This window comes from Aminobacter sp. BA135 (assembly GCF_050859125.1).
In the GTDB taxonomy this organism is placed as follows: domain Bacteria; phylum Pseudomonadota; class Alphaproteobacteria; order Rhizobiales; family Rhizobiaceae; genus Aminobacter; species Aminobacter ciceronei.
This window is the reverse complement of the sequence record NZ_CP139572.1, coordinates 846983-902269: the sequence shown is the minus strand read 5'-3', so window position 1 is coordinate 902269 and position 55287 is coordinate 846983. Positions and strand designations below refer to the sequence as shown.

The 55287-nt window shown below is 64.3% G+C and carries 57 protein-coding genes and 1 tRNA gene (2 of these 58 only partly in view); 38 read left to right on the top strand and 20 right to left on the bottom strand.

Annotation, left to right across the window (positions count from 1 at the left end; all coding sequences use genetic code 11):
• Both SLT36_RS04350 and thpR read left to right on the top strand, forming a co-directional pair.
• Positions 1 to 192, top strand: partial view of an arylesterase gene (locus tag SLT36_RS04350; RefSeq protein WP_432286009.1) — the final stretch only. Its footprint begins 441 nt before the window's first position; only the last 192 of its 633 coding nucleotides appear in the window; its start codon lies off the left edge, out of view; the stop codon is at positions 190 to 192.
• Between the two features lie 139 nt (positions 193 to 331).
• Entirely contained in the window at positions 332 to 928 is a 597-nt protein-coding gene (thpR, locus tag SLT36_RS04345; protein WP_432286006.1) for an RNA 2',3'-cyclic phosphodiesterase, read from the top strand.
• On the opposite strand, the gene SLT36_RS04340 is transcribed toward thpR, so the two are convergent.
• Positions 832 to 1350: a low molecular weight protein-tyrosine-phosphatase gene (locus SLT36_RS04340; RefSeq protein ID WP_067956006.1), complete on the bottom strand. Its 519-nt coding sequence runs from the start codon at positions 1348 to 1350 to the stop codon at positions 832 to 834. The genes thpR and SLT36_RS04340 overlap by 97 nt on opposite strands.
• Positions 1351 to 1399: 49 nt before the next feature.
• On the opposite strand from SLT36_RS04340, the gene SLT36_RS04335 reads away from it, so the two are divergent.
• From SLT36_RS04335 to SLT36_RS04320, 4 genes are all read left to right on the top strand, one after another.
• Positions 1400 to 1696: a 4a-hydroxytetrahydrobiopterin dehydratase gene (locus SLT36_RS04335; protein WP_067956005.1), complete on the top strand. Its 297-nt coding sequence runs from the start codon at positions 1400 to 1402 to the stop codon at positions 1694 to 1696.
• A gap of 122 nt (positions 1697 to 1818) precedes the next feature.
• The gene (locus tag SLT36_RS04330) at positions 1819 to 2187 is read left to right on the top strand and encodes a YkvA family protein (RefSeq protein ID WP_067956003.1); all 369 of its coding nucleotides are present in this window, start codon (positions 1819 to 1821) and stop codon (positions 2185 to 2187) included.
• 240 nt (positions 2188 to 2427) lie between these two features.
• Entirely contained in the window at positions 2428 to 2931 is a 504-nt protein-coding gene (locus tag SLT36_RS04325; RefSeq protein WP_432286004.1) for an invasion associated locus B family protein, read from the top strand.
• A gap of 79 nt (positions 2932 to 3010) precedes the next feature.
• Positions 3011 to 3502, top strand: a complete 492-nt coding sequence (locus SLT36_RS04320; RefSeq protein WP_432286003.1) for a GNAT family N-acetyltransferase — start codon at positions 3011 to 3013, stop codon at positions 3500 to 3502.
• Positions 3503 to 3514: 12 nt separating this feature from the next.
• On the opposite strand, the gene SLT36_RS04315 is transcribed toward SLT36_RS04320, so the two are convergent.
• The gene (locus SLT36_RS04315; RefSeq protein ID WP_432286001.1) at positions 3515 to 3847 is read right to left on the bottom strand and encodes a DUF1294 domain-containing protein; all 333 of its coding nucleotides are present in this window, start codon (positions 3845 to 3847) and stop codon (positions 3515 to 3517) included.
• A 144-nt stretch (positions 3848 to 3991) separates the two neighbouring features.
• Between SLT36_RS04315 and rlmN the strand changes: the two genes are divergently transcribed.
• Both rlmN and SLT36_RS04305 read left to right on the top strand, forming a co-directional pair.
• On the top strand, positions 3992 to 5227 hold the full coding sequence (rlmN, locus tag SLT36_RS04310; protein WP_182574027.1) for a 23S rRNA (adenine(2503)-C(2))-methyltransferase RlmN: 1236 nt from the start codon (positions 3992 to 3994) through the stop codon (positions 5225 to 5227).
• Positions 5224 to 5691 carry a hypothetical protein gene (locus tag SLT36_RS04305; protein ID WP_432286000.1) on the top strand — a complete coding sequence of 156 codons (468 nt, stop codon included), beginning with the start codon at positions 5224 to 5226 and terminating at the stop codon, positions 5689 to 5691. The genes rlmN and SLT36_RS04305 overlap by 4 nt, the downstream gene beginning before the upstream one ends.
• Here the strand turns inward: SLT36_RS04305 and SLT36_RS04300 are convergent.
• Positions 5672 to 6313, bottom strand: coding sequence for a LysE family translocator (locus tag SLT36_RS04300; protein ID WP_432285999.1), 642 nt, complete (start codon positions 6311 to 6313; stop codon positions 5672 to 5674). The genes SLT36_RS04305 and SLT36_RS04300 overlap by 20 nt on opposite strands.
• Positions 6314 to 6494: 181 nt before the next feature.
• Positions 6495 to 7760, bottom strand: a complete 1266-nt coding sequence (locus tag SLT36_RS04295; RefSeq protein WP_432285997.1) for a Glu/Leu/Phe/Val family dehydrogenase — start codon at positions 7758 to 7760, stop codon at positions 6495 to 6497.
• A gap of 361 nt (positions 7761 to 8121) precedes the next feature.
• On the opposite strand from SLT36_RS04295, the gene SLT36_RS04290 reads away from it, so the two are divergent.
• The 7 genes from SLT36_RS04290 to SLT36_RS04260 all read left to right on the top strand — a co-directional run bounded on the left by SLT36_RS04290 (position 8122) and on the right by SLT36_RS04260 (position 15125).
• Positions 8122 to 9180, top strand: coding sequence for a dipeptidase (locus SLT36_RS04290; RefSeq protein WP_432285996.1), 1059 nt, complete (start codon positions 8122 to 8124; stop codon positions 9178 to 9180).
• A gap of 33 nt (positions 9181 to 9213) precedes the next feature.
• Complete coding sequence (locus SLT36_RS04285; RefSeq protein WP_432285995.1) at positions 9214 to 10854, top strand: ABC transporter substrate-binding protein; 1641 nt, start codon at positions 9214 to 9216, stop codon at positions 10852 to 10854.
• 107 nt (positions 10855 to 10961) lie between these two features.
• On the top strand, positions 10962 to 12029 hold the full coding sequence (locus tag SLT36_RS04280) for an ABC transporter permease (protein ID WP_432285993.1): 1068 nt from the start codon (positions 10962 to 10964) through the stop codon (positions 12027 to 12029).
• An 11-nt stretch (positions 12030 to 12040) separates the two neighbouring features.
• Positions 12041 to 12943, top strand: a complete 903-nt coding sequence (nikC, locus tag SLT36_RS04275) for a nickel transporter permease (RefSeq protein ID WP_432288240.1) — start codon at positions 12041 to 12043, stop codon at positions 12941 to 12943.
• Entirely contained in the window at positions 12940 to 13773 is an 834-nt protein-coding gene (locus tag SLT36_RS04270) for an ABC transporter ATP-binding protein (protein WP_432285992.1), read from the top strand. The genes nikC and SLT36_RS04270 overlap by 4 nt, the downstream gene beginning before the upstream one ends.
• Positions 13770 to 14519 carry an ABC transporter ATP-binding protein gene (locus SLT36_RS04265; RefSeq protein ID WP_432285990.1) on the top strand — a complete coding sequence of 250 codons (750 nt, stop codon included), beginning with the start codon at positions 13770 to 13772 and terminating at the stop codon, positions 14517 to 14519. Before SLT36_RS04270 ends, SLT36_RS04265 begins: the two co-directional genes overlap by 4 nt.
• Positions 14520 to 14684: 165 nt before the next feature.
• Positions 14685 to 15125, top strand: coding sequence for an RbsD/FucU family protein (locus SLT36_RS04260; RefSeq protein ID WP_067955975.1), 441 nt, complete (start codon positions 14685 to 14687; stop codon positions 15123 to 15125).
• Positions 15126 to 15290: 165 nt separating this feature from the next.
• Here the strand turns inward: SLT36_RS04260 and SLT36_RS04255 are convergent, their stop codons facing one another.
• Positions 15291 to 16073, bottom strand: a complete 783-nt coding sequence (locus SLT36_RS04255) for an IclR family transcriptional regulator (protein ID WP_432285989.1) — start codon at positions 16071 to 16073, stop codon at positions 15291 to 15293.
• Positions 16074 to 16194: 121 nt separating this feature from the next.
• On the opposite strand from SLT36_RS04255, the gene SLT36_RS04250 reads away from it, so the two are divergent.
• The 8 genes from SLT36_RS04250 (at position 16195) to SLT36_RS04215 (ending at position 24526) form a co-directional block, all read left to right on the top strand.
• The gene (locus tag SLT36_RS04250) at positions 16195 to 16944 is read left to right on the top strand and encodes an SDR family oxidoreductase (protein WP_432285988.1); all 750 of its coding nucleotides are present in this window, start codon (positions 16195 to 16197) and stop codon (positions 16942 to 16944) included.
• A gap of 14 nt (positions 16945 to 16958) precedes the next feature.
• A complete protein-coding gene (locus tag SLT36_RS04245) occupies positions 16959 to 17843 on the top strand; it encodes an amidohydrolase family protein (RefSeq protein WP_432285986.1) in 885 nt (294 codons plus the stop codon).
• The gene (locus SLT36_RS04240; RefSeq protein ID WP_432285985.1) at positions 17840 to 19381 is read left to right on the top strand and encodes a sugar ABC transporter ATP-binding protein; all 1542 of its coding nucleotides are present in this window, start codon (positions 17840 to 17842) and stop codon (positions 19379 to 19381) included. The genes SLT36_RS04245 and SLT36_RS04240 overlap by 4 nt, the downstream gene beginning before the upstream one ends.
• Entirely contained in the window at positions 19378 to 20376 is a 999-nt protein-coding gene (locus SLT36_RS04235; RefSeq protein ID WP_432285984.1) for an ABC transporter permease, read from the top strand. Before SLT36_RS04240 ends, SLT36_RS04235 begins: the two co-directional genes overlap by 4 nt.
• A 104-nt stretch (positions 20377 to 20480) precedes the next feature.
• Positions 20481 to 21428 carry an ABC transporter substrate-binding protein gene (locus SLT36_RS04230; RefSeq protein WP_432285983.1) on the top strand — a complete coding sequence of 316 codons (948 nt, stop codon included), beginning with the start codon at positions 20481 to 20483 and terminating at the stop codon, positions 21426 to 21428.
• A gap of 64 nt (positions 21429 to 21492) precedes the next feature.
• Positions 21493 to 22347 carry a fumarylacetoacetate hydrolase family protein gene (locus SLT36_RS04225; RefSeq protein WP_432285982.1) on the top strand — a complete coding sequence of 285 codons (855 nt, stop codon included), beginning with the start codon at positions 21493 to 21495 and terminating at the stop codon, positions 22345 to 22347.
• 113 nt (positions 22348 to 22460) lie between these two features.
• On the top strand, positions 22461 to 23738 hold the full coding sequence (locus SLT36_RS04220; protein WP_432285981.1) for an L-fuconate dehydratase: 1278 nt from the start codon (positions 22461 to 22463) through the stop codon (positions 23736 to 23738).
• A gap of 11 nt (positions 23739 to 23749) precedes the next feature.
• A complete protein-coding gene (locus SLT36_RS04215) occupies positions 23750 to 24526 on the top strand; it encodes an SDR family oxidoreductase (RefSeq protein ID WP_432285980.1) in 777 nt (258 codons plus the stop codon).
• A 6-nt stretch (positions 24527 to 24532) separates the two neighbouring features.
• Here the strand turns inward: SLT36_RS04215 and cls are convergent, their stop codons facing one another.
• A complete protein-coding gene (gene cls / locus SLT36_RS04210) occupies positions 24533 to 25990 on the bottom strand; it encodes a cardiolipin synthase (protein WP_432285979.1) in 1458 nt (485 codons plus the stop codon).
• A gap of 199 nt (positions 25991 to 26189) precedes the next feature.
• On the opposite strand from cls, the gene SLT36_RS04205 reads away from it, so the two are divergent.
• On the top strand, positions 26190 to 27473 hold the full coding sequence (locus SLT36_RS04205) for a glycosyltransferase family 2 protein (protein ID WP_432285978.1): 1284 nt from the start codon (positions 26190 to 26192) through the stop codon (positions 27471 to 27473).
• Between the two features lie 33 nt (positions 27474 to 27506).
• On the opposite strand, the gene SLT36_RS04200 is transcribed toward SLT36_RS04205, so the two are convergent.
• Together SLT36_RS04200 and SLT36_RS04195 are read right to left on the bottom strand one after the other, a co-directional pair.
• Complete coding sequence (locus SLT36_RS04200; protein ID WP_432288238.1) at positions 27507 to 28190, bottom strand: aspartate/glutamate racemase family protein; 684 nt, start codon at positions 28188 to 28190, stop codon at positions 27507 to 27509.
• 8 nt (positions 28191 to 28198) lie between these two features.
• Positions 28199 to 29650: an MFS transporter gene (locus SLT36_RS04195; protein ID WP_432285977.1), complete on the bottom strand. Its 1452-nt coding sequence runs from the start codon at positions 29648 to 29650 to the stop codon at positions 28199 to 28201.
• A 247-nt stretch (positions 29651 to 29897) separates the two neighbouring features.
• On the opposite strand from SLT36_RS04195, the gene SLT36_RS04190 reads away from it, so the two are divergent.
• The gene (locus SLT36_RS04190) at positions 29898 to 30743 is read left to right on the top strand and encodes a MurR/RpiR family transcriptional regulator (RefSeq protein WP_432285976.1); all 846 of its coding nucleotides are present in this window, start codon (positions 29898 to 29900) and stop codon (positions 30741 to 30743) included.
• A gap of 3 nt (positions 30744 to 30746) precedes the next feature.
• On the opposite strand, the gene SLT36_RS04185 is transcribed toward SLT36_RS04190, so the two are convergent.
• Entirely contained in the window at positions 30747 to 31556 is an 810-nt protein-coding gene (locus SLT36_RS04185; RefSeq protein WP_432285975.1) for a response regulator transcription factor, read from the bottom strand.
• Between the two features lie 146 nt (positions 31557 to 31702).
• Between SLT36_RS04185 and SLT36_RS04180 the strand changes: the two genes are divergently transcribed.
• From SLT36_RS04180 to SLT36_RS04170, 3 genes are all read left to right on the top strand, one after another.
• Complete coding sequence (locus SLT36_RS04180) at positions 31703 to 32809, top strand: aminotransferase class I/II-fold pyridoxal phosphate-dependent enzyme (RefSeq protein ID WP_432285974.1); 1107 nt, start codon at positions 31703 to 31705, stop codon at positions 32807 to 32809.
• Positions 32810 to 33540: 731 nt separating this feature from the next.
• Positions 33541 to 34461, top strand: a complete 921-nt coding sequence (gene rocF, locus SLT36_RS04175; RefSeq protein ID WP_432288236.1) for an arginase — start codon at positions 33541 to 33543, stop codon at positions 34459 to 34461.
• A 2-nt stretch (positions 34462 to 34463) separates the two neighbouring features.
• Positions 34464 to 35516: an ornithine cyclodeaminase gene (locus SLT36_RS04170; RefSeq protein ID WP_432285972.1), complete on the top strand. Its 1053-nt coding sequence runs from the start codon at positions 34464 to 34466 to the stop codon at positions 35514 to 35516.
• Positions 35517 to 35851: 335 nt separating this feature from the next.
• Here SLT36_RS04170 and SLT36_RS04165 read toward each other — a convergent pair.
• Positions 35852 to 35926: transfer RNA gene (locus SLT36_RS04165), tRNA-Gly, on the bottom strand.
• A gap of 211 nt (positions 35927 to 36137) precedes the next feature.
• Between SLT36_RS04165 and SLT36_RS04160 the strand changes: the two genes are divergently transcribed.
• The 4 genes from SLT36_RS04160 to SLT36_RS04145 all read left to right on the top strand — a co-directional run bounded on the left by SLT36_RS04160 (position 36138) and on the right by SLT36_RS04145 (position 38700).
• Positions 36138 to 36650, top strand: a complete 513-nt coding sequence (locus SLT36_RS04160) for a prolyl-tRNA synthetase associated domain-containing protein (RefSeq protein WP_432285971.1) — start codon at positions 36138 to 36140, stop codon at positions 36648 to 36650.
• Between the two features lie 107 nt (positions 36651 to 36757).
• On the top strand, positions 36758 to 37726 hold the full coding sequence (gene trxA / locus SLT36_RS04155; protein WP_432285970.1) for a thioredoxin: 969 nt from the start codon (positions 36758 to 36760) through the stop codon (positions 37724 to 37726).
• Positions 37727 to 37792: 66 nt separating this feature from the next.
• Positions 37793 to 38464: an LON peptidase substrate-binding domain-containing protein gene (locus SLT36_RS04150; protein WP_115730104.1), complete on the top strand. Its 672-nt coding sequence runs from the start codon at positions 37793 to 37795 to the stop codon at positions 38462 to 38464.
• Positions 38465 to 38487: 23 nt separating this feature from the next.
• The gene (locus SLT36_RS04145; protein WP_432285969.1) at positions 38488 to 38700 is read left to right on the top strand and encodes a Trm112 family protein; all 213 of its coding nucleotides are present in this window, start codon (positions 38488 to 38490) and stop codon (positions 38698 to 38700) included.
• Between the two features lie 94 nt (positions 38701 to 38794).
• Here the strand turns inward: SLT36_RS04145 and SLT36_RS04140 are convergent, their stop codons facing one another.
• Genes SLT36_RS04140 through SLT36_RS04130 form a run of 3 tightly spaced genes read right to left on the bottom strand, consistent with a single transcriptional unit; the run spans position 38795 to position 44533 of the window.
• The gene (locus tag SLT36_RS04140; RefSeq protein WP_432285968.1) at positions 38795 to 42136 is read right to left on the bottom strand and encodes an error-prone DNA polymerase; all 3342 of its coding nucleotides are present in this window, start codon (positions 42134 to 42136) and stop codon (positions 38795 to 38797) included.
• The gene (locus tag SLT36_RS04135) at positions 42133 to 43617 is read right to left on the bottom strand and encodes a Y-family DNA polymerase (RefSeq protein ID WP_432285966.1); all 1485 of its coding nucleotides are present in this window, start codon (positions 43615 to 43617) and stop codon (positions 42133 to 42135) included. Before SLT36_RS04135 ends, SLT36_RS04140 begins: the two co-directional genes overlap by 4 nt.
• Complete coding sequence (locus tag SLT36_RS04130; RefSeq protein WP_432285965.1) at positions 43547 to 44533, bottom strand: ImuA family protein; 987 nt, start codon at positions 44531 to 44533, stop codon at positions 43547 to 43549. Before SLT36_RS04130 ends, SLT36_RS04135 begins: the two co-directional genes overlap by 71 nt.
• Positions 44534 to 44722: 189 nt before the next feature.
• On the opposite strand from SLT36_RS04130, the gene SLT36_RS04125 reads away from it, so the two are divergent.
• A complete protein-coding gene (locus SLT36_RS04125) occupies positions 44723 to 45145 on the top strand; it encodes a metallopeptidase family protein (protein ID WP_067955935.1) in 423 nt (140 codons plus the stop codon).
• Between the two features lie 15 nt (positions 45146 to 45160).
• Here the strand turns inward: SLT36_RS04125 and SLT36_RS04120 are convergent, their stop codons facing one another.
• Together SLT36_RS04120 and SLT36_RS04115 are read right to left on the bottom strand one after the other, a co-directional pair.
• Positions 45161 to 45367, bottom strand: coding sequence for a DUF1737 domain-containing protein (locus tag SLT36_RS04120; RefSeq protein ID WP_067955933.1), 207 nt, complete (start codon positions 45365 to 45367; stop codon positions 45161 to 45163).
• Positions 45368 to 45380: 13 nt separating this feature from the next.
• Positions 45381 to 46271, bottom strand: a complete 891-nt coding sequence (locus SLT36_RS04115) for an HpcH/HpaI aldolase/citrate lyase family protein (RefSeq protein WP_432285964.1) — start codon at positions 46269 to 46271, stop codon at positions 45381 to 45383.
• Between the two features lie 97 nt (positions 46272 to 46368).
• Here SLT36_RS04115 and SLT36_RS04110 point away from each other — a divergent pair, with 97 nt between their 5' ends.
• A complete protein-coding gene (locus SLT36_RS04110; protein ID WP_432285963.1) occupies positions 46369 to 47538 on the top strand; it encodes an NAD(P)/FAD-dependent oxidoreductase in 1170 nt (389 codons plus the stop codon).
• A gap of 153 nt (positions 47539 to 47691) precedes the next feature.
• On the opposite strand, the gene pepT is transcribed toward SLT36_RS04110, so the two are convergent.
• Positions 47692 to 48933, bottom strand: coding sequence for a peptidase T (gene pepT, locus SLT36_RS04105; protein WP_432285962.1), 1242 nt, complete (start codon positions 48931 to 48933; stop codon positions 47692 to 47694).
• A 171-nt stretch (positions 48934 to 49104) separates the two neighbouring features.
• The gene (locus SLT36_RS04100; RefSeq protein ID WP_432288235.1) at positions 49105 to 49965 is read right to left on the bottom strand and encodes an alpha/beta fold hydrolase; all 861 of its coding nucleotides are present in this window, start codon (positions 49963 to 49965) and stop codon (positions 49105 to 49107) included.
• A gap of 203 nt (positions 49966 to 50168) precedes the next feature.
• On the opposite strand from SLT36_RS04100, the gene SLT36_RS04095 reads away from it, so the two are divergent.
• Entirely contained in the window at positions 50169 to 51185 is a 1017-nt protein-coding gene (locus SLT36_RS04095) for a GlxA family transcriptional regulator (RefSeq protein WP_432285961.1), read from the top strand.
• A gap of 75 nt (positions 51186 to 51260) precedes the next feature.
• Positions 51261 to 51935, top strand: a complete 675-nt coding sequence (locus SLT36_RS04090) for a permease (protein ID WP_432285960.1) — start codon at positions 51261 to 51263, stop codon at positions 51933 to 51935.
• 74 nt (positions 51936 to 52009) lie between these two features.
• On the opposite strand, the gene SLT36_RS04085 is transcribed toward SLT36_RS04090, so the two are convergent.
• Positions 52010 to 52252, bottom strand: coding sequence for a DUF1127 domain-containing protein (locus SLT36_RS04085; RefSeq protein ID WP_432285959.1), 243 nt, complete (start codon positions 52250 to 52252; stop codon positions 52010 to 52012).
• Positions 52253 to 52441: 189 nt separating this feature from the next.
• Between SLT36_RS04085 and SLT36_RS04080 the strand changes: the two genes are divergently transcribed.
• A complete protein-coding gene (locus SLT36_RS04080) occupies positions 52442 to 53227 on the top strand; it encodes a DUF2189 domain-containing protein (protein WP_432285958.1) in 786 nt (261 codons plus the stop codon).
• Between the two features lie 58 nt (positions 53228 to 53285).
• On the opposite strand, the gene SLT36_RS04075 is transcribed toward SLT36_RS04080, so the two are convergent.
• Positions 53286 to 53744 (bottom strand): carboxymuconolactone decarboxylase family protein, encoded by a 459-nt coding sequence (locus SLT36_RS04075; RefSeq protein ID WP_432285957.1) that lies wholly within the window; start codon positions 53742 to 53744, stop codon positions 53286 to 53288.
• A gap of 143 nt (positions 53745 to 53887) precedes the next feature.
• Here SLT36_RS04075 and SLT36_RS04070 point away from each other — a divergent pair, with 143 nt between their 5' ends.
• Complete coding sequence (locus SLT36_RS04070) at positions 53888 to 54760, top strand: sigma-70 family RNA polymerase sigma factor (RefSeq protein WP_432285956.1); 873 nt, start codon at positions 53888 to 53890, stop codon at positions 54758 to 54760.
• Between the two features lie 84 nt (positions 54761 to 54844).
• Here the strand turns inward: SLT36_RS04070 and SLT36_RS04065 are convergent, their stop codons facing one another.
• Positions 54845 to 55287, bottom strand: the end of a protein-coding gene (locus SLT36_RS04065) for a serine hydrolase domain-containing protein (RefSeq protein WP_432285955.1). Its footprint extends 790 nt past the window's final position; the window shows 443 of its 1233 coding nt (coding positions 791–1233); the start codon falls outside the window, past its right edge; it ends in the stop codon at positions 54845 to 54847.

The following is a 55287-nucleotide window of genomic DNA, read 5'->3' as shown; positions in this document are numbered from 1 at the left end:
GAACAGTTCGGCACGATCTATCCCAGGCTGGCCGAAAAATACAGCGTGCCGCTCTACCCCTTCTTCCTCGACGGCGTTGCCGGCGATTCGAAGTTGCTTCTGGAGGACGGCATGCACCCCACGGCCGAGGGTATCGACCGCATGGTCGCAAAGGCGCTACCGACGGTTGAAAAGGCAATTGCCGGCAAATGAACGGCCTCATGCATCGTTGCAACACATCCGCTTTCGTTGCGTTGTCGAAACAGCAGGGGCTGAACAAAGCGCTTGCCCGGCAAGGCGATCGATGATTCGCTGAGCCTACGAACTGCGATTCGAGGAAGGGAGCCTGGCCATGCCGCGACTTTTCACCGCCCTCGAAATTCCGCGTGATGCAGCCTTATCGTTGTCTCTGCTCAGGGGCGGCCTGTCGGGCGCCCGGTGGATCGACGTCGAGAACTATCACCTCACCTTGCGCTTCTTCGGCGATATCGAGGGTCATGTCGCCGACGAGATCGTCGAGGCGCTCGACCGAGTCGACCGCCCGAGCTTCGAGCTCACGCTTTCAGGCGTCGGCGCCTTCGGGCAGAAGAAGCCGCATGCCGTCTGGGCCGGCGTCACGCCGTCGCCCGAGATGAATGCACTTCAGGCCGAAATCGAGCGCATCAGCAAGCGCCTCGGCCTGCCGTCGGATCCGCGCAAGTTCACCCCGCATGTCACGCTGGCGCGGCTCAGGAACACCAGCCCGCTCGATGTCGCACACTATCTGTCAGCGCGCGGCAACTTCGCCACCGTGCCCTTCCGTGTCGGCCGCTTCGTCTTGATGTCGTCGCGCGACTCGGTCGGCGGCGGCCCCTACATCGTCGAGGAAGCCTGGCCGCTGAATGGCGTCGACGCCCGCGCTGCCAGCCGGTCGGCAAGCGCCTCCGAAGCGTCGCGGATCATGCGGTAGACCGCAGCGAAGCCGTCTTCCCCGCCGTAATAGGGATCGGGCACGTCGCGTGGTCCACCCACGGCCTGGCCGATGAAAAGCTCGACACGCTCGGCCAAGCTCGCCGGCGCAAGCGCCCGGAGATCGTCGACATTGGAGCGATCCATGCCGAGGATCAGGTCGAAGCGCTCGAAATCGCGCGCCACAACCTTGCGGGCCTGCTGGGCGGTGATGTCGATGCCATGCTCGGCCGCAACCGCGATCGAACGCGGATCCGGGGCCGAACCCGCGTGCCAGCCGCCCGTGCCAGCCGAGTCGATTGTGTATTCGCCATCCAGCCCGCGCTCGGTGAGCACGGCCCGAAACACACCTTCGGCAAGCGGCGAACGGCAAATGTTGCCGAGGCAAACGAACAGAATTGATTTTACCGGCTTCTCGCTCATCGATCCCGCGCTATGCTGGTGAACACTTCGCATATCACGGGAGCATGAAATGGCCAGAGAGAAACTTGGACAGCAGGAGCTGAAGGCAGCGCTCGACGCGCTCGGCGGCTGGACACTTGCCGCCGACGGGTTGTCGATGTCGCGCAGCTTCGTGTTCAAGAACTTCAGTGAGGCCTTCGCCTTCATGACCCGAGTCGCAATGGCGGCAGAACAGCTCGACCACCACCCCGACTGGTCGAATGTCTACAAGACGGTCGACGTCACGCTGAACACCCACGATGCCGGCGGGCTGACCGAGCTGGATTTCAAGCTGGCCAAGCGCATGAACGGCTATTTCGGTTCCTGAGGCCGGCATCTTGCAGAGGGGACCGAACCTTCCCACATCTTTGATCGCGCATTGGCACCGAAACCGGAACCGGTTTCCGGCAGGCGTGAGAAGATAGAGTTCGGGCAAAGGAGATTGTCTGGATGGTGAAGTTCCCCGGCTTTGACAGCTTTCGCGGCGGCATGAACGGCGCTCCGGCAAGCGAAGCCGAGGTGCGCGAGAAGTTCTGGCGCACCGCCAAGCGCGCCGCCCGCCACGTGCCTTTCATGGAAGAGGTGGTGGCGGCCTATTATTGCGCGCTGGACAAGGACACGCCGCTGCGAGCCAAAGGTATCCTATTGGCGGCGCTCGGCTATTTCATCCTGCCGGTCGACACCATCCCCGACGTCATACTGGGCCTCGGCTTCACCGACGACATCGCCGTGCTGACCGCTGCGATCACGGCGGTCCGGGCGCACATGACACCGGCCCACCGCCTTGCCGCGAAGGAAGCGCTGTCACAGGACCAATGACAGCGCTGCCCCGCTTGTTTCATCCTGAAACGAAAAGTCAAACTCTTGCCGTTTTCGTGGTTTTCAACCACGTCAGGGACAAGGTGCCCGTCCACGATGGGCAGTTCGGCGGGGTTCCATGCGATGAATGTCCTTTCTGAAAAGCATTCACCCTTTGGTAACCCAGATTAAATCAAAATGAAGCGAACGGGCGGGCGCGCAGTCGGCCTGCCCCGCTCCATTTGAACTACAGGAAAAACGATGCGCGGTTTGATAGCTACAATTTCGGGTCTGGTGCTTGCAGTGTCGGCAATGCCGGCGCTCGCCCAGTCGGCGACCAAGATCGGCCAGCACAACGCATGGGGCACCTACAGCTACCAGGCGCAGAACGGCAAGGTCTGCTACGTGCTGACGGTGCCGACCGACAAGCAGCCGCCGACGCTCGACCATGGCGACATGTTCTTCTTCGTCAGCCAGCGCCCCGGCCAGAAGGTTTCCTTCGAGCCGCAGTTCATCGCCGGCTACAATTTCCAGGAAAACTCCAAGGTCACCGTCACCATCGGCGACAAGTCGTTCTCGATGTTCACCAAGGGAAAGTCGGCCTGGGTCGAGAACGCAGCCGAGGAACCTGCCCTGATTAACGCCATGAAGGGCGGCTCGGACATGAAGGTCTCGGCCAAATCCGGCCGTGGCAACCCGACCAATTACGTCTTCTCGCTCAAGGGCATTTCGGCGGCGCTGACGTCGATCACCACCTGCAAGTAAGCGCAGACGCAAGGCAGGTTTTCGAAAGCCGGGCGGCCCGATCGCCCGGCTTTCTTGCGACGGGAGCCGGGGTCTGGAGATGCACAGGATCATCGACGGGACCAGAAGCCATGTCGACCGCGCCGCGATCATCTGGGCGCGGGCGACGGCGGTGCGCGACAACGATCCTGATGTGGCGACGCTCGACGAGGCGCGCCCGATCATTTCGCGGGTGCTCGCCAGCTCGGACCGGGCTCTGCTCGCCATCGCCGAGGCCACCGATGGGACCGCTGTTTCCTTCGGTGCCATTGCGCCGATGCCGGAAGATGGCAACGTGGCGGAACTGCACTATTTCGGCGTCGACCCGAACCATTGGGGCAAGGGCGCGGCAGTCGAATTGCTGGCCGGCATCGCAGCGCTGCTGCGCGAGCGCGGTTTCGATGCGGCCGAACTCGCGGTCTATTCGGACAATGAGCGCGCCGTCCGGCTTTACGAACGTCTCGGCTGGCGGCGCCTGGGCGAACCGGTGCCACACCAACGCAGCGGCCGGCCAGAGCAGCGCTACCGGCTGGTGCTCCGCCCAACCGCCTGAAACATCTTCGGCCTAAGACACGGCCGGTCGGCTCAGCGCATCAAGCAACCCCGAGGCCCATTGCGGCGCGATCAGCCAGATCGCCAGTACGGCAATGGCGACCGCATGCACGATGACAATTGTGTAGAGCCGCGATCGGAACGGCTCCTTGCGGGTCTTGTGTCGGAACAGGTGCTGGGCCGACAAGGCACCCAGGCTGCCACCGGCGAAGGCGAGCCAGAGCAGGGTTTTCTCGGGGATGCGCCGGCCGCCGGCGCGGGCCAGATTCTTGTCGCGCCAGAAGGCAGCGAACGCCGCAAGATTGACGACGAGCACCACCAGGACAACGTTAAAGATGTCGCTCATCGGGCCAGCATCCCAGCCATTGCCTAACAGACTGCAAAGCTGCGGCACAAATGCATGGCCGCCAAAACGTGACGCAGCGCCAGACCTGTGATATGTCGCGCCAAAATCCTACATATGCCGATATCTACAGCTAGCTGAGCCCGAATGACCCTTTCGCTCGACCTTACCACCGATGCTACCCGTGACGCGTTGCGCGCCCGTGCGGCCGCGCCCGTCAAGGGCGAGCTGATCGGCCTCACCCGCGAGGAGCTTGCCGAAGCGCTCGTTACGTCTGGCGTCGTCCCCGAACGCCAGGCCAAGATGCGTGTCCAGCAGCTCTGGCACTGGCTTTATGTCCGCGGCGTCTCCGACTTCGCCGACATGTTCAACATCTCCAAGGACCTGCGCGCCGAGCTCGCCAAGCACTTCACCATCGCGCGGCCGGAGATCGTCGAGGAACAGATTTCCTCGGACGGCACGCGCAAGTGGCTGTTCCGTTTCCCGCCGCGAGGCGCCGGTCGCCCGGTCGAAATCGAGACCGTCTACATCCCCGAGGAAGGCCGCGGCACGCTGTGCATCTCGTCGCAGGTCGGCTGCACGCTGACCTGCTCGTTCTGCCACACCGGAACCCAGAAGCTGGTGCGCAACCTGACGGCGGAAGAAATCCTGGCGCAGCTGATGACGGCACGCGATCGGCTCGGCGATTTCCCCGACCGCGACACGCCCGCCGGCGCCATTGTTCCGGCCGAGGGCCGCAAGGTCTCCAACATCGTCATGATGGGCATGGGCGAGCCGCTGTACAATTTCGAGGCGGTCAAGAAGGCGCTGCTGATTGCCTCCGACGGCGACGGCCTGGCGCTGTCCAAGCGCCGCATCACGCTGTCGACCTCGGGTGTCGTGCCGGAAATCTTCCGCACCGGCGAGGAAATCGGCGTCATGCTGGCGATCTCGCTGCACGCCACCAATGACGACCTGCGCGACCTGCTGGTGCCGATCAACAAGAAGTACCCGCTCAAGGACCTGGTAGACGCCTGCCGCAACTATCCCGGCCTGTCGAACGCCCGCCGCATCACCTTCGAATATGTGATGCTGAAGGACGTCAACGACAGCCTCGAAGATGCCAAGGCGCTGGTCAAGCTGCTCAAGGGCGTGCCGGCCAAGATCAATCTGATCCCGTTCAATCCATGGCCCGGCACCAACTACCAATGCTCGGACTGGGAAACGATCGAGAAGTTCGCCGACTACATCAACAATGCCGGCTATGCCTCGCCGATCCGCACCCCGCGCGGCCGTGACATCCTCGCTGCCTGCGGCCAGCTGAAGTCGGAATCCGAGCGCATGAAGAAGAGCGAGCGCCTGGCGCTCGAGGCGATGATGATCGCCGGACACGGCGAGGCGTGAGCCGCGTCCTTCTCTATCTCGGCAAGTTCGCCCACATGGTGCTGGGCTATGCCGCGGCGTCCATTGCCGCCAGCGCCTTCCTCAACGTTTTGTTCCTTGGCGTTGCGGGCCTGATAACCACCGACATCCCGCCCGAAGTAGCCAGCGGCTCGATGGTCTTCACCATTCCCTTCATCGCCCTGTTCGTCGCCTATTTCGGCTTCGTGCCGGCAGTCGTCGTCATGCTGCTCGCCGAATTGCTCGGCAAGCGCGACTGGCTGTTCTACGCCCTTGCCGGCGGCTTCGTGGCGCTGGTCTTCATCGGCGTGGCCTACCAGAGCGGCGACGGCGGCTTCGCCTATCGCGATCCGCTCTGGCCGGTGTCGATCATCGGCAGCGGTTTGGTCGGCGGCATCGCCTACTGGTTCGTCACCGGCCGCTTCGCCGGCGCGCTCAGCAATACCCCTACTTCGCCTGCGCCGTGAGGATCTTCAGCGCGAAGGCCGAGAACACCCCTGCAAACAGATAGTCGACGATGCGCGTCACGCGCGGGCTCTTCTTGAGCAGCCCGGCGAATTTGTCGGCGGCAATCACCATCGGTGCCGTCACCGGCAACGACAGGATGATGAACATCGCGCCGAGGAAGAACAGCTTGCCCGGCGCATTGGTGTCATGGGCCGAGACGAATTGCGGCAGGAACGTCATGAAGAACAGGATGATCTTCGGGTTGAGCAGATTGATGCCGAGCCCGGTTGCCCAGTTCTGGAACACCGAACGCGGTGCCCGCTTGGTGGTATCCGGCGAAAACGCCGACCCCTTGGTGATCGCCTGGAAGGCGAGCCAGACCAGGTAGCCGGCACCGACGACCTTGAGCGCCATGAAGGCTTGCGGCGAAGCGACGATCAGGGCCGATAGGCCAAGCGCCACCAGCGTGGTGTGGAAGACGATGCCGGTCATGGCGCCTGCCATGCAGGCAAAACCCGCCTTGCGGCCTTCCGACAGCGCGCGGCCGACGAACAGGGTCATGTCGGGTCCGGGCGTGATCGCGATGATGAAGGTTGCGATCGCGAACTGGATGATGGTCGACCAATCGGGAATGAAGGACATAATCGGGCCGCCGGATCTGCCTGGAAGGCAAGGGTTGTGGGGATTTCAGCCCAAAGCCCTATCCGCACCCCATCGGCGCTTCAACAGGAAAATAGCAGGCCAGGGCATCCACGTCCTTGTGGACCCGTGACGGATGCGGCAAAGCCGCCGGACCGAACGACCCGGCGGCATGTAGCCTGGATCAGCTCGCGAAGTAGTTCTGGGTGCCGTGCGCTTCGATCGCCTCGGCCAGCCGCGCGAGCGCATGGACGTAAGCCGCCGTGCGCACCGAAACGTCTTTCGCTTTGGCGACATCCCAGATGGCGCGGCCCTCACGTTCCATGATGGTGCGTAGGCGCTCGTGGATCTCCTCGACCGGCCAGTAGTAGCCCTGTCGGTTCTGCACCCACTCGAAATAGGAGACGGTGACGCCGCCGGCATTGGCAAGGATGTCGGGCAGGACGACGATGCCCTTCTTTTCCAGCACCGCGTCGGCCTCCGAAGTCACCGGACCGTTGGCGAGTTCGAGCACGATGCGCGCCTTGACGCTGTCGGCGTTGTCGACGCGGATCATGTTTTCCAGCGCCGACGGCACAAGGATGTCGCATGCGACGCCGACAAGCGCGTCGCCATCGAGCAGTTGATGGCCGGCGTGGCCGGCTGTGGTCACGACCGAACGGCCGCTCTCCTTGGCAACGAACAGGCGGTCGAGGTCGAGCCCGTCGGCGGCCTGCACCGCACCTTCCGAATCCGATACGGCGACGATCTTGTGGCCGTCAGAGGCAAGCAGCCGGGCGATGTGCTGGCCGGCATTGCCAAAACCCTGCACGGCGATGCGCAGGCTGCCTTTCAGGCCGAGCTCGTCGGCGAGATGGCGCACGAGGTAGAAGCCGCCGCGCGCGGTGGCGTCACCACGGCCGAGCGAGCCGCCCAGCGCCAGCGGCTTGCCGGTGATGACGGCGGGCGAGGCCTGCCCGACGATCTGGGCATACTCGTCGGCCATCCAGCCCATGATCATCGAGTTGGTGTAGACGTCGGGCGCCGGGATGTCGCGGTCGGGCCCGATGATGCGGGCGAAGGCCTGCATGTAGGCACGCGACAGGCGCTCCAACTCGGCTTTGGACAGCTTGCGCGGGTCGACCTGCACGGCACCCTTGCCGCCGCCATAGGGCAGGTTCATCACGGCGCATTTGAAGGTCATCCAGAACGCCAGCATCTCGACCTCGTCGGCGGTCGATTCCGGATGGAAACGGATGCCGCCCTTGGTCGGGCCGCGGGTGTCGTCATAACGGCAGCGCCACGAGAGGAACGATTTTCGCGAGCCGTCGTCCATGCGGATCATCAGCCGTGCCTTGGTCGTCTCGCGGGCGAATTTCAGTTTCTCGATCACGTCGGCGTCGACGTTCAGGTGTTTTGCCGCCTCGTCGAGGCGCACGAGTGCATGATCAAGAAGACTGACTTCTGTCATAATGGGTATGTCCTGTCGTGATGAATGGATTGGCAATGTGATGCACGGCTAATCAACCGCGCCTGCCCCGCCTGCACAAAAAAGCGCCAGCGCACAACGTCCAGCCACCCCCAACCACCCCCAACCACTGCCGCAGCGTCAGCCCTGGAGGCTGCCAATTGCCGCCAACCCCTCATATCGCGCCTGTTTGAGGTCCGTATCGACCGTTTCAGGCGTGAGTGGTCCAGGCATGGGTTAGTGTTGGTCCTGGATATGGCTTACCCAGCGGAACCGCGGCCTCTGTCCCTTCAACGGTCGTTCCGGCAGGTTGACTCCCCCCGCCTGTCATCCTTCAACTGCCATCCACTTACAGGAGCGGGTAATGCAGGCAGTATTCGACGGTCACAACGACGTGCTTTTCCGGTTGTGGCAGAACGCCGCCAAGGGCGCCGATCCGGTGGCCGAGTTCATCGAGGGCACCCGCCTGGGCCATATCGACATGCCACGTGCCGCAAAGGGCGGCCTCGCCGGCGGCCTCTGCGCCATTTACATCACCTCGGCCAGCATGCCCGACGAGCAGCGCGACGAGAACGGCCACTACGCCATTCCGCTGTGCAAGCCGCTCGAACGCGCGCCGTCGCTCGACATCGCCCTCGACATGGCGTCGATCGCTTTCAGGATCGAGCGCGCCGGAGGCTGGAAGATCTGCCGCACAGGCGCCGACATCGACGCTGCGCGTGCCGAAGGCAAGTTTGCCGCCGTCCTGCACATGGAAGGCTGCGAGGCGATCGACGCCGATCTCGCCGCACTCGACGTGTTCTATGCCGCCGGCCTGCGCTCGCTCGGCCCGGTGTGGAGCCGCAACACCGTCTTCGGCCATGGCGTGCCCTTCGCCTTCCCGTCGAGCCCCGACACCGGCCCCGGTCTGACCGACGCCGGCAAGCGGCTGGTCAAGGAATGCAATCGCATCGGCGTCGCCATCGACCTTGCCCACATCACCGAGAAAGGCTTCTGGGACGTCGCCAGACTGTCTGAGAAGCCGCTGATCGTCAGCCACTCCAACGTTCATGCGATTACGCCGATCAGCCGCAACCTGACCGACAAGCAATTCGACGCGGTCAAGGAGAGCAAGGGCGTCGTCGGCCTGAACTTCGCCGTCACCATGCTGCGCGAGGATGGCGCCAAGAGCACAGACACACCGCTGTCCGACATGATCCGCCACATCGACTACATGGTCGAGCGCATGGGCATCGACTGCGTGGCGCTGGGCTCCGACTTCGACGGCGCCACCGTTCCGGCCGAGATCGGCGATGCCGCCGGCCTTCAGAAGCTCGTCGCCGCACTCTCCGGTGCCGGCTACGGTGAGGCGGAGCTGAATAAGATCTGCCGCGACAACTGGCTGAGGGTTCTGCGCTCGGCTTGGCACGAAACCGCTGTTTAACAATAACATTCGTCAACTTGGGGAACTGAAGACATGTTTATCGGAAAACTGAACGGACATTTTCGCATGATGCTTGCCGGCGCCGCTTTGTCGGTGATGGCACTTTCAGCACCGGCCCTCGCCGCCACGCCGGCCGACACGCTGGTCCAGGCCTGGGCCATCGACGACACCATCACGCTCGACCCGGCAGAGTCCTTCGAGCTCAGCCCGGCCGAATTCCTCGGCAACGCCTATGACATGCTGGTGCGTCTCGACATCAATGACACCACCAAGGTGCGTCCCGGCGTCGCCGAAAGCTGGACCGTCTCCGACGACGGCCTGACCTACACCTTCAAGCTCAAGTCCGGCCTCAAATTCGCCTCGGGCAACCCGATCACCGCCAAGGACGTCGCCTGGTCGTTCGAGCGCATCGTCAAGCTCGACAAGAGCCCGGCCTTCATCCTCACCCAGTTCGGTCTGACCAAGGACAACGTCACCGAGAAGGCCAAGGCTGCCGACGACAGCACCTTCGTCTTCACCGTCGACAAGTCCTACGCGCCGTCCTTCGTGCTCAACTGCCTGACCGCCACCGTCGGCGCCGTCATGGACAGCAAGCTGGTGCTCGAACACGTCGCTCCTGTCACGCCGACCGACGACTACAAGTTCGACAACGACTTCGGCAACGGCTGGCTGAAGACCGGTTACGCCGGCTCGGGTCCGTTCAAGATCCGCGACTGGCGCGCCAACGAGATCCTCGTGCTGGAGCGCAACGACAACTACTATGGCGACAAGCCGGCACTCGCCCGCGTCATCTACCGCCACGTCAAGGAAAGCGCCACCCAGCGCCTGATGCTCGAAGCCGGTGACATCGACGTCGCCCGCAACCTCGAGCCAGGCGACCTGGAAGCCATTTCGAAGAACGCCGAGCTGACTACCACGAGCGCGCCGAAGGGCACCGTCTACTATATCAGCCTCAACCAGAAAAACCCGAACTTGGCCAAGCCCGAAGTGCGCCAGGCGCTGAAGTATCTGGTCGACTACGACGCCATCGGCTCGACGCTGATCAAGGGCATCGGCGAGATCCGCCAGACCTACCAGGCCAAGGGCGTGCTCGGCGCACTCGACTCCAACCCCTTCACCTTCGACGTCGCCAAGGCCAAGGAACTGCTGGAAAAGGCAGGCCTGAAGGACGGCTTCTCGGTGACCATGGACGTGCGCAACACCCAGCCGGTCACCGGCATTGCCGAATCCTTCCAGCAGACCGTCGGCCAGGCCGGCGTGAAGGTCGAGATCATCCCCGGCGACGGCAAGCAGACGCTGACCAAGTACCGTGCCCGCAACCACGACATGTATATCGGCCAGTGGGGCATGGATTACTGGGATCCGAACTCCAACGCCGAGACCTTCACCTCCAACCCGAACAATGCCGACGACGGCACTGTGAAGACGCTGGCCTGGCGCAACGCCTGGGACGTGCCGGAGCTGACCGAGAAGACCAAGGCTGCCCTCCTGGAGCGCGACAACGACAAGCGCGCGACCATGTACAAGGAGTTGCAGCAGGCCGCCCTCGACACCAGCCCGTTCGTGCTGATCTTCCAGCAGACCGAGGTCGCCGGCCTGCGCGGCAACGTCAAGAACTACAAGCTCGGGCCGAACTTCGATTCGAACTTCGTCGCCCCCGTGACCAAGGAATGATCTCTCGCAACGGCGCGTCCTCAGGGGCGCGCCAGGCACCGCTGTAACCATGCGAGTCTGCGCATGACCTCCGGCAAGCCGGGGGCGCGCGCAAGAGGATCGGACCATTGAGCACCGCTGACACACCGACACCCGCGAGGCGCGCCGACAGGCGCGCCTCCGCCATTCTCAAGGCGATCGCCAGTTTCGTGGTGATCGTTGCTACAACCTATCTCGGCCTGCTGGCCGTGACCTTCTTCATCGGCCGAGTCGTTCCGATCGACCCCGTGCTCGCCATCGTCGGCGACCGCGCGCCGGCCCATGTCGTCGAGCGCACGCGCGAGGAGATGGGCTTCAACCTGCCCTATTACCAGCAATTCTATCTCTATGTGAAAGGCGTGCTGTCGGGCGATTTCGGCACCTCGGTGCTGACCACAAATCCCGTCATGGCCGACATCCGCCGTGTCTTTCCGGCAACGATGGAACTCGCCTCCGTCGGCACCATCATCGGCGCAGCCCTTGGCATCCCACTTGGCGTGCTCGCCGCCGTCAAGCGTGGCAGCCTCGCCGACCAGGTCGTGCGCATCATCGGCCTGATCGGCTATTCGGTGCCTATCTTCTGGCTCGGTCTTTTGGCGCTTCTGGTGTTCTATGCCCGCCTCGGCTGGACCGCCGGCCCCGGCCGCATCGACGTGGTGTTCGAATACACGTTCACGCCGATCACCGGCTTCTACCTGCTCGACGCGGTCCTCAATCGCGACTGGGCCGCCTTCAAGGACATCTTCTCCCACATCATCCTGCCGGCTTCGCTGCTCGGCTATTTCTCGCTCGCCTATATCAGCCGCATGACGCGCTCCTTCATGCTGAACGAGCTGAGCCAGGAATACATTGTCGCCGCCCGCGCCAAGGGCCTGTCGGAAACCCGCATCATCTGGGGCCACGCACTGCGCAACGCCGCCGTGCCGCTGGTCACCGTCATTGCCCTTTCTTATGCCGGCCTGCTCGAAGGCTCGGTCCTGACCGAGACCGTCTTCGCCTGGCCCGGCCTCGGCCTCTACATCACCAACTCGCTGCAGAACGCCGACATGAACGCGGTGCTGGGCGGCACGATCGTCATCGGTTCGGTGTTCATCGCGCTCAACCTGCTCTCCGACCTGCTTTATCGTCTGCTCGACCCAAGGACGCGCATCCGATGAGCGACACGACCATGACCCGCCGCGAATGGCTGCTCACCGACCGACCGCAATCGCGCCTGCAGGCCCGGCTCGGCCGCGCCTATGTGACCTGGCGCCGCTTCACCGCCAACCGGCTTGCCGCAATCGGCCTCGGCATCATCCTGTTGCTGCTGTTCCTTGCAGCCTTCGCGCCACTCCTGGCGCCGCATTCGCCCTATATTGGCGACCTCAAGAACGCCCGTCTGCTGCCGCCCAGCTCGACCTACTGGCTCGGCACCGACGACCAGGGCCGCGACATCCTTTCACGCCTGATCTACGGCTCGCGTCTGACCTTGCAGGTCATCGTGCTGGTGGCGATCATCGCAGCGCCGATCGGCCTCCTGGTCGGCACGGCGGCCGGCTATGCTGGCGGCTGGATCGATGCGGTGCTGATGCGCATCACCGACATCTTCCTCGCCTTCCCCAAGCTGGTTCTGGCCCTGGCATTCGTCGCAGCCCTCGGGCCCGGCATCGAGAACGCCATCATCGCCATCGCGCTGACCTCGTGGCCGCCCTATGCCCGCATCGCTCGTGCCGAAACGCTGACCGTGCGCAACTCCGACTACATCGCCGCCGTCAAGCTGATGGGCGCCTCGCCGATGCGCATCGTGCTGCGCCACATCATGCCGCTGTGCATCTCGTCGCTGATCGTCCGTGTCACCCTCGACATGGCAGGCATCATCCTGACGGCCGCCGGCCTCGGCTTCCTCGGCCTCGGCGCCCAGCCGCCGCTGCCTGAATGGGGCGCCATGATCGCCTCGGGACGCCGTTTCATCCTCGACCAATGGTGGGTGGCGGCAGCACCGGGTGCTGCGATCCTCATCGTCAGCCTCGGCTTCAACCTGCTCGGTGACGGCCTGCGCGACGCACTCGACACACGCAGCGGTGGCCAATGAACACGTTGTTGCATGTCGAAGACCTCAGGGTCTCCTTCCCCACCCGCACCGGCGTGGTGGAGGCTGTACGCGGCGTCTCCTTCTCGCTTGGTCAGGAGCGGCTGGGCATCGTCGGCGAGAGCGGTTCGGGCAAGTCGCAGACCGGTCGCGCCATCATGGGCCTGACGCCGCAGCAGGCAGAGATCAAGGCCAGGCGGCTGGAATTCAGCGGCACCGACCTGCTCAAGGCCTCGGTCACGGAACGCCGCGCTTTGCGCGGCAACCGCATCGCCATGATCCTGCAGGACCCGAAATATTCGCTCGATCCTGTCATGACCATCGGCCGCCAGATTGTCGAGACGCTGAGAACGCATGAGAAGATCGGCAAGTCGGCAGCCCGCGAGCGCGCGCTCGATATGCTGGCAGCCGTCCAGATCCGCGATCCGAAGCGCGTCTACGACCTCTACCCACACGAGGTTTCCGGCGGCATGGGCCAGCGCGCCATGATCGCCATGATGCTGATCGCCGGACCGGAGCTGCTGATCGCCGACGAACCGACCTCGGCGCTCGACGTCACTGTCCAGCTCGACATCTTGCGCATTCTAGACCGGCTGGTGATCGACCGCGGCATGGGCCTGATCTTCATTTCCCACGACCTGCGCCTGGTCTCGACCTTTTGCGACCGCGTCATCGTCATGTATGCCGGCAAGATCGTCGAGGAACTGAAGGCCTCGGAACTGTCGCAGGCGAAGCATCCCTACACACAAGGCCTGCTCAACTGCATGCCCAAGATCGGCGCCGACCGGCACCCGCTGCCCGTGCTCGACCGAAAGCCGGAGTGGCTGCTGTGACCCCTGCTCTCTCGATCGACAAGCTGCGTGTGGTCTACGACGATTTCGTCGCCCTGAAGGACGTCAGCGTGACCGTGGCGCAAGGCGAATCCTTCGGCCTCGTCGGCGAATCCGGCTCGGGCAAATCGACGCTGCTGCGCGCCGTCGCCGGTCTCGCGCCCATCGCCGGCGGCACCATCGACGTCAGCGGCAAGCGGTTGGGCAAGCTCAGGGACAAGGAATTCTACCGCCAGGTGCAGATGGTGTTCCAGGATCCGTACGGGTCGTTGCATCCGCGCCAGACCGTCGACCGGCTGCTGCTGGAACCGCTGGCCATCCACGGTTTCGGCGATACGGAAAAACGCATCCAGCGGGCGCTCGACGAGGTCGGCCTCGGCTTCGGCTTCCGCTTCCGCTACTCGCACCAGCTCTCGGGCGGCCAGCGCCAGCGCGTGGCGATCGCCCGCGCGCTGATCCTCGAACCATCGATCCTGCTGCTCGACGAGCCGACATCGGCCCTCGATGCTTCGGTGCAGGCCGAAGTGCTCAACTTGCTCGAACAGGTGCGCCGCGACCGCAAACTCACATTCATCATGGTCAGCCACGATCTCGGGGTCATCACACATATGTGCGAGCGGCTGATGGTCATGCAGAACGGCCAGGAGGTCGAGCGGCTGGCCGCAGGCGACCTTGCCACGCGCAATGTAGCGCAGGACTACACGCGCAACCTTCTGGTTGCGAGCGAAGGTTTCGTCCGCGACGCCTAGGGGTGTTACGGAAATGCGGAAGTCTGTTTTCCGCATTTCCGCGAAAGGCGAAAATGTCAGATGGACAGCTTGCGCGCGCAAGCACTTGCCTGCAATTCTGGACTGGAAACTATGGCGTTCAGGGGCGGCCGTCCCTCATCCGCAACCCGCATCTCAGGTGACAAAATGCTCCTCGGCATCGATCCACTGCTCGGCCCTGACGTGCTCTACGTGCTCCGCGCCATGGGCCATGGCGACGACCTTGTTATCGCCGATGCCAATTTCCCAGCCGATGCGATGGCGAGGCAGACGGTGTTCGGCCGGCCACTGCGCATCGACGGCGACATCGTCAGCGTCATGAAGGCGGTGCTGTCGGTGATGCCTGTCGACACCTTCGTCGACGACGCCTTCGGCCGCATGGAAGTGGTCGGCAAACCGGACGAAATCCCCGAGGTGCAGCGTGAGGTCGGTAAGCTGATCGAGGGCACGGCCACCAAGATGGTCGGCATCGAGCGCTTCGCCTTCTACGAGCGTGCCAAGAAGGCCTATGCCGTCATCCAGACCCAGGAACGCCGCTTCTACGCCGACTTCGCCGTGCGCAAGGGCGTCGTGCCGCCGGGGGGATGAACCGCGTCTTCGGCGCAGGTTTAGGAGAGCCAGAACTTTCCCTGAAAGCGGTGCAGCCGCCCCCTCAACCGCATGCCGGTACGTCTCCCCGCAATGACGGGAAAGTGTAGGATGATCGGTAGCATCGAGCTCTGCGCTACGCAGCGAGCAACGTCCAACCCGCGCCTACGACAGCGACAGCTTCGCCGCCACGTCCTTGAGCAACACCAGCGTCTGATCGATATCCGCCTGCCTGTCGTCGATCCGCAGGATGTAGGGACAGGTCAACACGGCGATGGCATAGCCGTCCGGCGACAGGATCGGCACCGAGATGTCATCGATGGCGCGCATCTGCTGGCTCGGGCCGACGCGGTGGCCGGCCTCGCGATAGCCGGTCAGGATCGGCTCCAGCTTTTCGCGCGCGCTTGCCTGCCTTGTACCTTCCCAACGCGCAGCCGCCTCGGATTGCGAATGCGGGTCCTGGAAGGCGAGCAGGATGTGGCCGGAGCTGGTGGTCAAAAGGTCGATATGAGCGCCAATGCGGATGCCGAACTCCCAGTTACCGGGCGGGCTGGCATGCGCCACCACGATCGACGCGTCGCGGTCGGGCGCCACGAGGTGGCATGACTGGCCGGCAGCGATCGAGAAGGCGTCCATCAACGGCTGCGCCCGTGCAACAAGGCGCCGAACCGGCGGATGGCGGTGGGCGAGGATGAACAGCTTCATCGTCAGCGCGTAACGGTCGCCCTCGGGCGAGCGGCTGACGAAGTCACGTGCCACCAGCCGTTCGAGCATCCGGTAGACCTCGCTCGGCCCACGCCCCATCGCCTCGCCGATTTCGGCGCGGGTCAGGCCGCCCGGCTGCTCGGACAGCAGCTCCAGAATGTCCAGCCCCTTGTCCAGCGCCGGCGCGCGGTAGCGCTCGTCCTTGTCGACGCTGTTGGTGGTCTTTGCCGGCCCTTTTGGCATGACGCGAGATCCTCCCTGTCGACCGGCCCCACGATTCCCCATTGCAAGGCCGGTTTATTTATGAATAGTATGTTCGTATATAGACAGAAGCGCAAGCAGTTTGCTGGGAGGAGCGACGGTTATGCGACTAAGCGGGAAACGCATTTTCATTTCCGCCGCCGCTCAGGGCATCGGCCGCGCCAGCGCGCTGGCCTGTGCCAATGAGGGCGCCCATGTCATCGCCACCGACATCAATGACGACGCGCTCAAAGCGCTTTCGGCCGAGCATAAGAACATCGAGACCCATCGTCTCGACGTCCGCGACGGCAAGGCCGTGGCAAGCTTCGCCGCCGGCCAGGCGCCGCTCGACGGGCTCTTCAACTGCGCCGGCTTCGTCCACAACGGCACCATCATGGACTGCAGCGACGAAGACTGGGACTTCAGCTTCGACTTGAACGTCAAGAGCATGTACCGGACCACGAAAGCGTTCCTGCCCGGCATGCTGGAGCGCGCCGAAAAGACCGGCGGCGTATCGATCCTCAACATGGCCTCGATGGCCTCGTCGATCAAAGGTTTCCCCAACCGGCTGCTCTACGGCGCCACCAAGGCGGCGGTCATCGGCTTCACCAAGGGCATGGCTGCCGACTACGTCCGGCGCGGCGTGCGCTGCAATGCCCTCTGCCCAGGCACTGTCGACACGCCATCGCTGCGCGGCCGCATCGCGGCTGCCGCCGACCCGGTGCAGGCCGAAAAGGACTTCATCGCCCGCCAGCCGATCGGCCGGCTCGCCACGGTCGACGACATAGCACCGCTGGTCGTCTATCTCTTGTCCGACGAGTCGCGCTTCGTCACCGGCCAGGCGGTCCTGGTCGACGGCGGCGTCACTATCTAGGCGGAGCGGCGGCCATGATCGAAAGGATCGACGGCCACTGCCACTACTGGACGCTCCAGCGCGGCGACTATGGCTGGCTGACGTCAGACGACGCCGATCTCCAGCCGATCTACCGCGACTTCGGCGCGGCCGAGATGCGCCCGCTGGCGGAAGCCGCCGGCATTGCCAAACGCATCCTGGTCCAGGCAGCTCCGACGGAAGCCGAGACGCAGTTCCTGCTCGACCAGGGCCGCGACGACAAGGCTGTTGCCGGCGTCGTCGGCTGGGTCGACCTGTCCTCCACCGACAGCGTTGCCACGCTCGATCGCTTCGCTGCCGATCCCCTGTTCAAGGGCGTCCGGCCGATGTTGCAGGATCTCGACGATCCCGACTGGATCGCCACCCGCCCGCACCTGGACGCTATCGCAGCACTCAAGCGGCTCGGCCTGCGTTTCGACGCGCTCGTGATGCCGCAGCATCTTCAGGCGCTCGGGCGTTTCGTCGAGGCACATCCCGAGCTCCCCGTCGTCATCGACCATGCTGCCAAGCCCGCCTTCGCCGCTTCTGCCGACGATCCGCGCCATGGCCTGTGGCGGTTCGGCATGGCCGAGCTGTCGGGGCACACGCAGGTCTATTGCAAGCTGTCTGGCCTGCTCACCGAATTGCCCGCGGAGCGCCGCGCGACGTCCAAGGCTGCGGCTGAAGCGCTGCGCCCGGCGATCTGCAGCCTGCTCGACTGGTTTGGGCCGGATCGCCTGATCTGGGGGTCGGACTGGCCGGTGCTGACACTGGCCAACCCCTTCGCCTTCTGGGACGAGGTCACGGGCCGCCTGCTTGACGGCCTTGGCCAACGCGAGCGCACGGCCATCCGGGGCGGCACCGCGACCCGCTTCTACGGCATCAAAGGAGGTCGCGCATGACCGCCCTCGTCGTCATGAAGGACATCGGCAAGTCGTTCCCCGGCGTGCGCGCCCTGCACAATGCCCAACTCGAGCTGCTGTCTGGCGAAGTGCAAGCCTTGATGGGCGAAAACGGCGCCGGCAAGTCGACGCTGATGAAGATCCTCGCCGGCATCTACCGCCGCGATGCGGGTGAAATCCTGCTAGACGGCAAGCCGGTCGAGATCAACTCACCGCGCCAGGCCCAGGATCTCGGCATCGGCATCATCCATCAGGAGCTCAATCTGATGCCGCATCTGACTGCGGCGCAGAACATCTTCATCGGCCGCGAGCCACGCAAGGCCGGCGGCCTGCTGCTCGACGAGGCGAAACTCAACGCTGATACCGCCGAGATCTTTGCCTCGATGCATCTGAAGCTCGACCCGCGCACCCCGGTCGGCGGGCTGACCATCGCACGCCAGCAGATGGTCGAGATCGCCAAGGCGCTGTCCTATCGCTCGCGCGTGCTGATCATGGACGAGCCGACGGCGGCCCTCAACGAGGCCGAGATCGCGGAGCTCTTCGCCATCATCGCCAGGCTGAAGGCCGAGGGTGTCGGCATCGTCTACATCTCGCACAAGATGGACGAGCTGAAGCGCATCGCCGACCGCGTCACCGTCATGCGCGACAGCGAATATATCGGCACGGTGCCGGCTGCCGAGACGCCGGTCGAGAAGATCATCTCGATGATGGTCGGCCGCGCGCTGACCGACGAACGGCCGGACATTCCCGACCACAGCAAGTCCGAGACCGTGCTGGAGGTCAAGAACCTCAATCGCGGTACGGTCATCCGCGGCGTCAGCCTTTCTGTCCGCAAGGGCGAAATCCTCGGTTTCGCCGGCTTGATGGGCGCCGGCCGCACCGAGGTGGCGCGCGCCATCTTCGGCGCCGATCGCCGTGACAGCGGCGACATCTTCATGCATGGCAAAAAGGTCGACATCCGTATCCCGCAAGACGCCGTGCGTGCAGGCATCGGCTACCTCTCCGAGGACCGCAAGCATTTCGGCCTCGCCACCGGCATGGACGTACGCAACAACGTCGTTTTGGCCAGCCTTGCGCGCTTCGCCGGCTCGGCCGGGTTGCTCAGGGAAGGCGCCATGCACGATGTCGCCGCCCGCTACATCGACCAGTTGGCGATCAAGACCCCGTCGGACCGGCAGGAAGTGCGCCTGCTCTCGGGCGGCAACCAGCAGAAGATCGTCATCGCCAAATGGCTGCTGCGCGACTGCGAGGTGCTGATCTTCGACGAGCCGACGCGTGGCATCGACGTCGGCGCCAAGAACGAGATCTACAAGCTCTTGAATGCGCTGGCCCAGCAGGGCCGCGCCATCATCGTCATCTCTTCCGAACTGCCGGAGGTGCTCCGGCTCAGCCATCGCATCGCGGTGATGTGCGAGGGGCGGCTGACCGGCATCTTGCCCGGCGGCGCCAGCCAGGAGGAGATTATGCATCTGGCGACGCTTCGCGGCGATGCCGTCAACCAGAACAATCAAAAGACGGCAAAGGGAGAGGCCAAATGAGTGCTGCAGCATCCACGGCGAACACCTCTGCCGTTTCGCGATTTTCCGGCGCGCAACACCGGCTGCTCGCCTTCGCCAGCCTGATCATTCTTGTCGCGGTGTTCAGCTTTGCCTCGCCGAATTTCATGCAGACGTCCAACATCATCGCCATCCTGCAGGCGACGTCGGTCAACGGCGTGCTGGCGATCGCAGCAACGCTGGTCATCATCACAGGCGGCATCGACCTGTCGGTCGGCACGCTGATGACCTTCTGCGCGGTGATTGCCGGCGTGGTGCTGACCTTCTTGGGCATGCCGCTCGGCCTCGGCGTGCTGGCCGCGATCCTGGCGGGGGCTGCCAGTGGCACGCTGTCCGGAACGTTCGTCGCCAAGCTCAAGATCCCGCCCTTCATCGCCACGCTTGGCATGATGCTGATCCTCAAGGGTTTGTCGCTGGTGATCTCGGGCACGCGCCCGATCTACTTCAACGGCACGCCCGGCTTCACCCAGATCTCGCAAGGCTCATTGATCGGCTCGGTCATCCCGAGCCTTCCGATCCCCAACGGCGTGCTGATCCTGTTCCTGGTCGCCATCGCCACCAGCTTCATCCTCGAGCGCACCATTTTGGGCCGCTTCACCTTTGCGCTCGGCTCCAACGAAGAGGCGGTCAGGCTGTCGGGCGTCAACACCGACCGCTGGAAGATCGCGGTCTATGCGCTGGCCGGCTCGATCTGTGGCATCGCCGGCCTGCTGATCGCCTCGCGGCTCAACTCGGCCCAGCCCGCGCTCGGCCAGGGCTACGAGCTCGATGCGATTGCGGCGGTTGTCATCGGCGGCACCTCGCTGTCCGGCGGCCGCGGCACCATCATCGGCACGCTGATCGGCGCCCTCATCATCTCCGTGCTCGCCAACGGCCTGCGCATCCTCTCGGTCGCCCAGGAATGGCAGACCGTGGTCACCGGCTCGATCATCATTCTCGCCGTCTACACCGACATTCTGCGGCGCCGCAGGCTTTGAGCAGGCTTGCTTCGCGCAGCGCCGGGGTGCTGCGCCAACATCAAGAAGAGAGCGAAAGCGCTCCACCAGCAGAGTTCAACAACCAAGGTTCAATCGGAGGAAACATGTTCACCAGACGCACAGTGATTGGCGCTCTCAGCGCCATGACGATCCTCGGCTATGGCTCGACCATGGCAATGGCCCAGGACAAGATGTACATCCCGCTGATCTCCAAGGGCTTTCAGCACCAGTTCTGGCAAGCGGTGAAAGCCGGCGCCGACAAAGCTGCCGCCGATCTCGGCGTCGAAGTCACCTTCGAAGGCCCTGACTCGGAAACCCAGGTCGACCGTCAGATCGACATGCTGGCCGCAGCGCTTGCCAAAAAGCCGGCGGCGATCGGCTTCGCCGCCCTCGACAGTCAGGCGGCTATCCCGCTGCTGCAGCAGGCCAAGGACGCCAAGATCCCGGTCGTCGCCTTCGACTCGGGCGTCGACAGCGACATCCCGGTGGCCACAGCCTCGACCAACAACATCGCTGCTGCTGCCCTTGCAGCCGACAAGATGGCCGATCTGATCGGCGGTGAAGGCAAGGTAGCCCTGGTCGTCCACGACCAGACAAGCCGCACCGGCGTCGACCGCCGCGACGGGTTCGTCAACCGCATGAAGGAAGCCCATCCGAAGGTCGAGATCGTCGCCATCGAATATGGCGAGGGCGATCATCTCAAGTCGACGGAAATCACCAAGGCGATCCTGCAGGCCAACCCCGACCTCAAGGGCATGTTCGGTGCCAATGAAGGCTCGGCCATCGGCGTCGTCAACGGCGCCAAGGAGCTCGGCCGCCAGCTGGTGATCATTGGCTACGACTCGGGCGCCCAGCAGAAGGCGGCGATCCGCGACGGCCAGATGGCCGGCGCCATCACCCAGAACCCGGTCGGCATCGGCTACAAGACTGTCGAGGCAGCCGTGAAGGCGGCAAAGGGCGAAGCCGTCGAAAAGAACATCGACACCGGCTTCTACTACTACGACAAGTCGAACATCGATCAGCCCGAAATCGCAGCGGTGCTGTACGACTGATCCTGTGCAACTCTACCGGAGGCGGTCCGCCGCCTCCGGCTTTTTCCAATCAAGGTGACATCAGATGAAACTGCTCCGCTACGGCCCCAAGGGCAACGAGAAGCCCGGCATCCTAGACAGATCAGGCCGCGTCCGCGATCTCTCGCGCCACGTCGACGACATCGCCGGCGACGTTCTGACGCCCGAAGGCCTCGCCCGCCTGCGCGCCCTCGACATCGAGACGCTGCCGCTGGTAACAGGCACGCCTCAGCAGGATCTGCGCCTCGGCGCCTGCGTCGGCCGCATCGGCAAGTTCATCTGCATCGGCCTCAACTATGCCGACCATGCCGCCGAAACCGGTGCTGCCATCCCCGCCGAACCGATCGTCTTCAACAAGTGGACCTCGGCCATCGTCGGTCCCGACGACGACGTCGAAATCCCGCGCAATTCGGTCAAGACCGATTGGGAGGTCGAGCTTGGCGTCGTCATCGGCAAGCCCGGCCGCTACATCGACGAGGCCGACGCCATGAGCCACGTCGCCGGCTATTGCGTCATCAACGACGTTTCCGAACGCGAATTCCAGACCGAGCGCGGCGGCACCTGGGACAAGGGCAAGGGTTGCGACACCTTCGGCCCGACCGGCCCCTGGATGGTGACCGCTGACGAGATCGCCGACCCGCAGAACCTCAAGATGTGGCTCGATGTCGATGACAAGCGATTCCAGAACGGCTCGACCAAAACGATGATCTTCTCGGTGCAGCAGGTCGTATCCTACCTCAGCCGCTTCATGAGCCTGCAGTCCGGCGACGTCATCTCGACCGGCACCCCGCCCGGCGTCGGCCTTGGCCAGAAACCTCCCGTCTATCTCAAAGCAGGCCAGACGATGACCCTTGGCATCGAAGGCCTGGGCAGCCAGAGGCAGCGCGTTATCGCTGCCTGACCCCTTTGGAGCGGGAGGCGTCTCCCAGGCAATCCTTCCGCTCTCGTTTCAGCCGCACGAACTTGCCCTCGAGGTTCCCAGCCTTTCGGGATCGTGCCCAGAGGACCCACACCATGACCAGAATCATCGACATGCGGGTGCTCGACCTGCGTTTCCCGACGTCGCAGCATCTCGACGGTTCCGACGCGATGAACCCGGACCCCGACTATTCGGCGGCCTATGTCATCCTGAAGACCGACACGGCAGGGATCGAGGGTCATGGTCTGACCTTCACCATCGGCCGCGGCAACGAGATCTGCTGCGCGGCGATCGAGGCGATGCGCCATCTGGTCGTCGGCCTGGAGATGGACAAGGTGGCCGCTGACATGGGCGCCTTCTGGCGGCACGTGACGTCGGACAGCCAGTTGCGCTGGATCGGCCCCGACAAAGGCGCGATCCACCTGGCCACCGGCGCCGTCGTCAACGCCGTCTGGGACATCTGGGCGAAGATGGTTGGCAAGCCGGTGTGGAAGCTGGTCGCCGACATGTCGCCGGAAGAAGTCGTCCGCTGCATCGACTTCCGCTACATCACCGACTGCATCACGCCCGAGGAAGCGCTCGCCATGCTGCGCGAAAAAGAGCCGGGCAAGGCCGAGCGGATCGCGACCCTCGAGCGCGAGGGCTATCCCTGCTACACCACCTCGGCCGGCTGGCTCGGTTATGGCGACGAGAAGCTGCGCCGGCTGTGCCAGGAAGCGGTCGACGCCGGCTTCAACCACGTCAAGCTCAAGGTCGGCCGCGACAAGGCCGACGATATCAGGCGCCTGCGCATCGCGCGTGAGGTGCTCGGCCCAGACCGCCAGCTGATGATCGACGCCAACCAGGTCTGGGAAGTCGACCAGGCCATCGACTGGGTACGCGACCTCGCCTTTGCCAAGCCGTGGTTCATCGAAGAGCCGACCAACCCCGACGACGTCGAGGGCCATCGCAAGATCCGCGAGGGCGTCGCCCCAGTCCAGGTCGCCACCGGCGAGATGTGCCAGAACCGCATCATGTTCAAGCAGTTCATCATGCGCGGCGCCATCGACGTGGTGCAGATCGACTCCTGCCGCCTCGGCGGCGTCAACGAAATCCTCGCCGTGCTGTTGATGGCGGCGAAATACAATCTGCTCGTCTGCCCACACGCCGGCGGTGTCGGCCTGTGCGAATATGTCCAGCACCTGTCGATGATCGACTACGTCTCAATCGCCGGAACCCGCGAGGGCCGTGTCGTCGAATATGTCGACCACCTGCATGAGCACTTCAAGGAACCCTGCGTGGTGCAGCACGCCGCTTACATGCCCCCGACCGCGCCCGGCTTCTCCATCGAGATGAAGCCGGCGACGCTCGAAGACTTCCAGTTCCGCGGTTGAGGGAAACGACAATGGACCTCGGGCTGAAGGACAAGATCGTCATCGTCACCGGCGGCGGTGCCGGCATAGGCGGCGCGGTCACGCTCGGTCTCGCTGCCGAAGGCGCCATTCCGGTCATCTTCGGCCGCAGCCCGCTGGCCGACGATTTCGCCGCGAAGCTCAAGGCCGTTTCGCTGCGCTCGCTGTTCGTCCAGGTCGAGCTGATGCACGATCCCGAGATCGGCGCAGCTGTCGAGCAGGTGGCAAAAACCTTCGGCCGCATCGACGGGCTGGTCAACAATGCCGGCATCAATGACGGCATCGATCTCGAGGCCGGTTCGGATGCTTTCCGCGAGTCGCTCGAACGCAACCTGATCCACTACTACACCACCGCCCATCACTGCCTGCCGTGGCTGAGAAAATCGCGCGGCGCGATCGTCAACGTCTCGTCCAAGACCGCACTCACCGGCCAGGGCAGCACCAGCGGCTACACCGCCGCCAAGGGCGCCCAGCTGTCGCTCACCCGTGAATGGGCGGCCGCCCTGCGCGGCGATGGCATCCGCGTCAACGCGGTCATCCCGGCCGAGGTGATGACGCCGCTCTACGAAAAGTGGCTGAAGACATTCGACGATCCGGAAGCACGGCTGGAAGAAATCACCCGACGCATCCCGCTCGGGCAGCGCATGACGACGTCGGAAGAGATCGCCGACACCATCATCTTCCTGCTCTCCGACAAGGCCAGCCACACCACCGGCCAGTGGCTGTTCGTCGACGGCGGCTACACCCATCTCGACCGCGCATTGGACTGAACGCGGCTAAAGCACCGGCCCGAGCATGGCGATGGCGTTGTTCCAGATCTGGCGCGGCCGGCTCCACTTGGCGACCATGCGGTCGCTGATGGGGATGGACGACTCGACATAGCTCTGCTGCCGCTTCCGCACCTCGCCGGTAACGCGTGCGTCGTGCAGCAGGATATTGTTCTCGAAATTCAGCTCGAAGCTGCGCCGGTCGAGATTGGCCGAACCGATCAGCGTCACCTCGCCATCGACCGTCAGCGTTTTCGCGTGCAGTAGGCCGCCTTCATATTCGTGGATGTTCACGCCGGCATCGAGCAGTTCGCGATAGTAGCTGCGGCTTGCCGCCGCGACGATCCAGGAATCGTTGCGCCGGGGAAGGACGATGGTCGTTTCGACGCCGCGGTGGCCGCAAGCGCACAGCGCCGCCTGCAGCGGCTCGTCCGGCACGTAATAGGGTGTCGAAATGACGAGCTCGCGCCGTGCGGCGTTCATCAGCGCGATGAACATTTCGGGCATCGCCGAATAGCGCACGGCAGCACCCGTGCCGATGACCTGCGCCGTAAAGCCGGGTTGCGCCGACGGCAGCGGCTGGCGCATCAGCGGGCTCAGGTCCTCCTTGACCTGCGCCATCCAGTCGCTGGCAAACAGATGCTGGTTCTGAAGCACGACCGGGCCCTCGAAACGCATCATCACGTCAACCCAGGGCGCGTACTTCGCCTTGATGGCAAAGGCCGGATCGGCGCAGTTCTGGCTGCCGCAATAGGTGGTCTTGTTGTCGATGACGACGATCTTGCGGTGGTTGCGCATGTCGACCCGCCCCTTGAGCGGGCGCAGCAGCGCGATCCCTACCGGCAGGGCGCGCGCCAGCCTGACCTTGGCTGAAGCCATCTCGCGCCAGTGCGGCGACCGGATCAACCGGCGCGAGCCGATGTCGTCGACCATCACCCGGCACGTCACGCCGCGCATCGCCGCGCGCTTGACCGCCTCGACCATCTTCACGCCGTTGCTATCGGGCAACCAGATGTAGAACAGCAGGTGCACATGATCGGTGGCAGCATCGATGTCGGCGATGATCGCATCGATGGCGGCATCGGAACCGGGCATGAGGTGAGCCCGGTTTGCACCGACCGGAGCATAATTGCTGATCGATTCGCCGACACGAAACAGCGGCGCGTAGGGCTCCGGGACGCTTGGCTGCTCGCGCCCGTCGAGATCGGTCGTGTTGATCGTGGCAAGCGAGGGCAAGCGCTGGAGCGCGTCGCGCAGCCGGGCAATACGGCGGCTGCCGACATTGGTATCACCGAACAGGATGTAGGCGACAACGCCGACCACCGGCGCAACGACGATGACCACGATCCAGGCCAGCCGCGAGGCCGGCTCGCGATGCGGGCGCAGCAGCGCCCGCACGAGATAGACGATCTGCAGACAGATGGTCAGGTTGACCAGGGCCCAACCGAAATAGGCGGACGCGCTCATGCTTGGGGTGGCCCTCCAGACAGTATGTTCAACCGATAACAGATAATTCGATGCGGGAGCCATAACCCTTGCTCTCGGGGAGACCGACGGAAGGCCCGGGCACACCGGCAGGCAATTTGTTGCCAAGGCACTCATGCCGTGCAATGTGCAATGCCAAGAGCGCCTGCCCCGCTCAGCCAATTGCCCGGGGGAGTTGTCAGTGCACAAGAAGGTCGACGGGCTGTCGGTCGAGACGTCAGCATCTGATTTGACGCTGCGCGGGCTTTCGCTCAGCGAGCTTGCACCCGAGCCGGTGACCTACCCGCTCGTCTCCTTCATCATCCGAAACTGGAACTACGCCCGCTTCGTCGGATCGGCGATCCGCTCGGTTCGCCATCAGACCTATCCCAATTTCGAAGCCATCGTCGTCGACAATGGCTCGACCGATGACAGTCGACGCGAGATAGAAGCGGCGATCGGCGACGACCCGCGGTTTCGCACGATCTGGCTCGACGAAAACCTCGGCGCACTCGCAGGGGCACTAAAAGGCCTGGATGTCGCACGCGGCGATTTCGTCACCTTCGTCGATTCCGACGACTATCTGCTTGCCGACTTTACCGCCATGCATGTCCAGGCGCATCTGGCGCTGCCACGGAGCGTCGCCTTCACATCGAGCGCGGTGATCGAGATCGATGCGACTGGCGCGGCATTGGGAACCGGTCTCAGGGGATCGCAGCCCGACACGCGTAAGGGCAGTCTGCGGCGCTCCTTCCTGGTCGTCCGTTTGTCTGAGGTTTCCGGTCCGCAGTTCGACCAGCTCGACGACAGCGTCGTTGCCCATCCACCCACCGAAAACGGGTGGCTGTGGTCGCCGGGCACCTCAAACATGTTCCGCCGTTTCCTGCTCGAAACCATCCGCCCGCGCGCCAAACCAGACGTCATGTTCGGGCTCTCGGTCGACGGCCATTTCTGCCGGCTCGCCCACGTATTTGCCGGATCGGCCACGATCGCCATGCCGCTGTCGGCCTATCGGCTGCACGGTAACAACTTCTTTGCCGGCAATCCGACCCTGGACGGGGCCGTGGACGTCTCCGGCCCCGCCAGGAGATTTTTCCCCGCGCGCCGCCGCGAAGCGATGCGTGTTCTCGTCGAAGACGCGGCGTCGCTTTCGGCGAGCATGGGGTCATGGCGCTTCTGGTCCGCGATTGCCCAGGTTCTCGACAGCGACGGCGTCACTTCGGTTCAGGTCTTCGAAGCGCCCGAAGCCCAGGCCATCATCGTTGAGAACCTGCCTGCGCTGTTCGCGACCTTCGGCAAGTGGGGCACCTTGCGCAAGCTGCGGCAGCTGATGTCGAGAAGCGCATTGAAGGCTATTCTCCGCGCCGCCGGCCTGAGCCCCGCTGCCTATGCACCGCGCATGGTCGGCATCGAGATGTCGATGCTCGAAGCCAGGCTGAGGCGCAAGCGTCGCGCCAAAGCTGCACGGCGGAATCCAAGACCGTAAGGACGCCGTTCCGCAAACGCGGGGCGGCCAATCTCAAGCGGGCACCGGAGACAAGGCCCCGGAACCTGTCGGCAACAGTCCAAGCACGCGTTCCATGGCGCAAGGGATCGGCGCGATGATCGGCGTGTCGAACATCGGCTGCAGTTGTTCGGCCGCCTGGCCGAGCGGGCCGCCGCCGATGATGACGGCCTCCGCTCCATCCAGCTCGATGCATTCGCGTACCGCCTCGGCCAACGACTGCCCGAGAAGTTTTTCGTTGCCGGCAAGCGCGATCGGATCACCCGCCGTGCAGCGGATACCGGCATAGAGATGGTCGAGGCCAAGGTCGCGGGCACGACCGGCAATCGCCTCGACAAGATCCGGCGTCGTCGTCGCGACGCCGAACCGCCGCCCGTCGCGCGCGGCCTCGATCATAGAGGCCTCGCAGATGCCGACGACTGGCACGTCGACCCGTTCCCTCAGTGCCGCCAGTCCAGGATCGCCAAAGGCGCTGACGATGATGCCCCGGCAGTCCTGGCCATGGCCGGACCCGATCTCGATGACCTGGTCGGCCGCAGCTTCAAGCTGCGGGCCGTTGACGATCATCGGCGGGTTGCGGGTAGCCGTGGCAATCGCCACCGCCGCCCGTCCTGCCGCAGTCTTGCGCGCGATGGCATGCATCATGTCGCTGGTTGCCTGCGAGCTGTTGGGATTGATCAACAGGATATGTGACGTCATGCTCATCGTTACGCTCTTGCTTGCGCCTGCCGGGTCGACACTTCGGGTGTCTCGACCTCGGCCGGCTGGGTCAGGTCTTCCATCGACATGCCATAGGTTTCGGGGCCCATCTGGATGCAGAAGGCAAAGACCGCGTACATTGCCGCCGCCAGGCTGAACACGCCGACCATGCCGTAATTGTCGAACAATGCACCGGCAACGGTGGGGATGAAGGAGCCGGCAGCCGAGCCCGTCGCCAGGATGAAGGCCACGCCGAAGGCGCGGATCCGGGTCGGGAACAGTTCGGGCGCATAGATCCAGATCGAGGTGTTGAGCAGCAGCACAAAGAACTGGAAGATCGCGCCGAACAGCAGCACCAGGTAGATATTGGTGCCGAGATAGACGATCGACACGGCGGCGAGGCAGGCGAAGACGGCGCCGACGGTCAGCACCTTCTTGCGCGGGAAGTAGTAGCCGAACATCGAGGCAGCGATCGCGCCGAGCACGCTGCCGCTCTGGATGATCATCGAGTAGAGCAGGCTGCCCTGCAGCGTGTAGCCCATTGACACGAAGATGATCGGCATCAGCGTCAGCACCGACAGCTGGGCGCCGTAGCTCATCAGGATGGCGATGGCGACCGGAATGGTGCGGCCGATGAAGGGGGCGCGGAAGAGTTCCTTCCATGCATGCTTGCTGGGCGCGGCCTCTTCGGCGTGGTCACTCGTCAGATGCTCGCGCACAACCAGGTTACGTGGCCTGAGCGTTCCGGATTCGAGGATCGACAGCACCTTGTTGGCCTCGGCGATCCTGTTCTGCGACGCCAGGAAACGCGGCGTCTCGGGTACGAAACGGCGATAGAACACCACCAGAAGGGCCGGCAGCGCCAGCGAGGCGAACAGCCAGCGCCAGGCGTCGTCGCCGGGGAACAGGGTGAAGATCATCAGGCCAAAGGCGGGCGCCAGGAAGTTGCCGAAGCCGCCAGCGCCGACATTGACGAGGCCGGCAGCCGTGCCGCGGAACTTTGGCGAGCAAAACTCCGACAGCATGGTGACGGCGGTCGAAATCTCCCCGCCGACGCCGAAGCCGACGATGGCGCGAGCAAAGCACAAGGTGGCGAAGTTCGGCGCCAGCGCGCAGGCGGCCGAGCCGATGGTGAAAAGCAGAAGATTGAAGGTCAGCATGACGCGACGACCGTAGCGGTCGCCGAGAATGCCCGAGAGCAGACGACCGATGGCGGCGCTGCCGAAGGTGATTGTGTTGAGGAAGCCGATGTCGGCGCCGGTCAGGCCCCAGGTCGCCTTGAGCATCGGGCCAGCGACGCCGATCGTATTTTGTTCGAAGCTGTCAAAGAGACAGCCGATCAGGACCAGTGCGATGATCTGCTTGTGTGCGCCTGTCACACCGATCCGGCTCAGCGACGATTCGAGTTGTCGAATGACCGGCGATGATTTGCCGGATTGCACCATACTTTCCGCTGCCATGGTTTCTCCTCCCTTGGCTGAACCAGATGAAAACTGATTTTCACCAATCTAACATATGAAATGGTGTTTTTATAGCCTAAACTTACGTCAAGGCAGACAGGGCGGCTCGCGCGGCGCGGCAAGGAGCTTATGTCGTTGTGATTCCTCGTGATTGCGGCAGCCAAGGCGGGGTTTTGACGGCATCCGCCCTTGCGGCGGCGGCCGAACGGCGCAAATGTGCGCAACTGGAATTCCATCGGCAGGCGGCATGACAAATCCCAAGGATCGGCCATTTCTTTTCCGTGTACGCGAGGCGCTCGACACGCTGCACCCGGCCGAACGGCGGCTCGGCGATTTCGTCTGCGACTTTCCCGGCGAGCTGGCGAGCTATTCCGCGTCCGAGCTCGCCACCCTGGCCAACGTCTCCAACGCCACCGTCTCGCGCTTCGTCAAACGGCTGGGTTATGACAACTACGAAGAAGCCCGGCGCCATGCGCGCGAGGAAAGGCAGACCGGCTCGCGCCTGTTCCTGACGACCTCGACGGATACTGCCGGGGTGCAATCGCTGGGCGCCCATATCGCTCAAGGCATCGCCAACATCGAAGGCACCTTCGCCACCATCACCGACAGCCAGATCGACGCCGCCGTCGAAGCGATGCTGGCCAGCCGCAAGATCTGGGTGCTCGGCTTCCGCAGCAGCCACCCTTTCGCTGACTACTTCCAGTGGCAGATGACGCAGGTGGTGGAAAACATCGTCGCCATACCGGGCGGCGGGCAGACGCTGGGCGAACATCTCGTCAGCGTCGGTAAGGACGACGTTGCAGTGGTATTCGGGTTGCGCCGCCGCATCGCGCGCATGGAAATGGTGCTGTCGGCGATCGAGAAAAGCGGCGCGAAGCTGCTCTACATCACCGACGAAGGGGTGCCCCACCGCCAGGGTGCGGCCTGGCATTTCCGTTGCCAGACGCTCGCCCCGGGCCCGCTGTTCAACCACGTCTCGGCGATGGCGATCTGCCACCTGCTCGCCACCCGTGCCATCGAGCGTTCGGGTGCCGCGGGCCGGACCCGCCTCAGGGGCATCGAGACCATCGGCGACACGCTCGAGGAGCTTTAGCCCTCAGGCTGCCGGCATATGTTCGCGCACATGCCGGAGGAACAGCGACAGCAACTCGGCCTGGGTCGAGATGCCGAGCCTGTCATAAGCGTGCTTGCGGTGGGTCTTGACCGTGGCGCGCGAGATGTCGAGGTGGGCTGCGATCGAATCCGACGAGTGCCCGCGCAGCACCAGCACCACGACCTCACGCTCGCGGTTGGTCAACAGGTCGGCGCCGAAGCTTGCGTAGGCTGCCTCCGCCCACCCGGCATCCGCCGAACGCCGCTCAGCAGCATGCGGCGCCTTGATGCGCTGCCAGTGCTGGCGAAAGCCCGCCTCGATCAGCGGCAGCATGCCATTGAGCCTTTCGAGCGCCCCGTCATCGAAGTTCCCCGACCCGGCGCTGTAGATCCCGATCTCCGTCGTCTCGCCATCGTCGAGTGTCACCGCGATGTCTATCTCCTCGAGCCCGCGTGGCCAGTCGCGGGTGACGTAGCCGATCTCCTCCGTCTCCGCGATGATGATCTCGTAGGAGCGATAGACCTCGCTCCGCAGATAATGGTCTGGTGCGAGATCGCGGACGCGGTAGACGCCCGAGGCAATGCCTTTGAGATGGCTCTGGTAGAACGGGTTGAGCAGGTAGGTCTGTTCCAGATATTGCCTCAACCCGTTGCGCGCTTGCTCGCCCTTGAAGTCGTCATGGATGTGCAAAGGCGGATGGCTGCCGCGGTAGACGACGATGGCGACCATGTCGAAGGCGACGTGGCTGCGCATCCAGGCCGCCAGGATCGCCGGAAACGTCGGTGCACCGATGGCACCGACCAGCTCAGCCATGTCGCGATAGTCCTCCTGCGGCATGTGCTTGCTGCGTCTCCCTGTGCACGGCAACCTCCTCCCTTGGGAGGATGGCTTGCCGTGGTGATCCTGACTAACGCTGTTCGCCGACACTGTGGCATGCCGTGGGACGGGAGCGCGCGACGATGAACTACGCCAGGATGGTAATCGAAAAGGAAGCGCCGGAGGAATATGGCTACGACCGTATTCGCTACAATCTCTCGGAAAGCTCCATTGCCGACCAGAAACTGTCCGAGATCGGCCTGTCTCTGCCCGACCTGACGCTGTTCTACGGCGAACATCGTGGCGACAAGGCCTTGCGCGAGTTGATCGCCGGCCAGGATGCCGGGCTCTCTCCCGACCATGTGCTGGTCACCGCCGGTGCTGCCGGCGCGCTGTTCATCATCGCCACCAGCCTGCTGTCGGACAAGGATCACCTCGTGGTGGTGCGGCCGAACTATGCCACCAACATCGAGACGCCTCGCGCCATCGGCTGCGCCATCAGCTACATCGACCTCGACTTCGACAACGGCTTCGCCGTCGATCTTGCCGAAGTGGCGGCTGCCCTGCGGCCCAACACGCGCTACATCAGCGTCACCTGCCCGCACAACCCGACCGGCACCATCATGAGCCGCGCCGACCTCGACGGGCTGATCGCCCTTGCCGAACGCCACGGCTGTTACCTGCTGGTCGACGAGACCTATCGCGACCTGAGCTACGGCCAACGCCTGCCCGCAGCCGCCGCGCTCAGCCCGCGCGCCATCAGCGTCTCGTCGCTGTCCAAGGCCTATGGCATCCCCGGCATCCGCATCGGCTGGCTGGTTACCCAGGACGCCGGGCTCTACGAACGGTTTCTCGCCGCCAAGGAGCAGATCGGCATTTGCGGCAGCGTCATCGACGAGGCGATCGCACGTGCCATGCTGGAACGCCGCGACGAGTTCCTCGGCGCGCTGATGCCCGAGATGAAGGCGCGGCGCGACATCGTCCAGCAATGGATCGACCGTGAGCCGCTCGTCGACTGGGTCCGGCCGCAAGGCGGCGTCGTCGGCTTCCCCCGGATCAATGTCGGTCCCGATTTCGACCTCGACCGATTCTACGACGGCCTGCTCGAAAGGCACGGTGCCTATGTCGGCCCCGGCCACTGGTTCGAAATGCCGAAAACCTATTTCCGCGTCGGTTTCGGCTGGCCGACCGAAGCGCAACTCAGGGGCGGGCTCGAAGCCATCTCCGCCGCCCTGCGCGAGCAGAATTGAGTCATTCCACGCGGTGTTGTTCGTGCACAGCCACAATGCCATCGAACTCACTGCTGCCGGGCGTATCGCCCATGCAATGCGGCGCTTGCGCAGGTCAGGTCGGGCAAGCGCGTCGTCTCAGGGCAAGCCGCCAAGCTCAGCATCCGCGCGCCGCTGGGCCTTCCGCAACGCTGGCTGATTCCAAGGATCGCCCACTTCCGCCGCGGCCATCCCGGTGTCGACCTGAGTTCCCAAAACATCAGCGGGGCTGCCGGCAAGCCAACAGACGTCGAGATCAACTACACAGGGCTGCGCCACAAACTGACGACGGCAACCGCGAGATCTTCTTCGTCGATCGCACCGGCGTGCCGCCCCGGACTGCTCGCTGACGGCGAAAACACGATGACGCCCCAAGGCGTCCTTTCCGTGCCGGCGATTAAGGGCGCAAGGTGGCGGGCATCACTTTCGACACGGACGCGGCCTCGATCGGCACCTGCCTTAGCGGCCTTGACGTCGCGCAGGCCAACACCGCCTTTGTTTCGGCAGCGCTTGCGGCCAGGCACGATCAGGCACCTGTGCCCGTGGACGCCACGCTCGGGGCATATTATGCCGTGGTGCATGCGCGCTCGAACGTCGCCGATGCCTTCGTCGCCTGGCTCAAGAGCGAGGGCGAAAGCGCAGAGGCAGAACACGGCCGCCAGCGCGAGAACTGCAAACAAAACCGGGCCACGGCTCGGCGAGGAGACATCGAGATGCATTGCCGGATCATTGGCGCACCCATTCAGGAAGGTACCGACCGCAGGGGCTGCGACATGGGGCCAAGCTCGCTCAGGACCGCTGGCCTTGTCGAGGCGCTGGTCGAGCTCGGCCATTCCGTCGCCGACATGGGACAGGTGGTGCCGACACCGGGGCCAATACCGGCACACCCGAACAAGGCGCTGAAAGCCCTGCCCGCGATCGCAGCCTGGACCGCCGCCCTGGCCGAGGCAGCCTACCAGATGAGTGCCGACGCTCTGCCGATCTTCCTCGGTGGCGACCACAGCATGTCGGCAGGCACGGTCAGCGGCATTGCCCGGCGCGCCGACGAACTCGGCAAGCCGCTGTTCGTGCTCTGGCTCGACGCCCATCCGGATTTCCACACGCTCGACACCACCACCAGCGGCAATTTGCACGGCGTGCCGCTTGCCTATGCCAGCGGCCAGTCCGGTTTCCAGGGCTATTTCCCCAAGCTTCAGGCCAATGTCAGCCCCGACCGCATCTGCGCGCTGGGCATTCGCAGCGTCGACCCGGCCGAGCGTGTCGCGCTTGCCGAGGCGGGCGTCACCGTCCACGACATGCGCGCCATCGACGAGCATGGCATCGCGCCATTGCTGCGCGCCTTCCTGGAGCGTGTGGCGGCCGAAGGCGGCATGCTGCATGTCAGCTTCGACGTCGACTTCCTCGATCCGGCGATCGCGCCCGCCGTCGGCACCACAGTGCCCGGTGGAGCGACCTTCCGCGAGGCACATCTGGTGATGGAAATGCTGCATGACAGCGGCCTGGTCACCAGCCTCGACCTTGTCGAACTGAACCCCTTCCTCGACGAACGCGGCCGCACCGCAACGCTGATGGTCGACCTGACGGCGAGCCTGATGGGCCGCCGCATCATGGACCGTCCGACCAGGAGTTACTGACCATGACCGAAAAACTGAACGTCGTTCCCTTCGTCAGCGTCGACCACATGATGAAGCTTGTGCTGGCGGTCGGCGTCGAGCGTTTCCTGACCGAGATGTCGGCCTACATCGAAGAGGACTTCCTGCGCTGGGAGCAATTCGACAAGACCCCGCGCATCGCCTCGCACAGTCATGACGGCGTCATCGAGCTGATGCCGACGAGTGACGGCCACCTCTACGGCTTCAAATACGTCAACGGCCACCCCAAGAACACCCGCGACGGCCGCCAGACGGTAACCGCATTCGGCGTGCTCGCCGATGTCGGCAACGGCTATCCGATGCTGTTGACCGAGATGACCATCCTGACGGCGCTGCGCACCGCGGCCACCTCGGCGGTGGCAGCCAAATATCTCGCGCCCAAGGGCGCCGACACCATGGCCATCATCGGCAATGGCGCCCAGTCGGAATTCCAGGCCGTGGCGTTCAAGGCGCTGCTTGGCGTCAACAGGCTCAGGCTCTACGACATCGACGCCTCCGCCTCGCAGAAATGCAAGGCGAACCTTGCCGGCATGGGCTTCGACATCGTCATTGCAGACAACGCGCAGGACGCGGTGGAAGGTGCCCAGATCATTACAACCGTCACCGCCGACAAGCAGCTTGCGACCATCCTGACCGACAACATGGTCGGCACCGGCGTTCACATCAACGCGGTCGGCGGCGACTGCCCCGGCAAGACCGAGCTGCACAAGGATATCTTGCTGCGCTCCGACATCTTCGTCGAGTTCCCGCCGCAGACCCGCATCGAGGGCGAGATCCAGCAATTGGCTGCCGATCACCCCGTCATCGAGCTGTGGCAGGTCATGGCAGGCAAGGCGCAGGGCCGCAACTCCAGCGCGCAGGTCACGCTGTTCGACAGTGTCGGCTTTGCCATCGAAGATTTTTCCGCTTTGCGTTACGTCAGGGACAAGCTGATCGACACCGGCCTGTTCGAGGAGCTCGACCTTTTGGCCGATCCCGACGAGCCACGCGACCTGTTCGGCATGCTGCTACGCGCCGCCAAGGCATCGGCCGTCTAGCTGGGATCGTAACCTCGCCAAGCAGACTGCAAGGCGTTCGGCGCCACTGGCCTTGGCGTCTGTCGAGGGCTCATGCCGGCACGCTATCTTGTCCGTTCGGCCCTGTAGAGGCTGTGCTGGGTTCCGGGTCGGCCGCGCGGCAACCGCGCTAATGATTCTGTCGCGCTTCGAGCGCCTGACGCGAATCTAGCGGCCGCGGTGACGATACGGACATTTGCCGCGGACCAAGCCATTCGACCGTGCTTCGAGGACAAGCTGCATTGAAGCGTCGCGGTCTTACCGCCTTCCAGAAACGACGAAGGCCGCGGTAAACCGCGGCCTTTTCGTGGGATATTTGGAGCGGGTGAAGCGATTCGAACGCTCGACCCCAACCTTGGCAAGGTTGTGCTCTACCCCTGAGCTACACCCGCTCGCCGCGGCTCGTCGCCGCAACGGCTGCTATATGGCCGAAGCTCGCGGGGAATGCAACAGGGAAAAACCGCTCTGTCTTGAACTTTTTTCGCGGCGGCTGAAAATCCCATGATTCCCCTCGGGAAGCTCTGCGTCAGCGCCATGCCGGACTTGTGCAGCAAGCCGGCTTTGCCCATAAACCTCGCGCAACGGCAATTCCCGGAAGCTGCGATGACCGCCTCGATGACACCCAAGACCCGCGCCGAACTGCTCGCCTATCTGTCCGGGCTCGGCATTTCAGTGACCACCCACGACCATCCGCCGCTCTACACCGTCGCCGATTCACAGGCGCTGCGCGGCACCATATCAGGCGGGCACACCAAGAACCTTTTCCTCAAGGACAAGAAGGACAACTTCTTTCTGGTCACTGTCGATGAGGAAGCAAGCGTCGACCTCAAGCAGATCCACCAGTTGATCGGTGCCTCGAGCCGGGTTTCGTTCGGCAAGCCGGAGGCGCTCATGGAGCTGCTTGGCGTCGTGCCTGGTGCTGTCACCGTCTTCGGGCTGATCAACGACACCTCGGCCAGGGTGAAGCTGGTGCTCGACAGCGCGCTGATGGAAAACGCCGTCATCAACGCCCACCCGCTGACCAACGAAGCCACGACCTCGATTGCCAATGCCGACCTGCTGCGATTCGTCGAGGCAACCGGCCATGATGCTGTTATCTTGAAAGTCTCGGCCTGATCGCCACATGGTGGACGGACAGCGGCTGGGCCTGATCGCCACATGGTGGACGGACAGCGGCTGGGCCTGATCGCCGGCAGAAGATAGCGAATACCGGAAGAGTGAAGATGAGCAACGAAAGCAATCCCTTCGGCGGCATGAGCAGCCAGTACGCCACCAACGTGCAATTTGGCGCGGCACCCGCCAATGCGGCTGCGCCCGCGGCCGATCTCGTCAAGGACACGACGACCGCTGCCTTCAGCGTCGACGTGATCCAGGAATCGCGCAAGCAGCCGGTGCTGGTCGACTTCTGGGCGCCGTGGTGCGGCCCATGCAAACAGCTGACCCCTGTTATCGAGCGCGTCGTCCAGGCTGCCGGCGGACGGGTCAAGCTGGTCAAGATGAACATCGACGACCATCCGGCGATTGCCGGCCAACTCGGCATCCAGTCGATTCCCGCCGTCATCGCCTTCAAGAATGGCCAGCCGGTCGACGGCTTCATGGGTGCGGTGCCCGAGAGCCAGATCCGCGACTTCATTGACAAGATCGCCGGCAAGGATGGCGGCCAGCCTGAGATCGCCGAGGCGCTTGCGGCAGCTGCCGAAGCACGCGAAGCTGGCGATCTGCAGACTGCGGTACAGATCTATGATGCCGTGCTCGAACAGGTGCCCGACAACATCGACGCCATCGCAGCGCTTGCCGACATCCTGTTCGAAGCAGGCGACGTCGAAGGCGCAAACGAGGTTCTGACACGCGCGCCTGACGACAAGAAGGCAGCCGCTGCCCTGGTTTCAGTCCGTGCCAAGATCGCACTCGCCGAAGAAGCCGCAGCGCTTGGCGATTCCGCCGAGCTCGATCGCCGGCTGGCGCAGAACCCAGGTGATCACCAGGCGCGTTTCGATCTCGCCATGATCCAGAACGCCAAGGGCCAGCGCACCGAGGCGGCCGACAACCTGCTGGCCATCGTCAAGGCGGACCGGACCTGGAACGATGACGGCGCCAGGGCGCAGTTGCTCAAGCTCTTCGAAGCCTGGGGCTTCACCGACGAAGTAACGCTGGCCACAAGACGCAAGCTGTCGTCGCTGTTGTTTTCGTGACCGTACAATCGTTGCGGTCTTGCGTTTGACCGCCGCTACCCCAGATGAGTAGCAGCTGAGGACAAGATGCAGGCAGGAAACGCCCATTACCGGCTCGACAGCGATCTGCCGACAACGCTGGCGGTGTTCCCGCTGACGGCTGCCTTGTTGTTGCCGGGTGGGCGCATGCCGCTCAACATCTTCGAGCCGCGCTACCTCCAGATGATCGACGATGCGATGGCCGGTTCGCGGCTGATCGGCATGATCCAGCCCTCGCTCGACGGCAATCTGCGGCCGGACGGCGAACCGGCGCTCTGCCCGGTCGGCTGCATCGGCCGTATCACTTCGCTCGCCGAGACGGGAGACGGGCGCTACCTGATTTCACTGCAAGGCGTCTGCCGTTTCCGCGTCGCCCAGGAGCTGGCCGTCAAGACGCCGTTCCGGCAGTGCAGGATCACGTCGTTTGCGGCGGATCTCGGCGAGGACAAGGCCGGTGCGGAAGTCGACCGGCCGGCACTGCTCAAGGCCTTTCGCACCTACCTCCAGGCCAACGAACTCGAGGCCGATTGGGAGAGCGTCAGCCGTGCCGACAACGCCATACTGGTCAACGCGTTGTCGATGATGGCGCCTTACGGTGCTGCCGAGAAACAGGCGCTGCTCGAGGCTCCCGATCTCAAGACCCGCGCCGAGACGCTGATTGCGATCACCGAAATGGCGCTGGCTCGCGAAAACGAGGATTTCGGATCGAGCCTGCAATAGGCAACGCTGCCGGAGAGCCGGAAATGGTCGAGACCAACAAACGCGACATCGACGTCAAGCTGCTCGAACTTTTGGCTTGCCCGCTGACCAAGGGCCCGCTGAAGTGGGATGCCGAACGCGGCGAACTGGTCTCCAGGCTGGCAAAGCTGGCCTACCCCGTGCGCGACGGCATTCCCGTCATGCTGCCCTCCGAGGCGCGGCAGATTGGAGATCAGGAGGCCAACCCCGGCGCCTGAGCAGCAACCTTCCTGCCCGCCGGAGGGCGAAGATGTTGCGCCCCGCAAATCGCTGAGCTGTGCGGCCTTCGCTTCGGGCAACAGCGGCGTCCTCCTATTGAAAGTTGCGGCCCTTGGGCATGACGCTGCTCGCCTTGCGGGCCAGCGTTTCGTAGTTCTGCAGCATGCGCGGGTCACGTGCGGCCTTGTCGGCGGCGCTGGCCCGTCCTTCCGCAACCGGCTGGTTGCCTTGGTCGGCAGTTGCCTGCAGTTCCTCCGACATCGTCGCCAGCCAATGCGTCCAGTCTTCCATATTGTCAGCAACGATATGGATGACACCGGATTCCTTCTGCAGCTTGCCGGTGACGCGGATGAACTTCGATCCCATGATGACAGGCCGGAAGCGCTCGAAGACACGGGCCCAGACGACGATGTTGGCGATCGAATGCTCGTCTTCCAGCGTGAGGAAGATGGCATTGCCTTTACCCGGTCGTTGGCGAACCAGCACCAACCCGGCGACGGAGACGCGCCGCCCGTCGGGCACGTCGCCGAGCCGGGCATTGGGCGTGATACCGGCACGGTCGAGATGGTGTCTGAGGAAGGCCACCGGATGCGCCTTCAGCGACAGGCCGAGCGAACGGTAATCGTGGATGACATGTTCGCCGAGCGGCATTGACGGCAAGTATGTTTCTGGTTCGTTGTCGCCCAGTTGCACTTCGGGACGGTCGAACAGCGGCAGCATCTCGGCGGCACTCTTGCCATCGAGCGCCCGCACCGCCCACAGCCCCGCCCGCCTGTCGACGCCGATGGAGCGGAAGGCGTCCGCCTGGGCGAGAAGCTCGATCTCGCCGACATCGAGCCCAGAGCGCAGCCAGACATCGCGCACCGAGACGTAGCCCTTGCCACGCCGCGCGGCAAACTGCTCCATCTTGGCTTTGCTCAGTCCCTTGATCTGGCGGAAGCCGAGCCGGACGGCGTGGCTGGTCCTGATGACATCCCGCATTTCGGCGTGACGTTGCTGGATGCGTTTTGGGTCGAAGCCCGAACGCTCGAGCGTACAGTCCCAGACGGAATGGTTGACGTCGATCTGGCGAATTTCGACGCCGTGATCCTGTGCATCGCGCACCAGCTGTGCCGGCCGGTAGAAGCCCATCGGCTGCGCGTTCAGGATCGCCGCGCAGAACACGTCTGGATAATAGGCCTTGAACCAGCATGATGCGTAGACGAGCAATGCGAAGGCCGCGGCATGGCTCTCGGGAAAACCGTACTCGCCAAAACCCTCGATCTGCTTGAAGCAACGCTCGGCGAAGTCGCGCTGGTAGCCCCTGTCGACCATTCCTTGAATCATGCGGTCGCGGTAATTGCCGATCGTGCCGGTGCGCTTGAACGTCGCCATCGCGCGCCTGAGCTGGTCGGCCTCGCCGGGCGTGAAGCCGCCGGCGACGATAGCGATCTTCATTGCCTGCTCCTGGAACAACGGCACGCCCAGGGTCTTGCCCAGGATGTCCTCAAGCTCCGGTTTGGGAAAGCCGTGCGCTTCCTTGCCCTGTCGGCGTCTGAGATAGGGATGCACCATGTCGCCCTGGATCGGGCCGGGACGGACGATCGCCACTTCGATGACAAGATCGTAGAATTTGCGCGGCCTCAGCCGCGGCAGCATCGACATCTGCGCCCGGCTCTCGATCTGGAAGACGCCGAGCGTGTCGGCCCGGCAGATCATGTCATAGACCTTGGGGTCCTCCGGCGGCAGCGTCGCCAGCTCGAACGGACGGCCATGTCGGTCACGCTCGTCGTAATGCGCCTCAAGCAGGTTGAAGGCCTTGCGCAGGCAGGTCAGCATGCCCAGCGCCAGCACATCGACCTTCAGGATGCCGACGGCGTCGAGGTCGTCCTTGTCCCACTCCACCATCTTGCGCTCGTCCATCGCCGTCTTGACGATCGGCACGATCTCGTCGAGCCGGTCTCTGGTGATGACGAAACCGCCGACATGCTGGGACAGATGGCGCGGAAAGCCCATGATCTCATTGGCGCGGTCGATGACATGCCGGGTCACCGGGTCCGCCTTGTCGAGGCCGCCGGCCGTCGCTTCCTTCTCGCCCAGTTCCGACGAATACCAACCCCAGATCGAGCCGGACATGGCGCCCCTGACGTCATCCGACAGGCCCATCGCCTTGGCGACTTCGCGCAGCGCCGAGCGACCGCGATAGGTGACGACGGAAGCCGCGAGCGCGGTGCGCTTGGCGCTGTATCTTTCGTAGATGAATTCGATCACCTCGTTGCGCCGCTCGTGCTCGAAGTCGACGTCGATATCCGGCGGCTCGCCACGTTCCTCCGAAATGAAGCGCTCGAACAGCACATCGACGATATCGGGTCCGACATCGGTGATTCCGATGCAGAAGCAGATGACAGAATTGGCCGCGGAGCCGCGCCCCTGGCAGAGGATGCCTCTCGAACGGGCGAACTTCACGATCTCGTGGACGGTGAGGAAATAGCGGGCGTAATTGAGCTTTTCGACGATGTCGAGCTCATGCCGGATGATGCCCTGAACCTCTTCCGAAACGCCGTCCGGGTAGCGCTTTTTGGCACCTTCCCAGGCCAGCCGTTCCAATTCCGCCTGCGGTTCGAGACCGGATTCCGTCGGTTCGTCGGGGTAATTGTATTTGAGCTCGCTCAGCGAGAAATGCAGGCTTTCGGCGAAGCGCAACGTCTCGGCCAGGGCCTCCGGGTGGTTGCGGAAAAGCCTTGCCATATCGACAGGCGGCTTGAGGTGGCGTTCGGCATTCGCCTTGAGCTCGAAACCGACCTCGGCAACAGGCACGCTGAGGCGGATTGCCGTCAGCACATCCTGCAGCGGGCGCTGGTCCGGTGCATGGTAGAGCGCATCATTGGTCGCCATCAGCGGTATGCCTGCCATGGCAGCCATGGTCGCGGCCTGCTCGATCCTGAAGCGGTCGTTGCCGTCAAAACTCGGCGCGACCGCCAGCCACAAGGAGGTGCCGAAGCGCTCCTTGAGACTGCGCAGAAGCGCAACGCCATCTTCCCTGGCGACCGCGACGTCGGGCAGGATGGCAAGCGACAGCAGGTCGCCCCACTCGAAAAGATCTTCCCGATAGAGAAGCGGCGCACCCTTTTCGCTCTCATCCCGGGCATTGGCCTGGGTAAGCATGCGGCACAGATGTCCCCAGCCTTTGCGATCCCTGGGGTAGGCGAGCATGTCGGGCGTACCGTCGGCGAAAACCAGGCGGCATCCCGGGTGGTAGGCCAGCCCTTCCGTCTCCGCCATCTTCCACGCGCGGACGACACCAGCCACCGTATTGCAATCTGCAAGGCCGATGGCCGAAAGCCCCAGGAATTTCGCCGCGATCACCAGCTCTTCCGGAGCGGAAGCCCCGCGCAGAAAGGAGAAATTCGACTGGATGCCGAATTCGGCATAGCTGGCAGCGACGACCATGTTCATGCAAAGACCCCGTGCAGGAACCAGCGCGGCACCACCTGCGCATTGTAGAGGCCCTGCCGGTAGAGCCAGTAGCGGCGCCCCTCGGCGTCCTCGATGCGGTAATAGTCGCGCGTCGGCGCATCGGCCGCCTCGCGCCACCATTCGGGCGCGATGCGCTCGGGCCCTTCCGCCCGCGCCACGCGATGCAACGCCCGGCGCCAGCGGAAATTGAGCGGCGGACCATCGGGAATCTCGGTCGCTGGAACATCGATGGGTTCGGGCTGGCGGAACAGGCGAATGGGGCGGTCGGGCAACCGGAGCCGCCTGGTAGCTTGCTGCGCCGCTCTGGCAGGACGCTCGGCTCCGCCCTTGCGGGCCTCTTCCTGGGCATAGGGCCGGGCGGGGGCGGCACGTTCCGGCAAATGGCTCTCGACCGGGATCGCTTCGAGCACCGCAGCTTCGCCAAGGCGTGCACTGATGCGATCGGCAAAGATCGCCAGTTCTTCGTCGCCATCTTCCACCACCTCGCCGGCAAGATCGGCCTGGCGCGCGTCGAAGCGGGCCGTCGACAGGGCAGAGAGACGCACGAGGTCGAAGCCGTAACCGGCATCGATTGTCTCGCCGAGTGCCGCCAGCCGCTCATGAAACAGCCGGCGCACCAGTACCGGCTCGCGGATGGGGCGTGAGGCCCCGACAGTTATGCGGCTGACCATGCCGTCGACCCTGAACAGCAGCAGTTCGAGCGCGCGTGCGCCCTCTTCCCGGCGCTCGAGATCGACCTTGAGGGTGGCAGCAAGCAGGCCGATCAGCCGCTCGATGTCGTCGATGAGCGACAGCGGGTCGGCGAGATGGCGCTCGACCGAAAGCGGGGCGACAGGAAGGCGCGGTGAGATCGCCTCATCGAGCCGACCCAACGCCTGGTCGAGGCGCTCGATGAGCTCTGCCCCGAAGCGACGAACAAGTGGCGCGCGCGGCCCGTCCATGATCGCGCCGACGCTGCGCAGCCCGACGCTTTCGAGGCTCGCCTTCGTCCTGGCATCGATCCTCAGCGCCGACAGCGGCAGGCGCGCGAGAAATTTGCGTTCGTTGCCCGGGGCCAGGATTTGACCCGTGGCGAAACGTGCCGTTGCCCATGCAGCACCAGGCGTCGAGGCAAGACCGGCGCGCACGTCGAAACCCTGGTGGAAAAACCGCGCCATCAGATCGGCAAGCAGCGCCTTTTCGCCGCCGAAGAGGTGAGCGCAGCCTGAAATGTCCAGGAACAGTCCGTTTTCACCGTCGATCGCGACAAGCGGCGTGTAGCGGTCGCACCAGTCGGCAAGTCCTTCGAGCAACCGGCGGTCGGCCTCGGGATCGGCTTCGACGACATCGATGTCGGGGTGCATGGCGCGCGCCTCGGCGATGCCCATGCCCGGCTTCAAGCGAAGCGCCTCAGCCCGTGCGTCGAGGCTGGCGATGCGCTGGGTGTTGTTCTCGCGGTGGCTTGTTACCAGCGGCTTCAACGGCTGCGGGCTTGAACGCCAGGACCGCCCCAGCCTGCGCCGGAGGATGCGTTCGGCCGCGAGATGGGGAAACCACAGCGATACGATTCTCTGGGCTTCGTTCTGCGAGGGTGCGTGCATCGAGGTTCCATTCCAGAATGAAGCTGCCGGGAAGAGCCGTGCGGCTCTTGCCAATCTCGACAGCGAAGGCGGGAGCTGCGATCGAACCGGCCAGCGGTCCGAGAAGCGTTTGCCGCAAGGTGGCCGGCGCCGGCGAGACGACCAGCCGGACGGGGGCTGCCGTTGGTTCCGGCTCGGCCGACTGGCGCAGCAGGAGGACGGGCCGGCCACTGTCCTGCGCCCGGCGGTGCAGGCGCCGCGTCGCCGTGAGGTCGACAATGCGCGGGTTGCCGCGCAATTCGACGACGACGGCTGCTATCTCCTCGATGCGGGCTGCTTCTTCGGCGATCCACAGCACGTCGGCGGCCTTCGGCGCCTCGGCAAGCAGCAGGCTTTCGGCCTGTATGCCGAAGAAGCTGGCGAGGCCCGGTGCGTAGGGCAACCCTGCCTCGCGGAACATCTCTGTGGTACCGACCCACAGCACCAGGTCGCTGGGCCGCGACCGCTCCTTCAGCATGCCGCTGACGAGCGCCAGCGCCAGCCCGGCGGCAGCCCCCGCATTGCGGGTTTCGGTGCCATGGATCTCGGTCAGCGCCGCCTTCGGCAGGCCGCCGCCAAGCACCTCGTCGAGCCGCTCGACACCGGTCGGCAGGAAGAAGTCACGCGCCGAGGCGTGGCCGTTGCGGCGGACCAGCAGCCCCGCGACCGGCTGGCCGTCGGCAGGCGAGACCAGCCTCTCAGCCAGTGTTCCCTCGATCTTGGCTATCTTCTGACGCAAGGCAAAAACGACATCCCGCGCCACGGCGCTGGTCGCCATGTCGATCTGCTTCCCTGTTGTTCCTGTTATGTTCCTATAGATTCCAGAGGCGCCCTGGAGAGTCAAGCCGATTCAAGGAGAATTTATTCCTCTCCTCTCCTGCTGCTGTCGCCGCTAATTTGGCGCCCGAGCGGCAAAGGCCTCGTAAGCGCGGCGGCAAAGGGCTATATGCCCCCAAAAGGACAAAGAATGGCCCGCATTTACAAGACCCGCGCCTGGCACGACCAGCTTTCGCCCTCGATCGAGGAGATGGAGCTTCTGGCGCTCGAAGCCTATGCGCATCTGCCGGAAGAGTTTCGCCAGCTGACCGGCGAGGTCGTCATTCAGTTGGCCGAATTCCCGACCGACGAGATCATGGACGACCTGTCGCTGGAAACGCCGTTCGACCTGCTCGGCCTGTTCGAGGGCCGCGGCATCGCCGAGCGCTGGAACCCGCAGACCGGCGAAGGCCCCAACCGCGTCACACTCTACCGCCGCGCCATTCTCGACTACTGGGCCGAAAACGAGGAGACGCTGGGCGACATCGTCACCCATGTGCTGATCCATGAGATCGGCCACCATTTCGGCCTGTCCGACGAGGACATGGAAAGGCTGGAGGAAGCCGCCGAATAGCGGCAGAACCTGAAATCAGTAGTCGCCGAGCTTGATGTCAGGCGTGTATTCGGCGCCCTCGACATCCTTCACCACCGCCTGGCCGCAGCGCATCGTCCTGGTTTCGGCGTCGAAGGAATAGGTCGGCGAGCCGAACAGGTGCCAGCCCTTGTTCACCGCAGCCGTGACCTTGTGGCAGAAGGTGGCGTCGTCAGGGCCGGTCAGGAAGCGGTAGAGTTTCATGGCTAACTCCCTTTCAGTGCCTGAGGCTTTCGAGCTGCGCTGCCCGCGCCAGAAGCCGCTCGGCCTCCGCAAGGTGCAGCCTTTCGACCATCTTGCCGCCGAGCGAGATTACACCTGAGGACGCATTCTCAGGAAGCGCGAAGGCATCGACGACGGCGCGCGCTTCGGCAAGTGCCTCGACCGACGGCGAGAACGCCGCATTGGCCGGGCCGATCTGGGCCGGGTGGATGACGGTCTTGCCCGAGAATCCCATGGCGGCGGCCTCGCCGCATTCGGCGGCGAAGGCGTCGAGATCGCGGAAATCGTTGGACACGCTGTCGAGCATGTCGATCCCGCCGGCTCGCGCGCAAAGCACCATCTGCATCAGCCAGGGCTGGATATAGCGGCGGTCCGGCGTGAGCTTGACGCCGGTGTCCTTGGCAAGGTCGTTGAGCCCGGCGATCAGGCATGACAGCCGTGCCGAAGGATCACGGCCAAGCTCGGAGATGGCCGCGAGATTGACCAGCGCCCGCGGCGTCTCGATCATCGCCCAGAGCTTGAGCGTGTCGGGCGCATCGGCCTCGTCGAGCACGTCATTGGCTTCGAGCAGGTCGCGCGGCGTCTCGATCTTGGGCAGCACAACGCCATCGGTGGCCCAGCCGCTGGCGGCAGCAAGATCGTCCGCGCCCCACGGACTTTTCAGCCCATTGATGCGCACGACATATTCACGCACGCCTGCCGGCCGTTCGGCGAAGAATTTTGCCAGCCTGTCGCGCGCCGCGGCTTTCTGCTCGGGCAGCACGGCATCTTCCAGGTCGAAGATGACGGTGTCGCAGGCAAGCTGCGCAAGCTTGGCGATCGCCTTTTCGTTGGTGGCGGGAACGAACAGCACCGAGCGGCGCGGGCGGGGCAGGGAATGTTGCATCTGGTCTTCTTGCCCGGCAATGCTGGCCCTTGCAAGTCCTTGCCGGACGACGGCGTAACTGCTTTTGTCCTCCATCACAGACAGACGGGAACACTCCATGGCACGCTACGACGTGGTCATCACAGGCGGCGCGATCGTCGGCAGCTCGATCGCCTATTATCTGCGCGAGGAGGGTTTCACCGGCTCGATCGCGCTTGTCGAGCGCGACCCGCAATTCGCCCATGCCGCGACCACATTGTCCTGCGCCTCGATCCGCCAGCAATTCTCGATCCCCGAGAACATCCGCCTGTCGCAGTTCACGCTTGGCCTGTTCCGGCGGCTCAAGGAGGAGTTCGGCTCAGACGCCGATATCGGCTTCCGTGAGGGCGGCTACCTGATCCTCGCCGGCGACAGCGGCCTGCCGATCCTCAGGGCGAACCACGAGGCCCAGATGGCCGAGGGTGCCGACATCGTGCTCGAGGACGCCGAGCAGCTGCAGAAACGCTTCTCCTGGATCTCGACCCAGGGCATTTCCGCCGGCGCCTATGGGCTGTCAGGCGAAGGCTGGTTCGACGCCCACGCCATGCTCGGCCTGTTCCGCAAGGCGCTGAAGACCAAAAACATCGACCTGATCACCGCAGAGGTGACGGGCATCGAGCGTGTCGGCAACCGTGTCGCGGCGGTCACGCTTGCCAATGGCGAGCGGCTGGAGGCCGGCACGCTATTCAACGCCGCCGGGCCGAATGCCGGCAGGGTGTCGGCCATGGCTGGGCTGGTGTTGCCGGTCGAGCCGCGCAAGCGCAACGTCTTCGTCTTCGAAGCGCGCGAAAAATTCGCCGACATGCCGCTAATGGTCGACCCCTCCGGCGTCTATGTCCGCCCCGAGGGCTCGGTCTACATCACGGGCGGCGCCGAGAGCGAGGACGGCGAGCAGGCAGCCGACGTCAACGATTTCAACCCCGACTGGGGCCTGTTCGAGGAGGTGATCTGGCCGGTGCTGGCCTCCCGCGTTCCGGCCTTCGAGGCAATCAAGGCAACCCAAGCCTGGGTCGGGCATTACGACTACAACGCGCTCGACCAGAACGCCGTCATCGGTCCGCATCCCGAGGTCACAAACTTCATCTTCGCCAACGGCTTTTCCGGCCACGGCCTGCAGCAGGCGCCGGCGGTCGGCAAGGCGCTGGCCGAGCTTCTGGTCCACGGCGCCTACCACTCCATCGACTGCTCGGCCTTCGGCTATCAGCGCATCGCGGAGGGGCGACCGTTCCGCGAACTGAACGTGATCTAGGGATTCTGTTTCGATAGGCCCTTACCTTACCGGGAGAGGGAAGCACCGGAGTCGTGCCGATCGGCGGCAACGCCCTGCTCGTGCTCGAAGCGGCGAAACCGCGCAGGTCAGGGGATCCACACCCCAACAGTCGTGCCTGGCGCTGCCTCCCCCCTACGCCCTCTCCTCCCACACCTTCGCCAATTCCACGATCGTCTTCACCGCCTTTTCCATATCCTGGCGGCTGACCCATTCCAGCGGGGAGTGGAAGGCGTGGCCGCCGGCGAAGATGTTGGGGCAGGGCAGGCCCATGAAGGACAGGCGCGAGCCGTCGGTGCCGCCGCGGATGCTGCCGCGCACTGGCTCCATGCCGGCGCGGCGGACGGCTTCGAGGGCGTTTTCGACGATCTCGGGATGGCGGTCGAGCACCACCTTCATGTTGCGGTACTGCTCCTTGACGGTGAAGCTGTAGGAAGAGCCGGGATAGGCTTTCAGCACGTCCTTGACGATGTCTTCGAGCAGTTTTTCCTTGGCGGCGAGGCCTGCTTCGGTGAAGTCGCGCACGATCAGGCTGAGCGCGGCCTTTTCCATCGAGCCCGACAAAGCGGTGGGGTGGAGGAAGCCTTCGCGGCCCTCGGTGGTTTCGGGCGAAAGCTCCTTCGGCAGCTGGTCGACAATGGCGCCAACGATCTTGATGGCGTTTTCCATGCGGCCCTTGGCGAAACCGGGATGGATGGCGACGCCTGAAATGGCGATCTCGACGCCGTCGGCGGAAAAGGTCTCGTCCTCGATATGGCCGGCGGTCTCCCCGTCCATGGTGTAGGCGAATGTGGCGCCGAGCTTGGCGAAGTCGACCTTGTCGACACCGCGGCCGATCTCCTCGTCGGCGGTGAACAAAAGCTTGACCGCGCCGTGCTTGATATCGGGATTGGCGATGAGGAACTGTGCTGCCGTGATGATCTCGGCGATGCCGGCCTTGTCGTCGGCGCCGAGCAGCGTGGTGCCGTCTGTGGTGACGATGTCATTGCCGATCTGGTTCTTCAGCTCGGGATGCTCGGTCACGCGGATGACCTGCTGCGGGTCGCCTGTGAGCCGGATGTCGCCGCCGGCATAGTTGCGGAGGATCTGCGGCTTGACGTTGGTGCCGGTGAAATCGGGCGCGGTGTCCATATGCGAGCAGAAGCAGATGACCGGAACCTGCTTTTGGGTGTTGGCCGGCACAGTGGCGTAAACATAACCATGCTCGTCGAGATGGGCGTCGCTGAGGCCGATCGCCAGAAGCTCTTCGACGAGCAGGCGGCCGAGGTTCTTCTGCTTCTCGGTCGAGGGCTGGGTCGGCGAGCTCGCATCGGACTGGGTGTCGATGACGACGTAGCGCAGGAAGCGGTCGAGCACGGTGTCGGTGGTGGCGGTCATGTCAGGCTCCAATGCATCGGCGATGCACTGCTATAGCCGCCCGGGCGGATGCCGTGAACGGGTTTCGCGCCTGTTATGGCCGCTGTCCGCGCGATCGGCGTGGTCTGGCCCAAGGCGCGCCCGGCGGAACCGGGCGCTTCACCGGACGCTTCCGGGCGATGTGCCTGCACCTCAGCGCGGCGCAGCACTGTTCTTGGCGATGGCCGGGATGACGATGCCCCAGTCGTCCTCATGAAGCTCATGGCCGCCGCCTTCGACGACGACATATGTCGAGCCCTTGACCGCGTCGGCGATCGCCTTGCCGTGGACGATCTGGAAGATCGGGTCGGCAGTGCCATGGATAACGGTAAGCGGCATGTTCAGGCCGGGAAGCTTGCCCTTCACCGCTTCGCCGCCGGCGAGCATGAAGTGGTTGGTCGCCGAGAGGTAGCCACCGGAGCGATCGTAGTCACGTTCGATGAAGGAAAGAGTCTTCACCGCGTCATGCGGATGGGTAGTGCTTGCGATCACCCGGGCCTCGCCGGCAATGAAGCCGGTCGCCTGGGCGCGGTCCGACCAGTCGACGCTTTCGCCCGTCGCGGCATGCTCCATGTATGCAGGGCTCGGCGGCGGCAAGTCGAGATCGAGGCCGATGGGCGTCGTCGACACCAGCGTCAGCGAGGCGACGCGGCCAGGCGCCGAGAGCGCCAGGATCTGGGCGATCATGCCACCGAGCGACATGCCGACGACATGAGCCTTTTCGATGCCGTAGGCGTCGAGCACAGCGATGGCGTCTTGGGCCATGTCGTCCATCGAATAGGGTGGCTTGCCAGGCGCGAACTTGGTCGACAACCCGGTGTCCCGGTTGTCGTAGCGGATGACATAGCGGCCGCTGGCAGCGATCTGGCGGCAGAAATCCTCCGGCCACCACAGCATCGAGGCCATGGCGCCCATGATCAGCAGCACGGGCGGCGCCGAAGGATCGCCGAAGGCTTCGGTGACAATCTCGACGCCATTGGCACGGACGGTCTTTGTGGTGGTTTCGCTGGCCATCGCCTTACTCCCCGGGGTTGCGCCGAAAACGGCGAGCGCTGCTGCGGAGAGCAGGAAGCGGCGCCGGCTGGTCGTGTTGATCTGATCTGGCATTTCGATCTCCTCGCGCCCGCTGGGCGGCTTGGACGGACACTAGGGACGTCGAAGTCGGATCGCGAGAGCGATACTGGACAAAAACGAGGCATACGTGCCACTGATGGCACATGAAAACCCAGGCCGACCCCCTCCGCATCAGCCTGCTTGCCTTGCCGCAGACGACACCGGCGGCGGTATACGGGCTGTTCGAGGTGCTGTCGGCCGTGGGCTCGATCTGGGACAGGCTGACCGGGCAGCAGACCAGGGCACGGCGCATCTCAGCCGAGATCGTGGCACGAAGCAAGGAGGCGTTCACCTGCGCCATCGGCACACCGATCCAGCCACATGCGACATTCGCCGACACAGAGAATACAGACGTGGTGATCGTCACCGACCTGGCGCTGCCGCTCGAGGGTGGCGCGGCGCTCGGATGGGGCGATGAGATGGAATGGGTCCGGGCGCAGCTGTCCGCCGGCGCCACCATCTGCTCGGTGTGCACAGGCTCGATCTTCCTCGCCGAGGCGGGGCTGCTCGACGGCAAGGACGCAGCCTCGCATTGGATCGCCGCCGACATCTTCCGCGACAACTATCCATTGGTGCGATTCCGGCCCGAGCGCATCGTCTGCGACATGGACCCTGAGGGACAGCTGATCACCACCGGCGGCGCGTCGTCCTGGGAAGACCTCGCACTGCACCTCATCGCGCGCTACAGCGGCAGGGAGGAAGCAGCGCGCATCGCAAAAGTGTTCCTGCTCGGCGACCGCAGCGACGGCCAGTTGCCTTTCGCCGCGATGGCCAAGCCCAGGCGCCACGAGGATGCGGCGATCGGCAGCTGCCAGCTCTGGATCGCCGACAACTACGCCTGCGCCAATCCGGTGACGCGCATGGTCGCCGAAAGCGGCCTGCCCGAACGCACCTTCAAGCGCCGCTTCAAGGCGGCGACCGGCTACACGCCTGTCGATTATGTGCAAAGCCTGCGCATCGAGGAGGCCAAACAGATGCTGGAGGCCACCGCTGACGCGACGGACGAAATCGCCGAGACAGTCGGCTACGAGGATCCCGCGTTCTTCCGCCGGCTGTTCCGGCGCCATACCGGCATTACGCCGGCGCAATACAGGCAGCGGTTTCGCCTGAAGCGGTTGTAGCGGCCACCCGGGCCTTCCCTTCACCTATTCCCGCCGTCATCATGCCGCGCGGACCACTCTGCGAAGGAGCGACGCATGGACTTCATGCGACTGCTGAAATCGATCGAGGAACTGCTCTACGAGGTCGTGTCGTGGCTGCTGTTTTACCCGCTGACGATGTGGCGAGCATTGCGCGATCCCGACAAGATGATGCGCTATGCCAATGTCGAGCTGTCCGACGACGTGGAAGAGCAGTACCAGGACACGATGAGCCCGCCGATGTTCCTGCTACTGACGCTGCTGATCGTGCATGGCCTGGAGCTCGGTTTCATCAGCGATCGTTCCTGGGTGGCGCCGTCGATGCTCGCCAGCGACTCCAACCTTCTGATCTTTCGCGCCGTCGTCTTCAGCGTCTTCCCGCTGCTGATGGCGGTGAAGCTGTTGCGCTTTCGCGGCGCCCGGATCGACAGGGCAACCTTGAAGCCGCCGTTCTACAGCCAGTGTTATGTCGCCGCACCCTTCGCCCTCGGCGTCAGCCTGGCGGGCGTGGTGTGGCGCGTCCACAACAGCATCGCGAGCGTCGCGGCGCTGCTGCTGCTGGTCGTTGCCGTCGTCTGGTACGTGACGGTGGAAACGCGCTGGTTTGCCCGCAATCTCGACCTCGATCTCGGCCGCGCGCTGCTCAGCGTCGTTGTCAGCGTGCTGCAAGGTCTGGCAGCCATGCTGATCGTCGGCACGGCCATCGCCCTGACGCAGGCGCCAGGGACCTAACGCGACGGCCATCGCCGTCGCGGCATGCCGGCCCGGCGACCGCCACCCCGCGACGTGTTGCCCGCGACGGTTCGTTATCGCATCGATTGCAGTCTGGTCATGAGACCAGCCTCGACGTCGAGGCTGGGAATGGCATCAACGGCAGGGTAGCCGATGTCCTTCATCTGCTCCGGGCTGAGTGCCGCGATGATCCGCCGGCTCTGGGCACGGCGATACCACAACTCGGCTGCCGCGATACGGCGTGCAGTTGCCTGGAGAAACCGGATCGTCAGATCCGCCGTCCGCTGTCCGTGGCTGGAATGCACTGAGTAAGCCATCTCGGCCTCCCGTCTACTGACATGACCCGGCGAGCTTGCCATGCAGGCGTGAGTGCAGCGTGTTCGACACGTGAACGAGACGTCTAATGCGGAAACACTCCCGCATTGATCTCGATCAATGCGGGAAGTCGCGTTGCCACGCAGATAGATCACTGCGGGTCGGATGCAGCGCGGGGCGAGGGAGGACGAATGGCGGATATGGACACCCACGCCAGGCGCCCGGCCAGGCCGCCGGAAGTGCGCGCACTGACCGTAGCCGACATCAGGCAGAGCCTGGCGGAGGGCGCCGCCGACTTCGCCCGGAGCCCGCGCATCGGGCTCGCCATTGCGCTGGTCTTCGTGGTGATCGGCTTGGCAATTACAACGTCCCTGCTGGTGCTGCACGCCCCATGGCTGATCTATCCGTTCGCGATCGGCTTCCCGCTGGTCGGGCCCTTCGCCGCCGTCGGATTCTATGAGGCAAGCCGCCAAATGGAGGCCGGGCACCAGCCAACGCTTGGACAGGTCCTCAACGTGATCTGGGCCCAGCGCCGACGCGAAGTGTCGTGGATGGCTTTCGTCATGCTGTTCGTGTTCTGGGTCTGGATGTACCAGATCAGGCTGCTGATGGCGCTGATTCTCGGCCGCATGTCCTACGCCACGCTCGACCGCTTCGCCGATCTTGTGTTGACCACCAACCAGGGCTGGATCTTCCTCGGTATCGGCCATATCGAGGGTGCGGCACTGGCGCTGGTACTGTATTCCATCACGGTCATCTCAATCCCGATACTGCTCGACCGCGAAATCGACTTCGTCACCGCCATGCTGACATCGATCCGCGCGGTGCTGGCGAGCCCGCTTGTCATGCTCGGCTGGGGCTTGGTGGTGACGGTTGCGGTGCTGGCAGCCTGCTTGCCCTTTTTTCTCGGCCTCCTGGTGGTGCTGCCGGTGCTGGGCCATGCTACCTGGCATCTTTATCGCCGCGCGGTGGTTTAGCGTACCTGTCCCTCACCCTTCGACAGGCGCAGGATGAGGGAGCGCACGACGTGAACCGTCAGTTCCAGGCAGCGCCCGCGACCTGCCGCACCGCGGCATTGAGGCGGTTCCAGACGTTGATCGCCGCGATGCAGAGAAGCAGCGCCGAAATCGTCTTCTCGTCATAGTGGCTGACAGCCTCTTCCCAGACATCGTCCGGCACCGGGTCGGACTTGTCGGCGATGCGGGTGACGGCTTCGGTAAGCGCCAGTGCGGCGCGCTCGGCCGGCGTGAACCAGGGCGTGTCACGCCAGGCGGCGACGGCGAAGATGCGGTCATCCTTCTCGCCCAGCTTTCTCAGTTCGAGCGAATGCATGTGCACGCACACGCTACAGCTGTTGATCTGGCTGGCGCGCAGGTGGACCAGCTTGCGCGTCACTTCGGGCAGGCCATCCCTCTCGGTCACCTTGTTGAGCGCAAACAGCGCCTGCATGGCTTCGGGCAGGACGATGGCGGGGTTGGTCATACGAGCTTGCATGGGAATTCTCCTCGAATCTCAGTTGTTGTTCCGGCTTTACGCCTGACGTTATTGACGCCGCTGCCCTTGAACCGGTCTCGTGTCACATCGGCCGGGATTCGTTCGTCATGGCCTTGACGGAACAGCAGCAGGGAATGTGACCGATGAACGAAGAGAATTTTCTGGCCGACAAATTTGCAGAGAAGCGCGGCCATCTCCGGGCCGTCGCCTACCGCATGCTGGGCTCGGCCAGCGAGGCCGAGGACGCGGTGCAGGAGACCTGGCTGCGCCTGGCGCGCACCGACACCGACGACATCGACAATCTCTCGGGATGGCTGACGACAGTGGTGGCGCGCGTCTGCCTCGACATGCTGCGCCGGCGCAAGTCGCGGCGCGAGGAGCCGCTCGACACCGAAGGGCCCGACGAGATTGCCGACGATGCCCCTGCCGTCGATCCCGAACGCGAGCTGGCGATGGCCGACGCCGTCGGCCTGGCACTGCTGGTGGTACTGGAGAAGCTGGCACCGGCCGAGCGCATCGCTTTTGTACTGCACGACATGTTCGACCTGTCCTTCGACGACATAGCGCCCATCATCGAGCGCACGCCGGTCGCAGCCCGTCAGCTCGCGAGCCGGGCCCGGCGCCGGGTCCAGGGCAGCGACGAAACGCGCGCCCCCGACCGGACACGCCAGCGGCAGGTTGTCGACGCTTTTCTCGTTGCATCGCGCGGCGGCGATTTCGCCGGCTTGCTTGCCGTGCTCGATCCCGACGTCGTGTTCCGCGCCGATGCCGTTGCCGCACATCTCGGTTCCATTGCCGAGCTGCGCGGAGCGCACGCGGTGGCCGGCAACTTCAACGGCCGGGCGCAGGCCGCTCTGCCCGCCCTCGTCAACGGCGCGATCGGACTGGTGGTCGCCCCCATGGGCAAGATCAAGGTGGTGCTGCTTCTCACCGTCGACGGAGACAGGATCGTTGGCATCGACGCTGTCGCCGATCCGGAGCGGATGTCGCAGCTGGACGTGGTGATGCTCGGCTAGCCGGCAACCTGAAAGCGGCGACCTGTCCGCAAACGCCGCACCGGCCAACCCATCCAGGGTTGGCCGGAGCGCGGCTCGCTTGCCTTACTGCTTCATCAGATAGCGGGCCACCGCTTCATAGGCCGGCAGCGAAGTCGGGTCGTTGGCAGCGTTCCCCGCCGTTGGATGCGAGGCGAAGCGGGCGATGACGACACGCGCCTTGGGGTCGATGTAGAGCGCCTGGCCATGCACCCCGCGCGCCATGTAGGCGCCGTGGTCGTTGTTGGAGATCCACCACATGCCGCGATAGCTCCAGCCCTTGAGCAACTGATAGCCAGCCTTTTCGAACGCCGACTTGTCGCCGCCGGCGCGGATGCGGGCGATCGCCGCCTCGGGTATCAGGCGCTGGCCGTTGACGACGCCGTCGTCGAGAAGCAGCTCGCCCAGCCGTGCCATGTCGCGCAGGCCGGCGTTGAAACCACCGCCGGCAAAGGGCGTGCCGGTGGAATCGACGGTGTAGTAGGCGTCCTGCTCGGCCCCCATCTTGC

Bases quoted from the DNA above. Each gene is read 5' to 3' on its own strand.
- SLT36_RS04115 (WP_432285964.1), bottom strand. From the start codon at position 46,271: ATGCAACATTCCCTGCCCCGCCCGCGCCGCTCGGTGCTGTTCGTTCCC.
- SLT36_RS04285 (WP_432285995.1), top strand. From the start codon at position 9,214: ATGTTTATCGGAAAACTGAACGGACATTTTCGCATGATGCTTGCCGGC.
- SLT36_RS04185 (WP_432285975.1), bottom strand. From the start codon at position 31,556: ATGGCTGAGCTGGTCGGTGCCATCGGTGCACCGACGTTTCCGGCGATC.
- SLT36_RS04295 (WP_432285997.1), bottom strand. From the start codon at position 7,760: ATGACAGAAGTCAGTCTTCTTGATCATGCACTCGTGCGCCTCGACGAG.
- SLT36_RS04230 (WP_432285983.1), top strand. From the start codon at position 20,481: ATGTTCACCAGACGCACAGTGATTGGCGCTCTCAGCGCCATGACGATC.
- SLT36_RS04320 (WP_432286003.1), top strand. From the start codon at position 3,011: ATGCACAGGATCATCGACGGGACCAGAAGCCATGTCGACCGCGCCGCG.
- rlmN (WP_182574027.1), top strand. From the start codon at position 3,992: ATGACCCTTTCGCTCGACCTTACCACCGATGCTACCCGTGACGCGTTG.
- SLT36_RS04330 (WP_067956003.1), top strand. From the start codon at position 1,819: ATGGTGAAGTTCCCCGGCTTTGACAGCTTTCGCGGCGGCATGAACGGC.
- SLT36_RS04200 (WP_432288238.1), bottom strand. From the start codon at position 28,190: ATGACGTCACATATCCTGTTGATCAATCCCAACAGCTCGCAGGCAACC.
- SLT36_RS04260 (WP_067955975.1), top strand. From the start codon at position 14,685: ATGCTCCTCGGCATCGATCCACTGCTCGGCCCTGACGTGCTCTACGTG.
- SLT36_RS04220 (WP_432285981.1), top strand. From the start codon at position 22,461: ATGACCAGAATCATCGACATGCGGGTGCTCGACCTGCGTTTCCCGACG.
- nikC (WP_432288240.1), top strand. From the start codon at position 12,041: ATGACCCGCCGCGAATGGCTGCTCACCGACCGACCGCAATCGCGCCTG.
- cls (WP_432285979.1), bottom strand. From the start codon at position 25,990: ATGAGCGCGTCCGCCTATTTCGGTTGGGCCCTGGTCAACCTGACCATC.
- SLT36_RS04270 (WP_432285992.1), top strand. From the start codon at position 12,940: ATGAACACGTTGTTGCATGTCGAAGACCTCAGGGTCTCCTTCCCCACC.
- SLT36_RS04325 (WP_432286004.1), top strand. From the start codon at position 2,428: ATGCGCGGTTTGATAGCTACAATTTCGGGTCTGGTGCTTGCAGTGTCG.
- SLT36_RS04100 (WP_432288235.1), bottom strand. From the start codon at position 49,965: ATGGCCAGCGAAACCACCACAAAGACCGTCCGTGCCAATGGCGTCGAG.
- SLT36_RS04140 (WP_432285968.1), bottom strand. From the start codon at position 42,136: ATGAACATGGTCGTCGCTGCCAGCTATGCCGAATTCGGCATCCAGTCG.
- SLT36_RS04255 (WP_432285989.1), bottom strand. From the start codon at position 16,073: ATGCCAAAAGGGCCGGCAAAGACCACCAACAGCGTCGACAAGGACGAG.
- SLT36_RS04170 (WP_432285972.1), top strand. From the start codon at position 34,464: ATGACCGAAAAACTGAACGTCGTTCCCTTCGTCAGCGTCGACCACATG.
- SLT36_RS04150 (WP_115730104.1), top strand. From the start codon at position 37,793: ATGCAGGCAGGAAACGCCCATTACCGGCTCGACAGCGATCTGCCGACA.
- SLT36_RS04190 (WP_432285976.1), top strand. From the start codon at position 29,898: ATGACAAATCCCAAGGATCGGCCATTTCTTTTCCGTGTACGCGAGGCG.
- SLT36_RS04090 (WP_432285960.1), top strand. From the start codon at position 51,261: ATGGACTTCATGCGACTGCTGAAATCGATCGAGGAACTGCTCTACGAG.
- SLT36_RS04075 (WP_432285957.1), bottom strand. From the start codon at position 53,744: ATGCAAGCTCGTATGACCAACCCCGCCATCGTCCTGCCCGAAGCCATG.
- thpR (WP_432286006.1), top strand. From the start codon at position 332: ATGCCGCGACTTTTCACCGCCCTCGAAATTCCGCGTGATGCAGCCTTA.
- SLT36_RS04125 (WP_067955935.1), top strand. From the start codon at position 44,723: ATGGCCCGCATTTACAAGACCCGCGCCTGGCACGACCAGCTTTCGCCC.
- SLT36_RS04240 (WP_432285985.1), top strand. From the start codon at position 17,840: ATGACCGCCCTCGTCGTCATGAAGGACATCGGCAAGTCGTTCCCCGGC.
- SLT36_RS04235 (WP_432285984.1), top strand. From the start codon at position 19,378: ATGAGTGCTGCAGCATCCACGGCGAACACCTCTGCCGTTTCGCGATTT.
- SLT36_RS04180 (WP_432285974.1), top strand. From the start codon at position 31,703: ATGAACTACGCCAGGATGGTAATCGAAAAGGAAGCGCCGGAGGAATAT.
- SLT36_RS04215 (WP_432285980.1), top strand. From the start codon at position 23,750: ATGGACCTCGGGCTGAAGGACAAGATCGTCATCGTCACCGGCGGCGGT.
- SLT36_RS04085 (WP_432285959.1), bottom strand. From the start codon at position 52,252: ATGGCTTACTCAGTGCATTCCAGCCACGGACAGCGGACGGCGGATCTG.
- trxA (WP_432285970.1), top strand. From the start codon at position 36,758: ATGAGCAACGAAAGCAATCCCTTCGGCGGCATGAGCAGCCAGTACGCC.
- SLT36_RS04080 (WP_432285958.1), top strand. From the start codon at position 52,442: ATGGCGGATATGGACACCCACGCCAGGCGCCCGGCCAGGCCGCCGGAA.
- SLT36_RS04250 (WP_432285988.1), top strand. From the start codon at position 16,195: ATGCGACTAAGCGGGAAACGCATTTTCATTTCCGCCGCCGCTCAGGGC.
- SLT36_RS04340 (WP_067956006.1), bottom strand. From the start codon at position 1,350: ATGAGCGAGAAGCCGGTAAAATCAATTCTGTTCGTTTGCCTCGGCAAC.
- SLT36_RS04130 (WP_432285965.1), bottom strand. From the start codon at position 44,533: ATGGCGACCAGCGCCGTGGCGCGGGATGTCGTTTTTGCCTTGCGTCAG.
- SLT36_RS04195 (WP_432285977.1), bottom strand. From the start codon at position 29,650: ATGGCAGCGGAAAGTATGGTGCAATCCGGCAAATCATCGCCGGTCATT.
- SLT36_RS04335 (WP_067956005.1), top strand. From the start codon at position 1,400: ATGGCCAGAGAGAAACTTGGACAGCAGGAGCTGAAGGCAGCGCTCGAC.
- SLT36_RS04290 (WP_432285996.1), top strand. From the start codon at position 8,122: ATGCAGGCAGTATTCGACGGTCACAACGACGTGCTTTTCCGGTTGTGG.
- SLT36_RS04300 (WP_432285999.1), bottom strand. From the start codon at position 6,313: ATGTCCTTCATTCCCGATTGGTCGACCATCATCCAGTTCGCGATCGCA.
- SLT36_RS04095 (WP_432285961.1), top strand. From the start codon at position 50,169: ATGAAAACCCAGGCCGACCCCCTCCGCATCAGCCTGCTTGCCTTGCCG.
- SLT36_RS04160 (WP_432285971.1), top strand. From the start codon at position 36,138: ATGACCGCCTCGATGACACCCAAGACCCGCGCCGAACTGCTCGCCTAT.
- SLT36_RS04315 (WP_432286001.1), bottom strand. From the start codon at position 3,847: ATGAGCGACATCTTTAACGTTGTCCTGGTGGTGCTCGTCGTCAATCTT.
- rocF (WP_432288236.1), top strand. From the start codon at position 33,541: ATGCATTGCCGGATCATTGGCGCACCCATTCAGGAAGGTACCGACCGC.
- SLT36_RS04070 (WP_432285956.1), top strand. From the start codon at position 53,888: ATGAACGAAGAGAATTTTCTGGCCGACAAATTTGCAGAGAAGCGCGGC.
- SLT36_RS04110 (WP_432285963.1), top strand. From the start codon at position 46,369: ATGGCACGCTACGACGTGGTCATCACAGGCGGCGCGATCGTCGGCAGC.
- SLT36_RS04225 (WP_432285982.1), top strand. From the start codon at position 21,493: ATGAAACTGCTCCGCTACGGCCCCAAGGGCAACGAGAAGCCCGGCATC.
- SLT36_RS04145 (WP_432285969.1), top strand. From the start codon at position 38,488: ATGGTCGAGACCAACAAACGCGACATCGACGTCAAGCTGCTCGAACTT.
- SLT36_RS04245 (WP_432285986.1), top strand. From the start codon at position 16,959: ATGATCGAAAGGATCGACGGCCACTGCCACTACTGGACGCTCCAGCGC.
- pepT (WP_432285962.1), bottom strand. From the start codon at position 48,933: ATGACCGCCACCACCGACACCGTGCTCGACCGCTTCCTGCGCTACGTC.
- SLT36_RS04120 (WP_067955933.1), bottom strand. From the start codon at position 45,367: ATGAAACTCTACCGCTTCCTGACCGGCCCTGACGACGCCACCTTCTGC.